This is a genomic window from Paractinoplanes globisporus DSM 43857 (genome assembly GCF_000379645.1).
Taxonomy (GTDB): Bacteria; Actinomycetota; Actinomycetes; order Mycobacteriales; family Micromonosporaceae; genus Actinoplanes; species Actinoplanes globisporus.
On sequence record NZ_KB903294.1, the window covers coordinates 343,625 to 400,168 of the forward strand.

General features: G+C 70.7%; 52 protein-coding genes (2 of these 52 only partly in view). 36 read left to right on the forward strand and 16 right to left on the reverse strand.

Annotated features, from left to right (window positions below; translation table 11 throughout):
* Window positions 1-419 carry the beginning of a LacI family DNA-binding transcriptional regulator gene (locus A3CQ_RS0101465; RefSeq protein ID WP_020509134.1) on the reverse strand. It extends 571 nt beyond the left edge of the window, so 419 of the gene's 990 nt are visible here — the first part of the coding sequence; its start codon is at window positions 417-419; its stop codon lies off the left edge, out of view.
* Between the two features lie 115 nt (window positions 420-534).
* Between A3CQ_RS0101465 and A3CQ_RS0101470 the strand changes: the two genes are divergently transcribed.
* Window positions 535-1,467 (forward strand): radical SAM protein, encoded by a 933-nt coding sequence (locus A3CQ_RS0101470; protein WP_157295158.1) that lies wholly within the window; start codon window positions 535-537, stop codon window positions 1,465-1,467.
* Here A3CQ_RS0101470 and A3CQ_RS0101475 read toward each other — a convergent pair.
* Complete coding sequence (locus tag A3CQ_RS0101475) at window positions 1,428-2,084, reverse strand: hypothetical protein (RefSeq protein WP_020509136.1); 657 nt, start codon at window positions 2,082-2,084, stop codon at window positions 1,428-1,430. The genes A3CQ_RS0101470 and A3CQ_RS0101475 overlap by 40 nt on opposite strands.
* Before the next feature lie 120 nt (window positions 2,085-2,204).
* On the opposite strand from A3CQ_RS0101475, the gene A3CQ_RS0101480 reads away from it, so the two are divergent.
* On the forward strand, window positions 2,205-2,513 hold the full coding sequence (locus A3CQ_RS0101480; protein ID WP_020509137.1) for a hypothetical protein: 309 nt from the start codon (window positions 2,205-2,207) through the stop codon (window positions 2,511-2,513).
* On the opposite strand, the gene A3CQ_RS0101485 is transcribed toward A3CQ_RS0101480, so the two are convergent.
* Complete coding sequence (locus tag A3CQ_RS0101485) at window positions 2,514-3,254, reverse strand: alpha/beta fold hydrolase (RefSeq protein ID WP_020509138.1); 741 nt, start codon at window positions 3,252-3,254, stop codon at window positions 2,514-2,516.
* A 55-nt stretch (window positions 3,255-3,309) separates the two neighbouring features.
* Here A3CQ_RS0101485 and A3CQ_RS0101490 point away from each other — a divergent pair, with 55 nt between their 5' ends.
* Window positions 3,310-3,738 carry a MarR family winged helix-turn-helix transcriptional regulator gene (locus tag A3CQ_RS0101490; protein WP_020509139.1) on the forward strand — a complete coding sequence of 143 codons (429 nt, stop codon included), beginning with the start codon at window positions 3,310-3,312 and terminating at the stop codon, window positions 3,736-3,738.
* Here A3CQ_RS0101490 and A3CQ_RS0101495 read toward each other — a convergent pair.
* Window positions 3,716-4,546, reverse strand: coding sequence for a LysR family transcriptional regulator (locus tag A3CQ_RS0101495; protein WP_020509140.1), 831 nt, complete (start codon window positions 4,544-4,546; stop codon window positions 3,716-3,718). The two genes, A3CQ_RS0101490 and A3CQ_RS0101495, sit on opposite strands and share 23 nt — an antisense overlap.
* A gap of 82 nt (window positions 4,547-4,628) precedes the next feature.
* Here A3CQ_RS0101495 and A3CQ_RS0101500 point away from each other — a divergent pair, with 82 nt between their 5' ends.
* The gene (locus A3CQ_RS0101500) at window positions 4,629-5,351 is read left to right on the forward strand and encodes an SDR family oxidoreductase (RefSeq protein WP_020509141.1); all 723 of its coding nucleotides are present in this window, start codon (window positions 4,629-4,631) and stop codon (window positions 5,349-5,351) included.
* A 95-nt stretch (window positions 5,352-5,446) separates the two neighbouring features.
* Window positions 5,447-6,778: an FAD-binding oxidoreductase gene (locus A3CQ_RS0101505; protein WP_020509142.1), complete on the forward strand. Its 1,332-nt coding sequence runs from the start codon at window positions 5,447-5,449 to the stop codon at window positions 6,776-6,778.
* A gap of 7 nt (window positions 6,779-6,785) precedes the next feature.
* On the opposite strand, the gene A3CQ_RS0101510 is transcribed toward A3CQ_RS0101505, so the two are convergent.
* Window positions 6,786-8,576 carry a sigma-54-dependent Fis family transcriptional regulator gene (locus A3CQ_RS0101510; protein WP_020509143.1) on the reverse strand — a complete coding sequence of 597 codons (1,791 nt, stop codon included), beginning with the start codon at window positions 8,574-8,576 and terminating at the stop codon, window positions 6,786-6,788.
* A gap of 83 nt (window positions 8,577-8,659) precedes the next feature.
* Between A3CQ_RS0101510 and A3CQ_RS0101515 the strand changes: the two genes are divergently transcribed.
* From A3CQ_RS0101515 to A3CQ_RS0101555, 9 genes are all read left to right on the forward strand, one after another.
* A complete protein-coding gene (locus tag A3CQ_RS0101515; protein WP_211216431.1) occupies window positions 8,660-8,926 on the forward strand; it encodes a hypothetical protein in 267 nt (88 codons plus the stop codon).
* A gap of 89 nt (window positions 8,927-9,015) precedes the next feature.
* A complete protein-coding gene (locus tag A3CQ_RS0101520) occupies window positions 9,016-10,671 on the forward strand; it encodes a ferritin family protein (protein ID WP_085944277.1) in 1,656 nt (551 codons plus the stop codon).
* 24 nt (window positions 10,672-10,695) lie between these two features.
* On the forward strand, window positions 10,696-11,721 hold the full coding sequence (locus A3CQ_RS0101525; RefSeq protein ID WP_211216432.1) for an FAD-binding oxidoreductase: 1,026 nt from the start codon (window positions 10,696-10,698) through the stop codon (window positions 11,719-11,721).
* On the forward strand, window positions 11,721-12,890 hold the full coding sequence (locus tag A3CQ_RS0101530) for a ferritin family protein (RefSeq protein WP_020509147.1): 1,170 nt from the start codon (window positions 11,721-11,723) through the stop codon (window positions 12,888-12,890). Before A3CQ_RS0101525 ends, A3CQ_RS0101530 begins: the two co-directional genes overlap by 1 nt.
* A complete protein-coding gene (gene mimD / locus A3CQ_RS0101535; RefSeq protein ID WP_020509148.1) occupies window positions 12,887-13,261 on the forward strand; it encodes a propane 2-monooxygenase effector subunit MimD in 375 nt (124 codons plus the stop codon). The genes A3CQ_RS0101530 and mimD overlap by 4 nt, the downstream gene beginning before the upstream one ends.
* A 5-nt stretch (window positions 13,262-13,266) precedes the next feature.
* The gene (locus tag A3CQ_RS0101540; protein WP_020509149.1) at window positions 13,267-14,337 is read left to right on the forward strand and encodes an amidohydrolase family protein; all 1,071 of its coding nucleotides are present in this window, start codon (window positions 13,267-13,269) and stop codon (window positions 14,335-14,337) included.
* Between the two features lie 11 nt (window positions 14,338-14,348).
* The gene (locus A3CQ_RS0101545; protein ID WP_211216433.1) at window positions 14,349-15,035 is read left to right on the forward strand and encodes an iron-sulfur cluster assembly protein; all 687 of its coding nucleotides are present in this window, start codon (window positions 14,349-14,351) and stop codon (window positions 15,033-15,035) included.
* 10 nt (window positions 15,036-15,045) lie between these two features.
* Window positions 15,046-16,740: a chaperonin GroEL gene (gene groL, locus A3CQ_RS0101550; RefSeq protein WP_020509151.1), complete on the forward strand. Its 1,695-nt coding sequence runs from the start codon at window positions 15,046-15,048 to the stop codon at window positions 16,738-16,740.
* Between the two features lie 7 nt (window positions 16,741-16,747).
* Window positions 16,748-17,998, forward strand: a complete 1,251-nt coding sequence (locus A3CQ_RS0101555) for an Nramp family divalent metal transporter (RefSeq protein ID WP_020509152.1) — start codon at window positions 16,748-16,750, stop codon at window positions 17,996-17,998.
* Between the two features lie 433 nt (window positions 17,999-18,431).
* On the opposite strand, the gene A3CQ_RS0101560 is transcribed toward A3CQ_RS0101555, so the two are convergent.
* On the reverse strand, window positions 18,432-18,641 hold the full coding sequence (locus A3CQ_RS0101560) for a hypothetical protein (RefSeq protein WP_020509153.1): 210 nt from the start codon (window positions 18,639-18,641) through the stop codon (window positions 18,432-18,434).
* Window positions 18,642-19,145: 504 nt separating this feature from the next.
* On the opposite strand from A3CQ_RS0101560, the gene A3CQ_RS0101570 reads away from it, so the two are divergent.
* The 4 genes from A3CQ_RS0101570 to A3CQ_RS0101585 all read left to right on the forward strand — a co-directional run bounded on the left by A3CQ_RS0101570 (window position 19,146) and on the right by A3CQ_RS0101585 (window position 24,526).
* A complete protein-coding gene (locus A3CQ_RS0101570) occupies window positions 19,146-20,975 on the forward strand; it encodes an arabinofuranosidase catalytic domain-containing protein (protein WP_026205186.1) in 1,830 nt (609 codons plus the stop codon).
* Between the two features lie 101 nt (window positions 20,976-21,076).
* Window positions 21,077-22,057, forward strand: a complete 981-nt coding sequence (locus tag A3CQ_RS56960) for a M15 family metallopeptidase (protein WP_020509156.1) — start codon at window positions 21,077-21,079, stop codon at window positions 22,055-22,057.
* Window positions 22,058-22,114: 57 nt separating this feature from the next.
* A complete protein-coding gene (locus A3CQ_RS0101580) occupies window positions 22,115-23,509 on the forward strand; it encodes an alkaline phosphatase PhoX (RefSeq protein ID WP_040431233.1) in 1,395 nt (464 codons plus the stop codon).
* Between the two features lie 48 nt (window positions 23,510-23,557).
* Window positions 23,558-24,526: an NAD-dependent epimerase/dehydratase family protein gene (locus A3CQ_RS0101585; protein ID WP_026205187.1), complete on the forward strand. Its 969-nt coding sequence runs from the start codon at window positions 23,558-23,560 to the stop codon at window positions 24,524-24,526.
* A gap of 63 nt (window positions 24,527-24,589) precedes the next feature.
* Here A3CQ_RS0101585 and A3CQ_RS0101590 read toward each other — a convergent pair whose 3' ends face one another.
* Window positions 24,590-25,810, reverse strand: a complete 1,221-nt coding sequence (locus A3CQ_RS0101590) for an MFS transporter (RefSeq protein ID WP_020509159.1) — start codon at window positions 25,808-25,810, stop codon at window positions 24,590-24,592.
* A gap of 67 nt (window positions 25,811-25,877) precedes the next feature.
* Window positions 25,878-27,281 (reverse strand): glutamate decarboxylase, encoded by a 1,404-nt coding sequence (gad, locus tag A3CQ_RS0101595; RefSeq protein ID WP_020509160.1) that lies wholly within the window; start codon window positions 27,279-27,281, stop codon window positions 25,878-25,880.
* A 142-nt stretch (window positions 27,282-27,423) separates the two neighbouring features.
* Between gad and A3CQ_RS0101600 the strand changes: the two genes are divergently transcribed.
* From A3CQ_RS0101600 to A3CQ_RS0101625, 6 genes are read left to right on the forward strand one after another with little or no spacing between them, the layout of a single operon-like run.
* Window positions 27,424-27,978, forward strand: coding sequence for a hypothetical protein (locus A3CQ_RS0101600; RefSeq protein ID WP_157295160.1), 555 nt, complete (start codon window positions 27,424-27,426; stop codon window positions 27,976-27,978).
* Window positions 27,975-29,048 carry a peptidoglycan-binding protein gene (locus A3CQ_RS51030; protein ID WP_157295163.1) on the forward strand — a complete coding sequence of 358 codons (1,074 nt, stop codon included), beginning with the start codon at window positions 27,975-27,977 and terminating at the stop codon, window positions 29,046-29,048. Before A3CQ_RS0101600 ends, A3CQ_RS51030 begins: the two co-directional genes overlap by 4 nt.
* Window positions 29,045-29,722, forward strand: a complete 678-nt coding sequence (locus tag A3CQ_RS0101610; protein WP_020509163.1) for an ABC transporter ATP-binding protein — start codon at window positions 29,045-29,047, stop codon at window positions 29,720-29,722. Before A3CQ_RS51030 ends, A3CQ_RS0101610 begins: the two co-directional genes overlap by 4 nt.
* On the forward strand, window positions 29,719-30,912 hold the full coding sequence (locus tag A3CQ_RS0101615; RefSeq protein ID WP_020509164.1) for an ABC transporter permease: 1,194 nt from the start codon (window positions 29,719-29,721) through the stop codon (window positions 30,910-30,912). The genes A3CQ_RS0101610 and A3CQ_RS0101615 overlap by 4 nt, the downstream gene beginning before the upstream one ends.
* Window positions 30,913-30,941: 29 nt before the next feature.
* Complete coding sequence (locus tag A3CQ_RS0101620; RefSeq protein ID WP_169516240.1) at window positions 30,942-32,432, forward strand: HAMP domain-containing sensor histidine kinase; 1,491 nt, start codon at window positions 30,942-30,944, stop codon at window positions 32,430-32,432.
* Entirely contained in the window at window positions 32,429-33,082 is a 654-nt protein-coding gene (locus A3CQ_RS0101625) for a response regulator (RefSeq protein ID WP_020509166.1), read from the forward strand. The genes A3CQ_RS0101620 and A3CQ_RS0101625 overlap by 4 nt, the downstream gene beginning before the upstream one ends.
* On the opposite strand, the gene A3CQ_RS0101630 is transcribed toward A3CQ_RS0101625, so the two are convergent.
* Both A3CQ_RS0101630 and A3CQ_RS0101635 read right to left on the reverse strand, forming a co-directional pair.
* Window positions 33,079-34,047 carry an LLM class flavin-dependent oxidoreductase gene (locus tag A3CQ_RS0101630; RefSeq protein ID WP_020509167.1) on the reverse strand — a complete coding sequence of 323 codons (969 nt, stop codon included), beginning with the start codon at window positions 34,045-34,047 and terminating at the stop codon, window positions 33,079-33,081. The two genes, A3CQ_RS0101625 and A3CQ_RS0101630, sit on opposite strands and share 4 nt — an antisense overlap.
* Window positions 34,044-35,381, reverse strand: coding sequence for an NtaA/DmoA family FMN-dependent monooxygenase (locus tag A3CQ_RS0101635; protein WP_020509168.1), 1,338 nt, complete (start codon window positions 35,379-35,381; stop codon window positions 34,044-34,046). The genes A3CQ_RS0101630 and A3CQ_RS0101635 overlap by 4 nt, the downstream gene beginning before the upstream one ends.
* A 97-nt stretch (window positions 35,382-35,478) precedes the next feature.
* Here A3CQ_RS0101635 and A3CQ_RS51035 point away from each other — a divergent pair, with 97 nt between their 5' ends.
* The 3 genes from A3CQ_RS51035 (at window position 35,479) to A3CQ_RS0101650 (ending at window position 38,656) form a co-directional block, all read left to right on the forward strand.
* Window positions 35,479-36,309, forward strand: coding sequence for a LysR family transcriptional regulator (locus A3CQ_RS51035; protein ID WP_040431236.1), 831 nt, complete (start codon window positions 35,479-35,481; stop codon window positions 36,307-36,309).
* A gap of 61 nt (window positions 36,310-36,370) precedes the next feature.
* Window positions 36,371-37,591 (forward strand): hypothetical protein, encoded by a 1,221-nt coding sequence (locus A3CQ_RS0101645; RefSeq protein ID WP_020509170.1) that lies wholly within the window; start codon window positions 36,371-36,373, stop codon window positions 37,589-37,591.
* 45 nt (window positions 37,592-37,636) lie between these two features.
* Window positions 37,637-38,656, forward strand: a complete 1,020-nt coding sequence (locus A3CQ_RS0101650; RefSeq protein WP_020509171.1) for an LLM class flavin-dependent oxidoreductase — start codon at window positions 37,637-37,639, stop codon at window positions 38,654-38,656.
* 3 nt (window positions 38,657-38,659) lie between these two features.
* On the opposite strand, the gene A3CQ_RS0101655 is transcribed toward A3CQ_RS0101650, so the two are convergent.
* Together A3CQ_RS0101655 and A3CQ_RS0101660 are read right to left on the reverse strand one after the other, a co-directional pair.
* Window positions 38,660-39,460: an SAM-dependent methyltransferase gene (locus A3CQ_RS0101655; protein ID WP_020509172.1), complete on the reverse strand. Its 801-nt coding sequence runs from the start codon at window positions 39,458-39,460 to the stop codon at window positions 38,660-38,662.
* A gap of 13 nt (window positions 39,461-39,473) precedes the next feature.
* Entirely contained in the window at window positions 39,474-41,060 is a 1,587-nt protein-coding gene (locus tag A3CQ_RS0101660; protein ID WP_020509173.1) for a GGDEF domain-containing protein, read from the reverse strand.
* A gap of 279 nt (window positions 41,061-41,339) precedes the next feature.
* On the opposite strand from A3CQ_RS0101660, the gene A3CQ_RS63540 reads away from it, so the two are divergent.
* A complete protein-coding gene (locus tag A3CQ_RS63540) occupies window positions 41,340-41,471 on the forward strand; it encodes a hypothetical protein (RefSeq protein WP_020509174.1) in 132 nt (43 codons plus the stop codon).
* A gap of 115 nt (window positions 41,472-41,586) precedes the next feature.
* A complete protein-coding gene (locus tag A3CQ_RS0101670) occupies window positions 41,587-43,083 on the forward strand; it encodes an arabinofuranosidase catalytic domain-containing protein (protein WP_020509175.1) in 1,497 nt (498 codons plus the stop codon).
* Between the two features lie 46 nt (window positions 43,084-43,129).
* Here the strand turns inward: A3CQ_RS0101670 and A3CQ_RS0101675 are convergent, their stop codons facing one another.
* A complete protein-coding gene (locus A3CQ_RS0101675; protein ID WP_020509176.1) occupies window positions 43,130-43,861 on the reverse strand; it encodes a sensor domain-containing protein in 732 nt (243 codons plus the stop codon).
* A gap of 167 nt (window positions 43,862-44,028) precedes the next feature.
* Here A3CQ_RS0101675 and A3CQ_RS51040 point away from each other — a divergent pair, with 167 nt between their 5' ends.
* The 6 genes from A3CQ_RS51040 (at window position 44,029) to A3CQ_RS0101705 (ending at window position 51,253) form a co-directional block, all read left to right on the forward strand.
* The gene (locus A3CQ_RS51040) at window positions 44,029-44,916 is read left to right on the forward strand and encodes a hypothetical protein (protein ID WP_063713510.1); all 888 of its coding nucleotides are present in this window, start codon (window positions 44,029-44,031) and stop codon (window positions 44,914-44,916) included.
* A 98-nt stretch (window positions 44,917-45,014) separates the two neighbouring features.
* A complete protein-coding gene (locus A3CQ_RS0101685; protein ID WP_020509177.1) occupies window positions 45,015-45,290 on the forward strand; it encodes a hypothetical protein in 276 nt (91 codons plus the stop codon).
* Between the two features lie 108 nt (window positions 45,291-45,398).
* On the forward strand, window positions 45,399-46,304 hold the full coding sequence (locus A3CQ_RS0101690) for an ABC transporter ATP-binding protein (protein WP_020509178.1): 906 nt from the start codon (window positions 45,399-45,401) through the stop codon (window positions 46,302-46,304).
* Entirely contained in the window at window positions 46,301-47,641 is a 1,341-nt protein-coding gene (locus A3CQ_RS0101695) for an ABC transporter permease (protein WP_020509179.1), read from the forward strand. Before A3CQ_RS0101690 ends, A3CQ_RS0101695 begins: the two co-directional genes overlap by 4 nt.
* A gap of 4 nt (window positions 47,642-47,645) precedes the next feature.
* Window positions 47,646-50,381 carry a bifunctional YncE/alkaline phosphatase family protein gene (locus A3CQ_RS0101700; RefSeq protein WP_020509180.1) on the forward strand — a complete coding sequence of 912 codons (2,736 nt, stop codon included), beginning with the start codon at window positions 47,646-47,648 and terminating at the stop codon, window positions 50,379-50,381.
* 92 nt (window positions 50,382-50,473) lie between these two features.
* The gene (locus A3CQ_RS0101705) at window positions 50,474-51,253 is read left to right on the forward strand and encodes a hypothetical protein (RefSeq protein ID WP_020509181.1); all 780 of its coding nucleotides are present in this window, start codon (window positions 50,474-50,476) and stop codon (window positions 51,251-51,253) included.
* Between the two features lie 77 nt (window positions 51,254-51,330).
* On the opposite strand, the gene A3CQ_RS51045 is transcribed toward A3CQ_RS0101705, so the two are convergent.
* Complete coding sequence (locus tag A3CQ_RS51045) at window positions 51,331-52,776, reverse strand: serine/threonine-protein kinase (RefSeq protein WP_084698860.1); 1,446 nt, start codon at window positions 52,774-52,776, stop codon at window positions 51,331-51,333.
* Between the two features lie 109 nt (window positions 52,777-52,885).
* Between A3CQ_RS51045 and A3CQ_RS0101715 the strand changes: the two genes are divergently transcribed.
* Window positions 52,886-53,920, forward strand: a complete 1,035-nt coding sequence (locus tag A3CQ_RS0101715; protein ID WP_040431240.1) for an Imm1 family immunity protein — start codon at window positions 52,886-52,888, stop codon at window positions 53,918-53,920.
* Here A3CQ_RS0101715 and A3CQ_RS0101720 read toward each other — a convergent pair.
* Together A3CQ_RS0101720 and A3CQ_RS0101725 are read right to left on the reverse strand one after the other, a co-directional pair.
* Window positions 53,917-54,915 carry a TolB-like translocation protein gene (locus A3CQ_RS0101720; protein WP_020509183.1) on the reverse strand — a complete coding sequence of 333 codons (999 nt, stop codon included), beginning with the start codon at window positions 54,913-54,915 and terminating at the stop codon, window positions 53,917-53,919. The two genes, A3CQ_RS0101715 and A3CQ_RS0101720, sit on opposite strands and share 4 nt — an antisense overlap.
* 34 nt (window positions 54,916-54,949) lie before the next feature.
* Window positions 54,950-56,544: the 3' end of an RHS repeat-associated core domain-containing protein gene (locus A3CQ_RS0101725; protein ID WP_157295165.1), read on the reverse strand. Its footprint extends 4,930 nt past the window's final position; only the last 1,595 of its 6,525 coding nucleotides appear in the window; its start codon lies off the right edge, out of view; the stop codon is at window positions 54,950-54,952.

Here is a 56,544-nt window from a genome sequence, read left to right on the forward strand (position 1 = left end):
TAGAACTCCCCCGCCAGCCGCGGCGCCACATTGGAGAGCACAACCCCGAGACTCGCCGTCTCCGCGACCTTGGCCAGCAGCGCGGGTGCTTCCGCTTCCTCCACCACGTGTACGCGAAGCTGAGCACTGCCGCCCGCAAGCTCCTGCAGGATCCCCGCCGTGACCCGCCCGTAGTACGGACTGTCGGCGAACACCCCCGGCTCGTCCACCACGATCAGCTCCACGACATCCCCATGCCCCGAAGCCAGCGCCCGCGCCACCGAGTCGGGCCGATACCCCAGCCGCTCGACAACCGCCCGGACCCGCTCTCGAGTCCCCGGCGCCACCCCCGGCGCGTCGTTCATGACCCGCGAAACCGCCGCCTTCGAAACCCCGGCCGCCGCCGCGACATCGGCCAGCGTCGGCTTCCTGTGTGGCATAACCCCACTATAGGTCGGCGATCCCGCCAAGATCGCCCCACCGCGAGGTCACCTTTTAAGGTTACTTTTCGGTAAAATAACCGATTCGCGGCTAAGGAGATGTATTGTCTCGCGCGTGACGGAAGCCATGTCGATCGACACCGCGTCAAGGCAGGATTCCGTCCCGCCCAAGCGCATTAGTTTCAACTTCGTCGACCGCTGCAATATGACCTGCAGCTTCTGCTACATACCGTTCGACAACATTCGAGTCAATGTCGAGGTTGCGGCGAACGTCATCGAGGTCATCCTCCGGTGGTCGCCCGCGAGCATCACCGTGGGCGGCGGAGATCCCCTGATGTACCGATTCACCCCGGATCTGCTCCGCCACATCCGCGACCTGGCCGGCCCCGCCCTCTTCCTCCAGCTCGACACCAATCTGATGCGTCCCGAAAGATGCGACCTCGCGGCCATCGCGAAATCGGTCGACATGGTGGGCGTACCGCTGGACACCTTCGACACGGCCGTGGCCTGGCAGATGCGCGGCAACGGCGGCCATCCACGGCAGATCGGCGCCCTCATCCCGACGATTCTCCGCGCGGGAACCAGCGTCAAGGTCAATACCGTGGTCGCCCGCCCGAACCTCGTTAGCCTGCCCGAGCTCGCCGATTTCGTCGCCGAGGCGAACGTGCAGGCCTGGTCCCTCTACGAATTCTGGCCGATCGGGCCGAGGGCCGTCGCCAATCGCGCCGCGATGGCGGTCGACCACGCCGAATTCCGGAAAGCGGTCGAGGAGGCTTCCGGGCGCGCCCACGGGGTCAACGTCGAGACCGGAGCGATCAGGGCACGTCGCTCCGCTTACTTCTTCGTGACCCCCACCGGCCGTGCATACACAGTGGACGGCAACGATCATTCACAGTACGCCGAGCTCGGCAACATTCTCGAGGACGAGCCAGGCGTGCTGAGCCGGTGGCACCGGCACGCCGACGAGGTGGTCAACGAGGAGCGGGTGAGGCAGCGAGCTGGCTGGGCTCATTCGGGAAGGCTTCGCGCCGCGGGTTGCCACTCCTGAGCGTCCTCGAACCGCAATGACGCCGCTCGGTGCAGGCTTTCGTACAGGTCCTTCCCGGTTCCCGTCGTCTCGAACCCAACGCTGTTCCTTCGCACGGTCCGATACAGCTTGATGTCGATCTGCGCCCGAGCATCCGGCTCACCCTCGTCGAGAACGATGATCGAGGCGACCGCGGTCGAGGTGTACGTCTTTACGATCATCCGTTGCTGGGCCTCGCCGGGAAGTTTGCGCCTGACCTGAATCAGCTTGTCCAGGGTTGCCTTGCAGTTCTGCGTCACCCGCTCCGGCGACTCGCCCAGATGTTCCGCGAGGCTGTCGATGTGCGGCCCGACCGGGTCGATGATGGCGATCCGGATCTGAAAGTCTGGCCGGTGCAGGACCATCGCACCCAGATCCTTCAGATCTTCGATCTCCCGCCCCTGCGCCATCCAGTACCCCACCACCAGGACCGATCGGCGTGCCGTCGCGAGATAGCCCATCAGGGTCTCGATTCCGCGGTACTCCTTGTAGTCACCGCGATTGATGAACAGGTTCGTGAACCCGGCTTCCTCCAACCGCGACGCCAGGCGCTGGTGTTTTGAGCGCCGGGCGGCGCCGGCGAACGACCGCTGGGTCAAATATCGCGCAGTGGGGCCAGTCGAACGCATTGATTCGCTTCGGACGGTGACGAAGGGCTGGCTGTCGGGTGTGGATGGCTCTTCGGGCGATGGAGGTCTGGCTTCGGGTCCGGTAGACCGATGAGCATGGTTTCGAGTGAGCTGGTCGCGCTGGCGAAGTCCGGCGCGAACGCCCTGGTCGACGCGATGGGTACTAGCGCGTGGGGCAGCACCAGGGACAGGTTCGTCGTCTTCCTCAACCGCGGCCGGAAGAAGGACTGGACCGGCGGCGCGCTCGACGGGGCGGCGGAGCGGCTCGCGACCGGGGTGACCAGCCGGGACATTCAGCTCGAGGTGTGGCGTTCCCATCTCGAGCTGGTGCTCGTGGAGGACGAGAAAGCCGCCGACGCGCTCCAGGAGCTGACCGCCGAGACGCCGTCCGCGCCCTGACTACACCGCCTGAGCAACCGCGGCCAGCACCGCCTCGGGCGTCTCCAGCTGGGGCAGGTGGCCGGTGGCCGGGAGGACGGTCAGCCGGGATTTCGGGATCGCCGCCGCCAGTGCCCGGGCGTGGGCGGTGTCGACGATGCGGTCGCTCTCGCCCCAGATGACGTGGACCGGGAGATCCAGCATGGTCAGGCGGTCGAGCAGGGCCGGGTCGGACATCGCCGCACCGGTGTAGGCGGCCAGAGCGCGCAGATCGGGGCTGGGACCTGACGACGGGGCGGGAGCCCGCGACGGGTCGTGCCAGGCGTGGGCGGCCAGCTCCGACGGAGTCATCCCCGCCACGTCGGCCACCGGATGACCGGGGACCGCGGCACCGATCGCGTCGATCAGGACCGCGGCGGTGACCCGAGGGCTGCCCAGCAAGGCGATCTCGGCGGCCAGCCAACCGCCGAAGGAGTTGCCGGCGACCGTGACATCCGAGAGGTCCAGTTTGTCCAGCAGTGCCACGTAGGCGCCGGCCAGATCGGCGACAGAGGCCAGCGACTCGGGGCGGTCCGTGCCGCCGAAGCCGGGATGGGTGGGCAGCAGCACGCGGGATCGGGTCCGCGAAGCGAGCAGATCCGCGAAACGGGCCATCGTGGGCACTCCGCCGCCGCCGTGCAGCAGCAGGAACGGCCGGGTGCGGTCGTGATCGGCGACGGTGATCTCCACGGCGCCGGAGGGTGCGTCTACGACGAGGTTCATGTCAGGAACCTTAGGTAAGGAAGCTTATATACGCAACCTGTCTAGACTGACGGCCGTGACACATCGCCGGGCCGAGGTCGCGCTTGCCGTCAAGCGCCTGCAACACCGCCACCACCGGGCGCTCAGCGGGGTGCTGGCGCCGCTCGGTCTGTCCCTCGTCCAATGGGACACGCTGCGACATCTGCATCGACGGCCGGAGGCGTCGCTGCACGATCTCGCCGTGCTGACGTTCCAGACCGACCAGTCGTTCGGCTCGCTGGCGGGAAGGATGGCCGAGCGGGGGCTGATCGAGCGCGTGCCGGGTCCGGGGCGGGCCGTGAAGCACCGCCTCACCCCCGACGGCGAGCGCCTTCGCGCGGCGGGGCAGGAACTGGTCGACGAGGTCTTCGCGCAATCGTTCGCGGGTCTGACCGACGATCAGGTCGAGCAGCTGGGCGAGCTGCTCGACGCGGCGCTGAAACCTAGAGACGCGTCGCCGCTCTGACCAGACCGGCGACCGCACGCGACCGGCTCTGCGGCGGCCACGCGATCACCGTGGTCACCGTCGGCGCGTCGGAGACCGGCACGGCGACCAGGTCGTGGCCGAGCTGGGCGCGGCACGACTCCGGCAGCAGCGCCGCCGCCCGGCCGAGGGAGATCAGCTGCAGCAACTGGGTGTGGTTGTGGACCTCGGGCCCGGGTCCGGGCGGGTACACGCCGCCGGGGCCCGGCCAGCGTGGCATCGGCAGCCCGGGCAGCGCCGTGACCTCGGCCAGCGTCAGGGACGGCCGGGTGCTGAGCGGATGGCCGCCCGGCAGAACCACGACCTGCGTTTCGGTGCGCAGTTCCTCGGTGTCCAGGCCGACGATCGAGTCGAACGGGAGGTGCAGCAGCGCGACGTCGGCACGGCCGTCACGCAGCAGGCGTTCCTGCTCGGCGATCCCGCACAGCAGCACCTCCACCTCGACCGCGCCGGGCTCCGCCGCGTACGCGTCAAGAAGCTTGGCCAGAAACTCGCCGGAGGCGCCGGCCTTGGCGGCCAGGACGAAACCGGCGCCGGCCCGGCGGGTGCGGCGATCGGCGGCCTCCACCGCCTCGAGCGCCGCCCGGCCCTCGGCCAGCAGCACCCGGCCGGCCTCGGTGAGCGAGACCGCGCGGCTGCTGCGCTCGAGCAGTGTCACCCCGAGCCGGCGTTCGAGGCGCTGGATCGCGCGGGACAGCGGCGGCTGCGCGATGCCGAGCCGCTCGGCCGCCCGCCCGAAATGCAGCTCCTCGGCGACCGCGACGTAGTACCGCAGCTCCCGCGTCTCCATGGCCCCGACGATACCCGCCGGGTATCGCCGGCCACCCAGATGGTGTTGGCCGCCGGCCGGGGTACGCGGACAGGATCGACCCATGAGCGAAGAACAGACGATCGCGCTGGTGACGGGCGCGAACAAGGGCATCGGGTACGAGATCGCGGCCGGGCTCGGCGCGCTGGGCTGGCGCGTCGGCGTCGGCGCCCGGGACGACCAGCGGCGCGAGGCGGCCGTGGCGAAGCTGCGCGCGGGCGGCGCCGACGCGTTCGGCGTGCCCCTCGACGTGACGAGCGACGAGAGCGTGCGGGCGGCCGCCGCATTTCTCGGCGACCGAGAAGGGTTGGACGTGCTGGTCAACAACGCCGGGATCACCGGCGGGCAGCCACAGGACCCGATCGGCGCCGACCTCGACGCCGTGCGGCGGGCGGTCGAGACCAACGTCATCGGCGTCATCCGGGTCACCAACGCGATGCTGCCTCTCCTGCGGCAATCGACGTCGCCGCGGATCGTGAACATGTCGAGCCGCGTCGGGTCGCTGACCCTGCAGTCGGGCGGCGCCGAGACCGGGCCAATCTCGGTGGCCTACGCGCCGTCGAAGTCGTTCCTCAACGCCGTGACGATCCAGTACGCGAAGCAGCTGGCCGGCACGAACATCCTGATCAACGCAGGCTGCCCGGGCTTCACCGCGACCGACCTCAACGGGTTCCGCGGCGTGCGCACCCCGGAGCAGGGCGCCGCGATCGCCATCCGGCTGGCCACCCTCCCCGGCGACGGCCCCACCGGCGGCTTCTTCGACGACGAGGGCGTCATCCCCTGGTAATCGTGGCAGTCGTCACAAAACCGGGCTCAGGTCTCACATCGCCTCGATTCGCTTCGTCGGGTGTCTGTTCAGCGAAGACATCAGACGGAGGAATCATGAGCTCAGTCCTGGCAAGTGACTTCGGCGGCGACATCATCGAGCCCGGCGCCGCCGAGTACGAATCGGCCCGCCGGTCGGTGCTCGCCATCGGCAGCCCGGCCGTCGTCCTGCGCCCCAAGAGCGTTCCCGACGTGCGGGAAGGAGTCAGATTCGCCGCCGCCGCCGGGCTCACGCTGTCGGTGCGCGGCGGCGGTCACAGCTTTGCCGGCTTCAGCACCAACGACGGCGGCGTCGTGCTCGATCTCAGCGAGCTGGCCGAGGTCGAGGTCATCGACAAAACCCACCATGTCGTACGCATCGGGGGCGGCGCGACGTGGGGTCAGGTGACCGCCGCTCTGACCCCGTACGGCCTCGCGATCTCCTCGGGCGACACCCGGAGCGTCGGCGTCGGCGGGCTCACGCTCGGCGGCGGCATGGGCTGGAAGGTCCGCAAGTACGGCCTGGCCATGGACAGCCTGGTCGCCGCCGAGGTGGTCACCGCCTCCGGCGAGGTCGTGCGCGCGGACGCGACGGAGAACTCGGAGCTGTTCTGGGCGCTTCGCGGCGGCGGCGGGAACTTCGGGGTCGTGACGGCGTTCGAGTTCGCCGCCCACCCGACGACCGACGTCTTCCACGGCAAGATCACCTTCCCGGCGTCGGAGGCGGCAACCGTGCTCCAGGGCTGGGCGGACTACCAGCGCAGCGCCCCCGAGGAGCTCAGCACGATCACGAGCTTCGCCAACCCTTTCACCGGTGGGCCGGCCGCACCCGTCGAGATCCACCTCGTCTTCGACGGCGACGACGCGCTGGCCGCGGCGGCCGCGATCGACCCGATCCGCCGGCTCGGCACCGTGCTCGTCGACGACGTGGCCCTGAAGCCGTACGCGGAGGTCCTGGAGGACGGCATGACCCCGCCGCCCGGCATCCAGCTGGTGACCCGGAGCGCCTTCGCCGGGCCCGACTCGACGGCCGACCTCCTGCGGATCCTGGTCGAGACGGGTGCGTCGGGCAAGTCGCCGGTGATCGTCCTCCGGAGCCTCGGCGGCGCGGTGTCTCGCGTGCCGGGCGACGCCACCGCCTACGCGTACCGGCAGGCCACGTTGATGCTGGCGACCACCACCATCGGCCCGGCCCCGGCGATCGAGGCCGCCCGTCCCGCCCTCGAGTCACTGTGGGCGCGGCTCGCTCCGCACGTCGCGGGCGCCTACTCCAACTTCCAGACCGGGGCCACCGACGACGACGTGGCCGCGGTCTACCCGGCCGAGACCTACCGGCGCCTCGCCGAGGTCAAGCGCCGGTACGACCCGGAGAACCTGTTCGCCGGCAACCACAACGTCCGCCCCGAGTAGACGGACCCTATTTGGTGGGCGCGACGATGCCGTACTCGTGGATCTTGCGGTAGATCGTCGCGCGGGACATGCCCAGGGCCGCCGCCGCTTTGATCTTGCTCCCGTCCCAGTCGATGAGGCTGCGGACGATGGCGTCACGCTCCATCGCCTCGAGCGGGCTCAGCAGGCGGCGGCTCACCGTGCGGCACTCGGGCGGCAGGTCGGCGGGCAGGATCGCGCCGCTGCGCCGGTGCTGGACGATGTTGCGCAGCACCTGCCAGAGCTGCTCGATGTTGCCAGGCCAGCTCGACCGGCTGAGCATCTGCAGTGCCTCGGGCGAGCACACCAGGCGGCCGTCGGGGACGAGCTTGGCCAGGAAGAACGGCACCAGAGCCGCGATGTCCTCGAGGTGGTAGCGCAGCGGGGGCAGCTCGACCGTGCTGGGGAAGAAGCGCAGCAGGTCGGCCAGCTCGCCGCCGTCGTGGCGCTGGCTCAGGGTCACCGCGACCCACGGCGTCGGTCCGTCGGCGCGGGCCTGTTCCAGCAGCCGGGAGAGCGCCCGCAGGGTGGGGCCGGCGACGCGGTCGGCGTGCTGGATGACCAGCGCGCCCTCGCCTCCGGCCAGTTCCCGGCGCAGGTCGGTGAGCCAGCCCCGCTCGGCCGCGGCCGCGTCGATGACGGCGAAGTGGGCGCCGGGCCGTTCGTGCTGGTGGACGGCGCGAATCACGGCGAGCTTGCCGACACCGGCCTCGCCCTCCAGCGCCAGCCACTCACCGGTGGCGTGCACGGATCGCACCTGGTGGCAGCCGCGCAGCCAGAGACCGCCGGAGCCGACCAGGCCGGGCAGGAACATCCGCGGCGAGGGCACGGCGTCGAGCCGTACGCCCGCTCGCTGCTCCCCCAGTTTCACGTGGACGACGCCGCCGGTCAGCCGGCCCTCGCCGCGCACCGGGCGGCAGTACATCCGGGCCTTCACGCCGCTGGGCAGCTCGACCTCGAGCGACGCCGTCGGGTTGCGCCCGGCGAGCGTCTCCGCCGCCTGGGCCAGCAGCACCGACTGCTCGGCCGGGTCGAGCGCGTGCCGGGCGTTGTCGTTCATCATCACGACGTCGTTGTTCAGGGCAAAGACAATTCCCGCCGTACGACGGCAGGTGCGCAGGTATTCCTGGAGCAGCTCCAGCTCGCGGATGCCGCTGTCGGCGAGCAGCGCCTGCTGGATCTGCCCGGCCGTGGTCTTGGCCAGCGCGAGCAGCAGCGGGTCGGCGTCCTTGCGCCAGCAGGTCAGGTCGACCGCGCCGACCGTCTTGCCGGAGATCGGGTGGTGGATCGGCACGCCCGCGCAGGCGAGATCCTCCAGGTGCTCGGCATAGTGCTCGTGGCCGAAGACGTTCATCGGCCGGCCGCCCTCCAGCGCGGTGCCGATCCCGTTGGTGCCGACGTACTCCTCGGCGTAGCTGAATCCGGGCGCCAGTTTGACCCGGTCGAGGTGCGCGTCCAGGTCACGGCCCGCGTCCAGCCGGGTCAGCACGAGGCCGGCCTGGTCGGTGAGGATGATGCTGATCGGCTGCCCGTCGAGATGCTCGCGCAGGTGCCGCAGCACCGGAAGCGCGCTGCGGCTCAGCGGCGTGTCCAGATCGGGGTCACGCTGGTAGGCCAGGTCTATCCGGTCCGCGGCGACGTTCCAGCGGCGGGACCGCCACCAGGAGGCGAGGATCGCGTCCCGGACCTGGTTGGGTTCGATCTCTTCGGCGGTGAGGAACTGCTCCCTGGTCCTGGCGAGGCGGGAGCCTTCGCCGGGCTCGATTGAGGAAGGTGGCATCGGCGCCCCCTTGTTTCACGCTGGTTACACGCTACGCGCCGGATCGACCGTGTTCGTCTCATGTTGAGACCCCCGTTTCGCGCATGCCGCGATGGGGTCGGGTGATGGAGCCGGCGCCCGAGACCTACAACCCGTGGACCGTCGTCAACGTGGTCTTCCACCATCTGGCGGCCCAGGGGCTGCATCCCGTGCTGGGCGGGGCCGATCCGGGCGCGCCCGCGGCCGACCTGCTGCGCGCGTTCGGCATCGAACCGGCTCCGGAAGGCGACCGCCAGGCCGGCGAGAACGTGAAACGCCACCTGGCCGAGATCAGAGCCGCGGTCTTCGGCGAGAGCGAAAACGGGAGCTAGAGCGAGAACGGCTCAATGTGAGACCCCAGACGGCCGGGAGCTGGGGTGTGATCCCGCTGAAGGACGCAGCCACAGATGAGGAGTGACTCATGAGTCGGCAGAGCGTGGCCAGGGCTCATCAGAAGATCCAGGAGTTGTCCTGGGAACCGATGTACCACCAGCCGGTCTCGCACTACGGAACGGACTACACCTTCCGTAAGGCCCAGAAGAAGGACCCGCTCAAGCAGGTTCTGCGGTCGTACTTCCCGATGCAGGAGGAGAAGGACCACCGGGTGTACGGCGCGTCGGACGGCGCGATCCGCGGCAACATGTTCCGCCAGGTGCAGGAGCGCTGGCTGGAATGGCAGAAGTTGTTCCTGTCGATCATCCCGCTGCCGGAGATCTCGGCGGCCCGGGCGATGCCGCTGCTGTTCCGCAACGTGCCCAACCCCGAGCTGCACAACGGCCAGGCGATCCAGATGATCGACGAGGTCCGGCACTCGACGATCCAGCAGAACCTCAAGCGCCTGTACATGAACAACTACATCGACCCGGCCGGCTTCAACTCGAGCCTGCGCAACTTCCAGAACGACTACTGCGGCACCATCGGCCGCCAGTTCGCCGAGGGCTTCATCACCGGTGACGCGATCACCGCGGCCAGCATCTACCTGACCATCGTGGCCGAGACGGCGTTCACCAACACCCTGTTCGTCGCGATGCCGGCCGAGGCCGCCGCGAACGGCGACTACCTGCTGCCCACCGTCTTCCACTCGGTCCAGTCGGACGAGTCGCGGCACATCAGCAACGGCTACGCCACGCTGCTGATGGCGCTGGCCGACGAGGGCAACCACCAGCTGCTCGAGCGCGACCTGCGGTACGCCTGGTGGAACAACCACCGCGTCGTCGACGCCGCGATCGGCACGTTCATCGAGTACGGCACCAAGGACCGGCGCAAGGACCGCGAGTCGTACGCCGAGATGTGGCGCCGCTGGATCTACGACGACTACTACCGCAGCTACCTCGTGCCGCTGGAGAAGTACGGCCTGGTCATCCCCCACGACCTCATCGAGGAGGCGTGGAACCAGATCTGGAACAAGGGCTACGTGCACGAGGTCGCCCAGTTCTTCGCCACCGGCTGGCTGGCCAACTACTGGCGGATCGACCCGATGACCGACAAGGACTTCGAGTGGTTCGAGTTCAAGTACCCGGGCTGGTACGACCGGTACGGCAAGTGGTGGGAGCAGTACAACCGCCTGTCCACGCCGAACGGCCACCACCCGATCGTCGCCGAGGACGTCGACTACCAGTACCCGCACCGCTGCTGGGTCTGCATGGTCCCGTGCCTGGTCCGTGAGGACATGGTCATGGCCGAGGTCGACGGGCAGTGGCGCACGTACTGCCACGAGGCCTGCCGCTGGACCGACGTCGAGGCGTTCCGGCCCACCTTCCAGGGTCGCAACACGCCGAACATGGGCCAGCTGATCGGCGCCCGCGAGTGGGAGACCCTGTACCACGGCTGGAACTGGGCCGACGTGGTCTCCGACATGGGCTTCGTCCGCGATGACGGCAAGACCATGGTCGCGCAGCCGCACCTGAACCTGGACGACCCGAAGAAGCTGTGGACGCTCGACCACCTGCGCCGGATGGATCCGCTGCTGAGCCCGAACGTCCTGCTCAACCAGATGAGCGACGACGAGCGCGCCAAGTTCCACGCCGACTACATCCGCGGCGGCCCGGCCGGGCGCCCGTACCGCGGCGACAGCTGACCAACGATGGGCGAGAAGCACCGGGTGAGGTTCGAGCCGGTCGGCATCGAGATCGAGGTCGACGAGGAGCAGACCGTGCTGCGCTCCGCATCCGAGCAGGGGCTGATGCTCATGCACGGGTGCAAGGAGGGCCAGTGCGCGGCCTGCAAGTCGTTCGTCCTCGACGGTGACGACATCGAGCTCGACCGCTATTCCACGTTCGCGCTGCCCGACTACGAGAGGGAGGAAGGCTTCACGCTGCTGTGCCGGGCGCACGTGTACGAGGACGTGACGATCGAGCTGCTCAACTTCGACGAGGAGATGATCCGCTCGGGGCTGCCCATCGTGAACGCGGTGGCGGAGGTCGTGGCCATCAACGCGGTGACCCACGACCTCCGGCACCTGGTGCTCAAGCTGATCGAGCCGGCCGAGGTCACGTTCTTCCCCGGCCAGTACATGGACATCAAGGTGCCGGGCACGGACGTGACCCGCTCCTTCTCGATGGCGAACACGTCGAGCAAGGAGGATGGCCGGCTCGAGTTCGTCATCAAGGTCTACCCGGACGGGATCTTCTCCTCGTTCCTGGACACGAAGCTCAAGGTCGGTGACCGGCTCGACCTGACCGGGCCGTTCGGGGTCTTCACCCTGCGCGACGCCCCCGGCAAGGACCTGATCTTCGTGGGCGGCGGGGCCGGACTGGCCCCGATCCTCGCGCTGCTGCGCTCGATGGCCGAGCGCGGAATCGACCGGAAAGCCGTCTTCTACTACGGCGCCCGTACGGCAAAAGATCTTTGTTTTGTCGCCGAGATCGAGGCCCTCCGGGAGAAGCTCCCGGACTTCCAGTTCGTGCCCGCCCTGTCCGAGCCGATCGAGGGCGAGGACTGGAACGGCGAGGTCGGATTCATCACCGACGTGCTCAAGCGGTACGAGGTCGATCTTCGCGGCGCCCACGCGTACCTGTGCGGGCCGCCGCCGATGGTCGAGGCGGCCATGCCGCTGCTCGCCTCGCTGGGCGCGCCGGAGAAGCACATCTACTACGACAAGTTCACGACCACAGGTGGGGAGGACTGATGACGACCGCGCCGGAACGTAGCGTTCCCAAGCCCGTCTTCACCGACGCCGAGGCCGGTGCCAAGGAATTCCCGGACTCGAACGCGCGCCGGTTCAACTATTACGTCCCGCAGAAGCGCAAGCAGACCCACTACGAGGACGTCACGGTCGAGGTGCAGCCGGATCCCCGGCACTACCTCGCCCAGGGCTGGCTCTACGGGTTCGCCGACGGCCGGGGTGGTTACCCGCTGGAGTGGACCGCCCTCAAGGCCTGGGGAAGCGGCCGCCCGGAGCCCGAGCGCGGGCCCGGATCCGGCGGCAAGGGCTACGAGTGGCCGGCTCACGGCTGGCACGAGTTCCGCGACCCCAACGAGGAGTGGGAGCTGTCGCTCTACCGCTACAACGCCAACGTGGTGCGGCAGGTCAACGCGAACGTCGACGCGGCCAAGCAGGCCAAGGCGTTCGAGCAGTGGAACCCGAACTGGGTGCGGTTCGTGCAGCAGCACGTGGGCGCGTGGATGCACATCGACCACGGCCTGGGCCTGTACCTGTTCGCCAACGCCAACCGCCGCGGGCCGACCAACATGCACAACACCGCGATCGCGGTGAACAGCATGCACCTGATCCGGGCCGCTCAGGACCTGGCGCTCTACCAGCTCACGCTGGACGAGGAGATCGAGGGCTTCTTCGGCGCCGCCCACCTGGACACCTGGAACTCGGACCCGTCCTGGCAGGGCGTACGCGACCTGGCCGAACGGCTGACCGGGATCGACGACTGGGCCGAGGCCATCTTCGCGGCCAACATCGTCTTCCAGCCGCTGATCGGCGAGCTGTTCCGCAGCCAGCTGGTGATGCAGGCCGCCCCGCGCAACGGCGACTTCATCACCCCGACGATCGTCGGCGCCGAGGAGTTCGACTTCTCCGAGCGGGACCTGCGCTACACCACGGCGATCTTCGACCTGCTCGCCAACGACCGTGAGTTCGCCGAGCACAACAACCGGACCATGAACGGCTGGCTGGCCAACTGGGTCGGGCTGACCATTCCCGCCGCCCGGGCACTGCAGCCGCTGTGGTCGCAGCCGGACAGCAAGCCGATGCGCTTCGAGGACGCGCTCGACCGGGTCAAGAGCCGCTTCGGCGGCATCGTCGAGGACCTGGGCCTGGAACTCCCGAAGGAGCTGGACCGATGACTCAGTTCAAGATCGCGGAGAGCCCGTACAAGTCGGACAACACCGCGTCCAACATGTGCGGCTTCACGCTGATGAACAACCAGGTCGGCGTGGTCGTGGCCGAGGTCATGGGCGACAAGCCGAACGTACGGGTCACGCCGCTGCCCTCGATGATCCGGGTCGACGCGACCAACCGGATGGACGTCGTCTACGACGAGGTCTCCGAGGCACTCGGCGAGGAGCCCGGCTACTTCGACGCGGCCCAGTTCGAGGAGAACATGTCGACCCACTACGGCCGCATGATCCACGAGGACGACCGGACGATCATGTTCGCCAACCCGGAGGACGCGGCCGAGTACATCGGCTTCGACCTGCAGGCCGAGAGGAGGTAGGCGCCTTGTACGAGAAGGACGGTGAGAAGTACTTCGTCGTCGACAGCCACATGCACTACTGGAACGCGGCACCGTCGAACTGGGTGCCGGGGGCCGAGCAGTATGCCAAGGGCTGGATCGAGTGCTTCCACGCGTACCAGGGTCTCGGCCCCGCCGAGACACACTGGCCGATCGAGAAATTCATGGCCTACACCGAGGACGACCTCATGAAGGACGTCTTCCAGGACGGCTACGTCGACGTGGCGATCTTCCAGCCGACGTACCTGACCGAGTGGTACAAGGAGGGGTTCAACACCACCGAGCGCAACGCCGCGCTCGGCGCCAAGCACCCCGGCAAGTTCATCGCGAACACCCGGTGGGACCCGCGCGACGGCGACGACGGGCTCAAGAAGCTGGCCGAGAACGTCGACCGCTTCGGCAGCAAGGGCGTGAAGCTCTACACCGCCGAGTGGAACAACGGCTCGCGCGGCTGGACGCTGAAGGACGCCGGCGCGTACCGGTACCTGGAGAAGTGCCAGGAGCTGGGTATCAAGAACATCCACGTGCACAAGGGCCCGACGATCTGGCCGCTGGACAAGGACGCGTTCGACGTCTCCGACGTCGACCACGCCGCGACCGACTTCCCCGAGCTCAACTTCATCGTCGAGCACGTCGGCCTGCCCCGGATCGAGGACTTCTGCTTCATGGCGACGCAGGAGCCCAACGTGTACGCCGGACTGTCGGTGGTCATCGGCGGCCTGATGCACGCGCGCCCCCGCTTCTTCGCGAAGGTGATGGGCGAGCTGCTGTTCTGGGTCGGCGAGGACAAGATGACCTTCGGCAGCGACTACGGCATCTGGGAACCCAAGTGGCAGATCGAGGGCTTCGTCGACTGGGACTACCCAGGCGAGGAGTTCGACGACTTCCCGAGGGTCACCACCGCCACCAAGAAGAAGATCCTCGGCCTCAACGCCGCCAAGCTCTACGGCATCGAGGTACCGCAGGAGTATCAGCTCGGCGCGGGCGAGGGGACTCCGGCGGCCCGGGACGATGCCGTCGGTGTCAGCTCGGAGTCGCCGGCGGCCACGCCGGCATGACCAGCGCCATCGTGGGATCGCGTATCCTCGCCGCTCTGGCGGGGGTGCGCGATCCCGAGCTGGACGAGCCGATCACGACGCTCGGCTTCGTCGCCTCCGCGGCGGTGGCCGAGGACGGCACCGCCGAGGTGCACCTGCGGCTGCCGACGTACTTCTGTGCGCCCAACTTCGCCTACCTGATGGTGGCCGACGCGTACGACGCGGTCTCCGCCCTCGACGACGTCCGGCGGACGTCCGTCATCCTCGACGATCACTTCGCGTCCGACGCCATCAACGACGGGGTCGCGGCCCGCGCCGGATTTATCCGGTCGTTCGAGGGCGAGGCGGTCGACGAGCTCGACAGCCTGCGCGCCGACTTCCTGCGTAAGGCCGTCATGGCCGGCACCGACCAGGTATGCCGCCCGCTGGGCCTTTCGCCCGATTCGCTGGCGGCGGCCGTGCTGGGCGACCTGCCGCCGTCGAACGCGCTGGACCGGCTGCGCCGCCGGCGTCACGAGCTCGGGCTCCCCGCCGGCGACGACTCACCACTGCTGATCGACCCGCTCACCGGCACCCCGATCGGCACCGATGCCGTGCCGCTGCACCTGCGCAAGGCCCGCCTGACCCGCACCAGCCTGGACGCGAACACCGGCATCTGCCGCGGCATGCTGCGGCACCGCTACGACACCGACGGCCAGGGCGAAGAGGCCCTTCCCTAAGGAGACCGTGATGGCCAAGGAACTCAGATTCGGCGCGGACGCGCGAACCCTGCTACAGACCGGCGTCGACAAGCTGGCCGAGGCGGTCAAGTCGACGCTCGGGCCGAAAGGCCGGAACGTCATCCTCGAGAAGATCACCGGCTCGCCCGTGGTGACCAACGACGGCGTGACCATCGCACGGGAGATCCACCTCAAGAACCAGTTCGAGAACATGGGCGCGCAGCTCGTCAAGGAAGCCGCGATCAAGACGAACGACATCGTCGGCGACGGCACGACCACGGCCACGGTGCTGGCTCAGGCGATCATCCGCGAGGGCATGTCCGCGATCGGGTCGGGTGCGAACCCCGTACGCGTCAAGCGGGGTGTTGATCTTGCAGTTGATCGTCTGGTCGAGCGGCTGCGCGCGGTGGCCCGGACGGTGAGCAGCGAGGAGGAGCTGACCCGGGTCGCGGCGATCTCGGCCAACGACGACGACTACGTCGGCTCGGTGATCGCGAAGGCGCTGCACACCGTCGGCGACGGCGGCATCGTGACCGTCGAGGAGTCGCAGCGGCACGGGATGAGCGTCGACTTCGTGGAGGGCTTCGAGTTCGACAACGGCTATCTGTCGCCCTACATGGTCACCGACCCGGGACGGCTCGAGGCGATCGTCGACGACCCGTACATCCTGCTGTGCAGCGAGAAGATCACCAAGGTGCAGCAGCTCATGCCGATCCTCGACAAGATCATGCGGGCGCCGCGGCCGCTGATCATCATTGCCGAGAACGTCGAGGGCACCGCCCTGTCGATGCTCACCCACAACCACGTCAACGGCATCTTCCAGTGCGTGGCCGTGCGCGCGCCCGGCTTCGGCGACCGCCGGCTGCACAAGCTCGAGGACATCGCCGCGATCACCGGCGGCGCGGTCTTCAGCCGGCACTCCGGGTTCACCCTCGAGACCATGACGCTCGATCAGCTGGGCCGGGCCGACCAGGTACGGGTCGAGTCCGAGCGCACCGCGATCGTGGGCGGCGGCGGCTCCCCCGACGACATCGACTTCCGGGTCACCCAGCTGCGGGCGGAACTGGCCCGCGCGACGTTCGGGGCGGACGAGGACGTTCTCACCGAGCGGATCGGCGCGCTGACCGGCAAGGTCGCCGTGATCCACGTCGGCGCGCCGACGCCGGCCGAGCTCAAGGAGCTGCAGCACCGGGTCGAGGACGCGTTGTCGGCCACCCGCGCGGCGATGGCCGAGGGGATCGTGGCCGGCGGCGGGGCGGCACTGCTGCACGCGGCGGACGCTCTCGACAACATGGAGATCAAGGACGAGGACTACGCCACCGGCGTCGACATCGTGCGGCGCGCGCTGCCCGAGCCGGCGTTCCTGATCGCCACGAACGCCGGCTTCTCCGGCCAGGAGGTCGTCGAGCGGATCTCGCAGCTCGGCCCGGACGAGGGCTTCGACGCGCTGCTCGGCCGCTACGGCAACATGATCGAGATGGGCATCGTCGACCCGCTGCGGGTCGCCCGCTCCGCGCTGGAGAACGGCGCGTCGGTCGCCGGCCTGCTGCTCACCACCAACACGCTGGTGGCCGAGGAGCAGACGCCGTGGGGCGGCAGCCCCGCGCTGATGACCGAGATCGGCGAGCTCGACGAGGGCCTGCGGCAGCCGTCGCCCGACTCCAGCACCCCGCAGTCGCTGGGCCTCGGCCCGTCGGTCGGATAGCGCCTCGATGAGCACCATCGCCCCCGAGTCCGTATTCCAGCAGATACGGGCTCGGGGCCGGCTGCGGGGCACGGTCGCGCTGCTCGGCCCGGCCTTCGTGGCCGCCGTCGCCTATGTGGACCCGGGCAACTTCGCCACGAACTTCACCGCCGGCGCGAAGTTCGGCTACACCTTGATCTGGGTGATCGTCCTCGCCAACCTCACCGCGATGCTGGTGCAGTACCTCTCCGCGAAGGCCGGCGTCGCGACCGGCCGCGACCTGCCCGAGCTCTGCCGCCAGCACCTGCCCCGCCCGGTGTCGCTGGGCCTCTGGGTGCAGGCCGAGATCATCGCGATGGCGACCGACCTGGCCGAGTTCCTGGGCGCCGCCGTCGGGCTCTACCTCCTGTTCCACGTGCCGCTCTTCCCCGCCGGGCTGATCACGGCCGTGGTCGCCTTCGGCATCCTGGCCCTGGAACAGCGCGGCTACCGCCGCTTCGAGCTGGCGATCGCCGGCCTTCTCGGGATCGTCCTTCTCGGTTTCCTGTACGACCTGATCGTGGTCGGCGCGGACCCGGGGGCGGCCGCGTCCGGCCTCGTCCCGCGCCTCGCGGGCAGCGACAGCCTCCTGCTGGTCTGCGGCATCATCGGCGCGACGGTCATGCCGCACGTGGTCTACCTGCACTCGGCCCTGACCAAGTCCCGGGTGGCCTGCCGCGACGACGGCGAACGGCGCGAGCTGCTGCGCTTCCAGCGCCTCGACGTGCTGATCGGCCTGGGCGCGGCCGGCCTGATCAACCTCTCGATGCTGGTGGTCGCCGCGTCCCTGTTCCACAACACGCCGTTCTTCGCCTCCGACGACGCCATCCAGTCCGCACACGACGGCCTGGGCCGCATGGTCGGCGGCGGCGCGGCGCTGGCGTTCGCGGTCGCCCTGCTGGCCTCCGGCTTGTCGTCCTCCTCGGTGGGCACCTATGCCGGCCAGGTCGTGATGCAGGGCTTCATCCGCCGCCGCATCCCGATCTTCGTCCGCCGGGCGGTGACGATGGCGCCGGCCCTGATCGTGCTGGCGCTGGGCCTGCCGCCCACCGACAGCCTCGTGATCTCGCAGGTGGTGCTGTCGTTCGGCATCCCGTTCGCGCTGGTCCCGCTGGTGCTGGTGACCCGCCGCCGGGACATCATGGGCGTCTTCGTCAACCACCGTCTGACGACCCTGGCCGCCGGCGTGGTAGCCGTCCTGATCATCGCCCTGAACGCTTACCTCCTGGCAGTCATCTAGACCATCTGCTTGGTTGGTTCGGCTGTTGGTCAGTCCATCAGTTGGGCTGACCCCACCGCCGCGCCGGCAATGGACTTTGTGCCAGACATCCCGATGTGCGAGCCCGGCCGACCCTGGCACCCGCCTGGCAAAGGATGGCGACCAACTGCGCGCAGCGAACATTTGCCCTGCAAGCGCCCGCGCCCGCGGGCGAAGGGTGGCGACTACCTGCGCGCTACGAACAGAAGGCCTTCAGACTTCGGCAGCGAAGCGCCCGGCGAGATCCACGCGGCGTCCCCGGCCCGGCATCCCCGCGGCCCGGCATCCCCGGCCCGGCATCCCCGCCCCCGGCATCCCCGGCCCGGCACCCCCGGCCCCGCATCAGTCGCACGTCGTCCGCTGAGCCTGGCGGGTCGCTGGGCGGAGGATCTCGGGCTGAACATTCGCCGTGGTCTTAAAACGCGGCGAGCCCGACCAGCCCGACGACCGCGAGGCCCACGCTCCCCAGCAGGAACGCCGAGTTGTGCGCGCTCCACCACTCGATCCGGCATCGCACGTAGCCGGGCACCTCGTCCGGCCGGACCACGCGCAGCGCCACCACGTTCAGCGCTGCCACGATCATGCCCAGCGCGCCGAACCAGACCACCAACCCGGCCAGCTCCATGACCCATCTGAGCCCGCGCGATCGGGGGCGCGCGTCTCATTGTGAGACGACTACCGCAGCGGACGGCGTCGAGACCGACGCGGTGAGCCCGGTCATCAGCAGCGACAGCGTGACGTTGCCCGATCTTCCGGCGGCGGGCAGTGTCATCGTGCACATCGGCTGAGGCGAGCCACCGTCGTCATCGGCTCGCCGAGCGGCGCATCCTTCACCGGCTCGTCGTCGCACCGGACGGCGGGCGGCAGCGGGCGGACGGCTCCTATCTCGGGCGGGACGCCGGGGCGGGTCTTCGGGCTGCTGGGCGGCAGCGTGCAGAACTGGTTGCGCCTCATAGTTAAACGGCTTGCCGATGGTGATTCCAACAGGATCGCACATTGGGAGTCATTTATTGACTCAATCGACCATCGGGGTTAACTTTCCAAACAGTTAGTCCTTTCTATGTCTGCCCCGGCCGGGCAACCGCAGACGCCCACCGCGCTCCCGTTCCCCGATAGGAGCAACTCCCCCATGCGCAGACACCGTCTTCCCGTCCTCGGCGCCGCCCTGATGCTCGTGCTCGGCATGCTCTTCGGCATGCCGGGCGCGGCCAGCGCGGCCGCCTCCCTCCCCTGCGACATCTACGCCGCGGCCGGCACCCCGTGCGTGGCCGCGCACAGCACCGTGCGAGCCCTGTACGCGTCCTACAACGGCGCGCTCTACCAGCTCACCCGCGCCTCCGACGGCGCTACCCACAACGTCGGGCTGCTCGCGGCCGGTGGCTACGCCAACGCCGGTGACCACGACGCCTTCTGCAACGGCACCACCTGCCGGATCACCAGGATCTACGACCAGTCGCCGCGGCACAGTGACCTCTCCGTCGCGCCCGACGGCGGCGCCGGCAGCGGCGATCGCGGGGCGGACGCCAGTCAGATCGCGGTGATCGCGGGCGGCCACAAGGCGTACGGAATCTGGGTCTCTCCGGGAATTGGCTACCGCTACAACGGCGTCGCGCCCGGCGTCGCCGTCAACGGTCAGCCCGAGGGCGTCTACATGGTGGCCAGCGGCACCCACGTCGGCTCGGACTGCTGTTTCGACTACGGGAACGCCGAGTCGACGCCGTACGACACCGGCAACGGGCACATGGACGCCGTCAGCATCGCCACCACCTGCTACTTCCAGCCCTGCAACGGCTCCGGACCGTGGGTCGAGGCGGACATGGAGAACGGCATGTTCCAGGGCGCCAACGGCTCCAACACCGCCAACGCCGGCAACAAGACGACGTACGTGACGGCTGTTCTCAAGAACAACGGCCAGACGACGTACGCGATCAAGGGTGGAAACTCGCAGTCCGGCGGCCTGAGCACGTGGTGGAACGGCTCGCTGCCGACCGACAAGGCCGGTTACCGCCCGATGCACCAGGAGGGCGGCATCATCCTGGGCATCGGCGGCGACAACAGCAACCGCAACATGGGCACCTGGTTCGAGGGCGCGATGGTCGCGGGCTACCCGACCGACGCGGCCGAGAACGCGGTCCAGGCCAACGTCGTCGCGGTCGGCTACTCCGGCCAGACCAATGTGCCGAACGGCCCGCAGGGCACCGTCATCGGCCCCGGCGGCAAGTGCGTGGACGTGGCCGCCAACGACACCGGCAGCAATGGTACGGCGGTCCAACTGTGGGACTGTCAGTCCTACGCGTCCGACCAGCACTGGACCCACTACACCGACGGCTCGTTGCGCACGCTCGGGCGCTGCCTCGACATCAACGGCAACGGCACGGGCAACGCGACGCAGGTCGAGCTCTGGGACTGCAACGGCGTCGGCGGCCAGAAATGGGTCCAGCAGGCCGACGGCTCGCTGCGCAACCCGCAGTCCGGCCGCTGCCTCGACTCGCCGAGCGGGGCCACGGGCAACGGCACGCGGCTGCAGATCTACGACTGCAACGGCAGCGCCGCGCAGAAGTTCGCGGCGAACGGCGGCGGCCCGGTGGCCGGCCCCGCCGCCAAGTGCGTCGACGTCGCGGCCGACGACTCCGGCGTGAACCTCGCCCCGGTCCAGCTGTGGGACTGCCAGTCGTACGCGGTCGACCAGCACTGGTTCCGCAACTCCAACGGGTCGCTGCGCACGCTCGGCCGCTGCCTCGACATCAACGGCAACGGCACGGCCAACGGGACGCAGGTCGAGCTGTACGACTGCAACGGCGTCGGCGGCCAGGTGTGGCAGCAACAGGCCGACGGCTCGCTGCTCAACCCGCAGTCGGGCCGCTGTCTCGACTCGCCGAGCGGCGCCACGGCCAACGGCACCCGGCTGCAGATCTACGACTGCAACGGGAGCGCGGCCCAGAAGTTCGCGCTGACCTGACCGAACTCCTTCAGTAGCCACGCCGGCGACCGATTGCTTCCGGCGTAAAGAGGCCCGCGCCTTCCCGGTGCGGGCCTCCGGCGCATCCTGGGGAGGAACGCGTGCGCAAGTTCCCGGCCGTCGCGGCCGCCGTCCTGGCCACGGTGCCGTTCGTGGGTGTCACGGCTCAGCCGGCGAGCGCCGCGCAACCCGCCACGGCGAAGACCTGGTCGGCGCTGATGTACAACAGCCTCAACCCGAGCCCCGAGGCGATCAAGCTGCGGACGATGCTGCCGGTGATGAGGCGTACGGTCATCGATCGAAGGAACGCGCTCGCGCAAGCGGTCCGCGCACAGGGCGCCGCACAAGCCGCCGTCGCGGCGGCCACGTCGGGAACCAGGCTGGCCACCAAGCGGTACGCGGCGGCGACCGTGGCCCGGGACGCGGCGAAGAAGGCCGACCGGCCGAAGGCGAACGCCACGGTCAAGCTGCGGCACACCCAGCTCGGCCAGTCGGTGACCGCCCTGCGGGTCGCGCAGACCGGCCTGCGCAACACCACCGCCAAGGCCACCGCCGCGAACGACGCCTGGCACGCCGCGACCGTGGCGGTCCGCAACGCCGAGCAGAAGATCGCGGCCAGCGGTTACGACCCCACCGCCGCCGCCCAGGCCGCGAAGATCAGCGCTCAGGTCGTCACCGACACCCGGGCCGGTTTTACCATCGACGACACCACACAGATTTACGGTATAACCATCAACAAGACCATCGCGTACGCCTTCCAGCGCATGCTCGACGACGCCGCGCACGACGGCGTGCCGCTGTCCGGGGGCGGGTTCCGCACCAAGGAACGGCAGATCGAGCTGCGGGTCATCAACGGTTGCCCGGACATCTGGACGGCGCCGGCGTCGTCGTGCCGGGTGCCGACCGCGATCCCCGGCCGCTCGCTGCACGAGATCGGGCTCGCCATCGACCTGACCTACGGCGGCAAGACGATCGGCAGCCGCGACGGCGTCGCGTTCAAGTGGCTGGCCGCCAACGCCGCCCGGTACGGCCTGGTGAACCTGCCCTCCGAGCCCTGGCACTGGAGTATCACCGGAAGCTGATCAAATGTTCACCGGGGAAACACTGCGCCGTATCCCGGGGCGGACGAGCCTGTCCGCATGGCTTTGAACAGGCGTGATGTCCTGGCGGTGACCGGTCTGGGCCTGGTCGGCGGCGGGCTGGGCGGCGCTTTCGCCGGTTCCTCTTCCGCTTCGGCTTCGGCTTTCAACGGCCGGCCGCCGGTCGACGGCTATGGACCACTTCACGCCGCCGGCAAGGAACTGGCGCTGCCGGCGGGCTTCGGCTACCGGACCTTCGGCGCGGCCGGCACGCGGATGAGCGACGGCCTCCCGACGCCCGGCTGTCACGACGGCCAGGCGGTCTTCGCGGCCGGCCACGACCGCTTCCGCCTCATCCGCAACCACGAGATCGACTCCGACATCCCCGGCGTCGAGCACCGGGCGCTGGGCAAGGTCAACGCGTACGACCGCGCCGGGCCGGCCGGCTGCACCTCGTCGCTCTACAACCTCGGCTCGGGCCGGCTGCTGGAGAGCTTCCTCGTGCTCAACGGCACGCTGAGCAACTGCAGCGGCGCGGCCACCCCGTGGGGTTCGTGGCTGTCCTGCGAGGAGACCACCGAGGGCGTCGGCGCCGGTTTCGAGAAGCCGCACGGCTACGTCTTCGAGGTGCCCGCGACCGCCCGCGGCCCGGTCGAGCCGGTGCCGCTGAAGGCGATGGGCCGCTTCGAGCACGAGACCGCCCCGATCGACCCGCGGACCGGGATCGTCTACATGACCGAGGACAACGGGGACCCCGGCGACGGGTTCTACCGGTTCCTGCCGCGCAAGCCCGGCCACCTGGCCGCCGGCGGCAAGCTGCAGATGCTGGCGGTGACCGGCGAGCCGTCCTACGACACGGCGACCGGCCAGCGGGTCGGCGAGGTGCTCGACACTCACTGGGTCGACATCGACGAGCCGGATCCGTCGGACGCCGAGGACAACCCCGGCGCGGTCTACTCACAGGGCCGCGCCCGCGGCGGCTGCCGTTTCCTGGGGCTGGAGGGCTCGGCCTGGTCCGACGGCGGCGTCACCTTCGTGGCGAGCGAGGCCGGCGACGCTGAGAACGGCCAGGTCTGGCGTTACGTCCCGACCGGCCACGACACCGGCAAGCTGCAGCTGCTGTTCGAGTCCCCCAACCCGAAGACGCTGAACCAGCCCGACACGGTGGCCGTCTCCCCCAACGGCACCCTGCTGCTGGCCGAGGACGGCGACGGCGAGGACGAGGCCGGCGGCGACAACTGGCTGCGAGTGCTGACCCCCCGAGGCGGCATAGCCAACCTGGCCAAGGTGATCGCCCCGCTCGACCTGCACCACTGGAATCCGGACGACTTCCCCACCCCGGGCCCCACCGGCGCCAGCGAACTGGCCGGCGCCGCCTTCACCCCCGACGGCCGTCACCTGTTCATCAACGTCCAGTACCCCGGCGTCACCTGCGTGGTCACCGGGCCCTTCTGAGCACGCAGGTCGACGCCCGTGCCCAGCGACCTGGCATAGCCTGGCGTCATGAGAGTCGTGGTCGTCGGGGGAAGCGGGCACATCGGCACGTTCCTGATCCCGAGGTTGGTCCGCGCCGGCCACGAGGTGATCAGCATCAGCCGCGGGCAGCACTCCAGCTACGCCGACGACGCAGCCTGGCAACAGGTGCGGCAGGTGACCGCCGACCGGGCGGCCGAGGACCGCGACGGCACTTTCGGCACCCGCGTCGCCGGCCTTCGACCCGACGTCGTCGTCGACCTGATCTGCTTCACTCTCGAGTCCGCCACCGCGCTCGTCGAACGGCTGCGCGACGAGGTCGGGCATCTGCTGCACTGCGGGTCCATCTGGCGGGCCGGCCCGAGCTGGAAACTACCGATCACCGAGGACAACGCGACCCCGCCGCTGGGCGAGTACGGCATCGCGAAGGCCGCGATCGCCCGGATGCTGCGCGACGAAACCCGCTCCGGAGGGTTGGTCACCACCTCGCTGCACCCTGGCCACATCGTCGGACCCGGCTGGCATCCCATCGGACCCCTCGGCAACTTCGACGCTGAGGTCTGGCGGAAGCTCTCGGCCGGCGAACCGATCGGCATCCCCGGCATCGGCGCGGAGTTCATGCACCACGTCCACGCCGATGACGTCGCACACGCTTTCGAAGCCGCCATCACTCACCGCGAGACCGCCGCCGGTGAGGACTTCAACATCGTCGCGCCCTCCGCATTGAACGTGCGGGGCTACGCCCAGATCGGCGCGTCATGGTTCGGCCGGACCGCTGACCTTCGCACTGTCACGTGGGATGAGTTCCGCCGCACCGGCCCCGATGCCGCCCAAGTCAGCTGGGATCACCTCGTCCGCAACCATTACTTCGGCATCGACAAGGCCCGCAGGCTGCTCGACTACGCGCCTCGCTACCAGCCTGAGGCGGCCGCCCTGGAGTCGGTGCGCTGGCTGATCGACCACGACCGACTCGACGTCGCCAATTCGCTGAAGGTTTGACCACGGCCGGGATGTGGGAGGCGCGGGCGGCATCCGGGAGCGAGTCGCCGTCGACGTCGGCGGTCAGGCTTCGTCGTGGGCTATCCGGGTCAGTTGAGGCCAGAGCAGGACGAGGAAGACGGCGGAGCCGGCGAAGGCGAACCAGAACGGGGCGGTGACCCCGAAGTGGGTGGCCAGGACGCCGCCGACGGCCGAGCCGACGACCAGGCCGCCGAAGACGCAGATGGTGTTGACGCTGGTGACGCGGCCCTGCAGGTGTTCGGGGACGGCTCGCTGGCGGACGGTGATCGAGGTCGTGCCCCAGATGAAGGCATGGGCGCCGAAGACGAAGAAGACGCACAGGGCCACCACCGGCGAGGTCGTCAGCGCCAGCGCCAGATGCGTGAGCGTCTCGATGATGAGCCCCGCCCGCATGACGTTCCCCAGGCTCACCCGCGCGGTGATCCAGCCGTACAGCCCGGTCCCGAGCAACCCGCCGACCGCCGACACCGTGGTCAGCAGGCCGAACCCGATGGCGCCGAGCCCCAGCCGCTCGGACGAATAGATCACGAGTACCGACCAGGCCGCTCCGAAGGTCACATTGAAGATCAAAATCGTCAGGACCAGCGTCCGTACGGCCGGATGCCGCACGGTCCAGACGAAGCCTTCGCGGATCTCGCGTAACGCGTGGGTGCGCTCGCCGCTCTTGGGCGCCGGGAGGCGGACCCGGGCGACCAGCAGCACCCCGGCCACGACCAGCACCGCCTCGGTGACGAACGGCCAGGTACGCCCGGCGGCGAAGAGCGCGGCGCCGATCGGCGGCCCGGCCAGCTGGTTGAGGGACAGGAAGCCGAACTGCAGCCGGGCGTTCGCCAGGGTCAGGTCGTCGCGGGCGACCAGCATCGGGGCGAGCGTCGCCGCGGTGTTGTCGGCGAAGACCTCGGCGGTGGCCAGCAGGCCGAGCGCGACCAGGGCGCCGGCCGCGGTGAGGTGGCCGGTGGCCAGGGCCGCGATCATGACGGCCAGCACGACCGCGCGGCTGCCGTCGGCGAGCATGACGATCCGGCGGCGGTCGTGGCGGTCGGAGAGCACCCCGGCGTACAGGCCGAACAGCAGCGGCGGGGCCCAGCGCAGCAGCGCCGCCAGCGAGATCAGGAACGCGTCGCCGGTCAGCGAGGCGACCAGCAGCGGGCCGGCCGCGACCGCGACCCCGTCACCGAAGTTGGTCGTCCAGGAGGAGGCCAGCAGCCAACGGAACGGCCCGCCGAGGCGGGCGGGCACCAGGCGTTCCGCGACAGCGAGCACCGCGAGACTGTACTTATCGGGCGCACGATCGCGCGATGCATTTTCCGGCCGGGCGCGGCCGCGGCGTTCAGTGGCGGAAGGCGGTCGCGCGCGGGAACGGCGGCATGCCCGCGGGCCGGTCCTTCAGGTAGGACAGCATGCGGTTCAGGTCGGCCAGGAACAGGTTGGCCAGGTCCATGGTGAAGCCGTTGCGGACGACGATCCGCAGGACGGCCAGGTCGGTGCGGTCGGCCGGGAACGTGTACGCCGGCACCAGCCACCCCCGCTCGCGCAGCACCCGGGACACGTCGAAGACGTCGAAGCCGGTCACCCCGGGTGCGGTGGTGAACGCGAAGGCCGGAACCTGGTCGCCCCGCGTGATCAGGCGGAACTGGCCGGTCGCCTCGATCCCGGAGGACAGGTGCACGGCGACGTCGCGGGCGGCCTGCTGTACGGCCCGGAAGCCCTCGCGGCCGAGCCGGAAGAACGTGTAGTACTGGGCGACCACCTCGGCGCCGGGACGGGAGAAGTTCAGCGCGAACGTCGGCATCGAGCCGCCCAGGTAGCTGACGTCGAAGACCAGCTCCTTGGGCAGGGCACTGCGGGTGCGCCACAGCACCCAGCCGACGCCCGGGTAGACCAGGCCGTACTTGTGCCCCGAGGTGTTGATCGACGCGACCCGGCCGAGTTGGAAGTCCCACTCGAGGTCCGGGTCGAGGAACGGCGCGATCATGGCACCGGAGGCGCCGTCGACGTGCACCGGGATGTCCCAGCCGGTGCGCTCCTGCAGGTCGTCCAGCGCGGCGGCGATCTCGGCCACCGGCTCGTAGCTGCCGTCGAACGTCGAACCCAGGATCGCGACCACGCCGATCGTGTTCTCGTCGCAGAGCGCCACCGCGTCCTGCGCCGTGAGGTGGAGCGTGTCGCCGTGCAGTTTCGCCATCCGGGGCTCGACCTCCCAGTAGTTGGCGAACTTCTCCCAGCACACCTGCACGTTGCTGCCCATGACGATGTTGGGCCGGGCCGTGCTCCCGGCCGGCTGCCGGGCCGCCCAGCGCCGTTTGAGGGCCATGCCGGCCAGCATGGCCGCCTCGCTCGACCCGGTCGTCGAGCAGCCGACCACGTCGTCCGGGTCGGGCGCGTGCCACAGGTCGGCCAGCATGTTCACGCAGCGCCGCTCGAACTCGGCCGTCTGCGGGTACTCGTCCTTGTCGATCATGTTCTTGTCGGCGCACTCGGCCATCAGCCGCGCCGCCTGCGGCTCCATCCACGTGGTCACGAACGTGGCCAGGTTCAGCCGCGACCGCCCGTCGAGGAGCAGCTCGTCGTGGACGAGCTGGTAGGCGACGTCGGCCGGCACCGGGTCGTCGGCCAGCGCCCGCAGCGGCGGCGCCAGCTGCTGCGCCAGCGCCGGATTGGCCACGGTCGCGAAGGGATTGCCGTTACGTTCCGTCACCGCGTCCTGCGGGTGCCGTCCGGAGTGCAGAGCCATGCGTCCATCCTGCCCCGCGGCGCGCCCGGCCGATTCCCCGAAGGGGGAATGGCCACCCCCACCGCGTGGTGATGTGCCCGCTCTCCCGCGCTGCGAGCGTCATAGGCGCGGTCGGCGAGGCCGCCACACGGAGGGAGCGATCATGCCTGTGTCGCGGGGCGGCCGATGGACGGCCGTGGTCTTCGTCCTGATCGGAATGGTCGCGCCGGCGGGATGCGGAGGCGGCTCGTCGGCGTCGCCGTCCCCCTCGCCCAGCAGCATGTCCGATGCACAGCTTCAGGTACTGGTGAACAACCTGGTTCAGTGCATCCGGCAGCACGGGGCGCCGGGGATGCCGGACATCCCCGTCCGCGAGGGGCGCGTCGTGGTGCCCGACGAGAACACGGTCGACCAGGCGACGCGGCGGAATGCCGAATCGGCCCGGGCCGCCTGCAAGGCGGTGGAGGACCGGATTCCGGCGACCGCGCTGCAGAACGGCAACGACCGGCAGGGCGTTCCGAACGCCGCCGACGTTCCCAAGATGCGGCAGTTCGCCCAATGCATGCGTCAGAACGGGGTGCCCGGCTGGCCCGATCCGCGGGCCGACGGCACGTTCCCGGGCGCTGATCAGATCATGGCGCAGGGCAAGGCCGTGGTCGGTCCGAAAATCCGGGTCTGCCAGAAGTACTACGACGGCCCGATCAGGTTCAGCTCGTGAGAAGGGCAGTCGGTGCGACGGCGACCATTCTCGGCTTGGCCGCGGCCGGCACCTGGTGGGCGATGACCGCCCGGCCCGACACGCCGGCGCCGGCGGCCGAGGTGGAGACGGGCACGGCGGCGGTGACCCGTGGCTCGGTGGCCGAGCGGACCCAGTACACCGGCACGCTCGGGTTCGACGGCAGCTACCCGGTGGCGAATCACGGCGATCCGGGCGTGCTGACCGCGGTGGCGCGGGCCGGAAGCACGGTGAACCGGGGCGGTGTCCTGTACCGGGTGGCCGACCGGCCGGCGCGCCTGCTGTTCGGGCCGGTGCCGGCGTACCGGGATCTGCGCCTGGGAGTGGCTGCCGGGCCGGACGTCAAGGAGCTGGAGACCAACCTGGTCGCGCTCGGCATGGACCGGGACCGCGAGATGACGGTGGACGACACCTTTACGGCGGCCACAGCGGCGGCCATCCGGCGATGGCAGGCGGTCTGGGGTCTGCCGGCACGTCGGCGCACGGGCCAGGTGCCGCTGGGAAGCGTGGTGTTCGAGCCCGGGCCGCTGCGCGTCGACCAGGTGCGGGCCGCACCCGGGACGAGCATCGGGCCGGGCGCGGAGATCCTGATCGGCACGTCGACCCGCCCGGTGGTCGCCTGTCAGATCCCGGTGGCCGAGCGGACCTCGGTCACCGCCGGGGACAAGGTGGAGATCACAGTGAACGGCCTGCCCGGTACGAGCACCGGTACCGTGACCTCGGTGGCCCGCACGGCCACGGCGCCGGGCCCGCAAGGCGATGATCAGGGCGCCGCCACCGTGACGGTGACCATCCGGGTCACGCTGCCCAGGGCGGCGCAGGGTCTGGACGAGGCGCCGACCGGCGTCTCCATCACGACCGCGAGCCGGAGCGGCGTGTTGCTGGTGCCGATCCTGGCATTGCTGCCCCGGTCCGGCGGCGGGTACCAGGTGCGGCTGGCGAGCGGCGGGTTCGTGCCGGTCACGCCGGGGCTGTTCGACGACGTGACCGGAACGGTCGAGGTCGGCGGGGACCTCACGCCCGGTCAGCTCGTTCAGGTACCGGCCTCATGAGCGCCGTCCTGGAGCTGCGTGCGGTCCGCAAGGCCTACCCGGGTGTGGTGCCGGTCGACGGGATCAGCCTGACCGTCCACGCCGGGGAGATGGTCGCGGTCGTCGGACCGTCCGGCTCCGGCAAGACCACGCTGCTCAACCTCGCCGCCGGGCTGGACCGGCCGACGTCGGGTTCCGTGCGCATCGCCGGCCACCCGATCGAAGCGCTGTCCGACCGCCGGATCGCCGGGCTACGGGCACACCGCCTGGGTGTCGTCTTCCAGCAGTTCTTCCTGATGGAACGGCTCACGGCGAGCGAGAACGTGGCCACCGGGCTGCTGTACCGGGGGGTGCCGGCCGCCGAGCGCCGCCGGGCCGCCGCCGAGGCGCTGGACCGGGTCGGGCTCGGGCACCGCGCGCGTCACCGGGTCCGGCTGCTCTCCGGCGGCGAGCGCCAGCGGGTGGCCATCGCGCGGGCGGTGGTCGGCCGGCCGGCCGTCGTGCTGGCCGACGAGCCGACCGGCAACCTCGACAGCGCCACCGGCGCCGGCATCCTGGCCCTGCTGCGGGAGCTGAACGAGGCCGGCACCACGATCGTCGTGATCACCCACGACGACCAGGTCGCGGCGGCCGCCCTCCGGCGCGTGGAGATCCGCGACGGCCGGATCGCCACCGACACCGGGGGCATCTCATGACCGAAAGGTCGCGCCTGCGCCCCGGCGACCTGCTGCCGGTCGGTACGGTCGGGCTGCGAAGCCGGCCCGTGCGGGCGTCGCTCTCGCTGGTCGGCGTGGCCATCGGCATCGCCGCCGTGGTGGCCGTCCTCGGCATCACCCGGTCCAGCCAGGCCGGCCTGCTCGCCCGGATCGACCGGCTGGGCACCGACATGCTGACCGTGTCGTCGGGGCAGAGCCTGGCCGGGCAGGAGGTGCCGCTACCGGCCACCGCGCCGGCCACGATCGCCCGGACCCAGGGCGTGACCAGGGCGGCGGCCACGGCCGAGCTGGCCGGCGTGAACGCGTACCGGTCCGATCTGGTGCCGTCGCAGCTGACCGGCGGGATCGGCGTACGCGCCACCGCCCTTGACCTTCTGTCCGCGGTCGGCGGGACGCTCGAGCGCGGCACCTTCCTCAGCGGCACGACCGACCGTTACCCGGCGGCCGTGCTCGGTCACGCGGCGGCGCAGTCGCTGGGCATCGCCGACCTGGCCGGCAACCCGCGGATCGCGGTCGGCGGCCGCTGGTACGTGGTGATCGGCATCCTGCGCCCGGTCGACCTGGTCCCCGAGATCGACAACTCGGTGTTGGTCGGCCTGCCCGTGGCGGCGACGCAGCTGGGCTACGACGGCCATCCGACGCGCATATACGTGCGTACCCAGACCGGCCGGACCACCCAGGTGCGCGACATGCTGTCCCGCGCGGCCGATCCCGAGGCGCCCGAACAGGTCGCGGTGAGCCGTCCCTCGGACGCGCTGACCGCCCGGCTGGCCGCCGCGAGCTCGGGCACCGCCCTCTACCTCGGCCTGGGAGCGGTGGCGCTGCTGGTCGGCGGCATCGGCATCGCCAATGTCATGATCGTCTCGGTGCTGGAACGCCGCGGCGAGATCGGCCTGCGCCGGGCCCTCGGGGCCGCCCGCTCCCACGTGGCCGCCCAGTTCCTCGTCGAGTCGGTCGTGCTGGCCGCGGCCGGCGGCGCGGTCGGCACGGTGGCCGGGACGATCATCACCCGGGTGCTGGCCTTCGAGCACGGCTGGCCGCCGCTGATCCCGCCGGTCGCCGTGGTGGCCGGGCCGGCCGCGGCCCTGGTGATCGGGGCGGTGGCCGGTCTGTATCCGGCGCTGCGGGCGGCCCGCCTGGCGCCGGTCGACGCGCTGCGCGGTATCTGAGCCGACGGATGCGCTCTATGGTGAGGTGGATGCGCAGAGGCTGGGGTCTCCGGGCCAGGATGGCCGGCTCATACGTGCTCGTGACGGCGGCCGCCGTGATCGTGGTCGAGGCCGTGGTGCTGATCGTGGTCGTGCCCGGCCTGCTCGGGGGCGGCCAGCAGGACGCCCGCGTGCTCGTGGCCGGCCTGACCGCGCGGGAGATCGCGAGCAACGCCGGCGAGCGGGCCGCCCAGCTGGGCCGGCTGCCGGACGTCGCGCAGTTCCCGCTCGGCGACCGGAACCTGCACCTGCTGCCGGGCCAGGCTCAGCTGACCGCGGACGGAGCCGAGGTGCGCATCCCGTACACGGCGGAGGCCCAGGAGGGCAGCGCCCCGATGTCGATGGCGCTGCTGGCCGACCCGTCCGGGCGAATCGTCACCAGCTCGTACCCGGCCCGGTACCCGGTCGGGGGCGAGATCGACGCCGGGGTGCTGGCCAAACTCAAGACCAATCCCAAGGGGTACGGCGCCGAGGGCCGCGAGGTGCTCTGGTCCGTCGTACCGGTGAGCGTCATCCGGGCGGACGCCCGTGACGTCGTTGGCCTGGTCTACGTCCAGATCCCGGTCGCGGCCAAGATCAAGGCTTCCGGCCGCCGCGGCACGACCGTCTGGGACGGCCTGTCCGGCCAGCTCGGCCTCGGGCTGCTGGTCCTGCTGGGCGCGCTGCCGGTGGGCGCGGTGTTCGGGCTGCTGTCGACCCGCCGGCTGCTCGGCCGCCTGCGGAGCCTGGCCGACAGCACCGACGCCGTGGCCGCCGGCGACTACGAGCGGCGGGTGCCGGTGGCCGGCGACGACGAGGTGGCCCGGCTCGAGACCGGATTCAACCGGATGGCCGAGCGGCTGGCCGAGGCCATGGCCACCGAACGAGCGCTGGCCGGCGCGGGCGAGCGCGCACGCATCGCCCGCGAGCTGCACGACTCGATCTCGCAGGACCTGTTCTCGCTGCGACTGCTGGCCGGTGGCCTACGGCGGGCACTGCCGGAGGGGTCGCCGATGCACCCCCGCGTCGAGGCGATGGAGCGGACCGTGACGGGCACGCTGCGGGAGATGCAGGCGTTGCTGCTGGAGCTGCGGCCGGTCGCCTTGCGCGGGGCCGGGCTGATCCCCGCGTTGGACGAGCTGGCTCGCGCCTACCGGGATCGGCTCGGTATCCCGGTCGAGACCGAGCTGGAACCGGTCGGCCTGGACCCGGCGGCGGAGCCGGCCCTGCTGCGGGTGGCCCAGGAGGCCCTGGCCAATGCGGTCAAGCACGCCCGGCCGTCCACTGTGGTGGTACGCCTCGCCGACGCGGGCGGCGGCCGGATCGAGCTGTCGGTACGGGACGACGGTGCCGGATTCGACCCTGACCGGGCCGCCGACCGGCACGGCATGGGCCTCGGCCTGATGCGTGAACGGGTGGCCGAGCTGGGCGGCGAACTGCGGGTCGAGTCGGCGCCGGACCGGGGTACGACCGTACGCGCGACGCTGGGACCGGTCGCGTGATCACCGTACTGATCGTCGACGACCACAGCGTGGTCCGGCAGGGCCTGCGCTACCTCCTCGAGCAGGAGGACGGCATCGAAGTGGTGGGCGACTGCCCCGACGGCGCGAGCGCGATGGCCGCGGCACGGGCCCTGGCGCCCACGGTCGTCCTGCTGGACCTGTTCCTTCCCGACGCCAGCGGCCTGGACGTCCTGGCCCGGATCAAGCGCGACCGCCCCGCCACCGAGGTGCTGATGCTCACCTCGTCCACCGCCGACGAGCATCTGCTAGGCGCGATTCGGGCCGGCGCCCTGGCCTACCTGCCCAAGACGGCCGGCGTCGACGACGTCGTCGCGTCGGTGCGGGCCGCCGCCCGCGGGGAGAGCCGACTCGACCCGCGGATCGCGGCCCGCCTGGTCCGCGAGGTACGCGATGGCGGTCCCCGACCCGGCCCGCTGAACCTGCTGTCCCCGCGCGAGACGCAGGTGCTGGCCCAGCAGGCCCGCGGCCGCTCGAACCGCGAGATCGCGAAGACATTGGCCATCACCGAGGAGACGGTCAAGGCCCACGTCTCCAGCATCCTGTCGAAGCTCCACCTGTCCGACCGCACCCAGGCCGCCATCTTCGGCCTGCAACACGGCCTGGTCCCGCTGGGCGAGGCGCTCGACTAGATCGCCGGCGCCACCTCCTTGGCGATCAGCTCCAGCGCGTGGACGGCCGCGTCGAGGTCCGGGATGCCGGGGTTGAACTGGGTGATCAGGTCGGTGGCGACCGGCATGACCTTCTCGGCCCGCAGCGCCTCGACGATCTCGTCGGGGTGGCCGATGAAGGCGTGGAACCGCCGCAGGTAGTCGTCGAGGCTCAGCCCGGCCGGGAAGGTGCCGCGCCGGACGAACCCCTCGGTCGCGTGCCACAGCCCGTCCTCGATCTGGGACAGCGCCGTCTTCCGGTCCTTGGCCGGGAACACGAAGCGGGACAGCCCGATCCGCGGCTTGTGCGGCCGGTCCCACGCGGCCAGGAACTCGTCGGCCCATACGCGCTGCACCGTGTCGGTCGGTTCCTCGTACCCGTAGGTGGCCCGGTTGAGCAGCAGGTTGGCCCCGGCCTCGGCGGCGAACCGGGCCCCCGGCCCGCTGAAGACCCCCTGCCAGATCCGCGAAGTGAAGTCGGCGGCCGGCAGCGGCTGGATGGTGAAGCCGGGCGCGCCGACCTCCTCCCCCGCCAGCGCCCGGCGCAGCGTCGCCAGGCCCGACGTGGTCAGCTCGCGCTTGCGGTCGACGTCGACGCCGAACGCCGCGTACTCCTCGGGGCCGGAACCGCTGCCCACCCCGATCTCGACCCGGCCGCCGCTGAGCGTGTCGACGACCGCCACGTCCTCGGCGAGCCGCAGCGGGTGCTCCAGCGGCAGGATCGTGATCGCCGTCGAGAGCCTGATTCTCCGGGTACGCGCCGCCGCGTACGCGAGAAATGGCCAGGGCGACGACAAGCCGCCGCCCTGCAACGGCGCGTGATGTTGCGCGACCCACCCGGTGTCGAAGCCGAGCTCGTCGGCGACGACGAAGAGCTCCTGGGCGTTCCGGTACGCCTCGGCGCTGCCGTTCCGCCCCTGGACGTGGGTCAGGAAGCCGAGCCTCATGACACCAGCGCCGATCGGCGATCGCGGGTGTGCACGTTCTCCGGGACCGGCAGGCCGAGGTTGCCGCGCAGCGTGGTCGCGTCGTACTCGGTGCGGGCGATGCCGCGCTCGCGCAGGATCGGCAGGACCTCGTCGGTGAAGCGCGCGAACTCGCTGGGCACCGTGATCGTCAAGTTGATGCCGTCGAACGCGCCGGCCTCGAACCAGCGCTGGATCTCGTTGGCGACCGTGAGCGCGGAGCCGGTGAACGGCGAGCGCTGCGCGTCGATCGAGTGCTGGACGACCTGCCGCAGCGTGTAGTTGTTCTCCCGGGCCAGGCGCTTGATCTTCTCGGCCTGCGTCTTGAAGCTGCGGTCGCCGGCGTCGCCCAGCTCGGGGAAGGGCGCGTCCAGGTCGTACACGGTGAAGTCGTGCCAGCCGAAGGGCCGGCCGAGCTCCTTGAGCGCGCGGGCGAAGTCCTTGCCCCCGACCAGCGCCCGCTCCTTCTCCCGGGCCTCCTCGTCGGTGTCCGCGATGATCGGGCTGATCCCGGGCACGATCAGCAGGTCGCGGCCCTTGGCGGCGGCCCGCGCCCGCATGTCGTCGCGGAACGCCCGGCCCTGCTCGACCGTCGCGGCGTGCGTGAAGATGGCGTCGCCGATCGACGCGCCGAGGTCGCGGCCCTCGTCGGAGTCGCCGGCCTGGAAGATCACGGGCTGGCCCTGCGGGGAGCGCTCGATGTTCAGCGGCCCGGCCACCGAGAAGTGCTCGCCGACGTGGTTGAGCGGGTGCTGACGGGTCTTGTCGAAGAAGACGCCGCTCTCCTTGTTCCGAGGAAAGGCGTCGTCCTCGTACGAGTCCCAGAGGCTCTGCACCACGCGGACGTGCTCGAGCGCACGGCCGTACCGGGTCGCGTAGTCGTAATGCTCCTGGCGCCCGTAGTTCCCGGCGGTCCCGCCGTCGCCGGTGGCCACCACGTTCCAGCCGGCCCGCCCGCCGCTGATCAGATCGAGCGACGCCAGCCGCCGGGCCACGTTGAACGGGTCGTTGTACGAGGTCGTCAGGGTGCCGACCAGCCCGATGTGACTGGTGTGCACGGCCACCGCGGACAGCAGCGTGAGCGGCTCGAGCCGGTTCAGGTAGTGGTGCGGCGAGTCCGGCGTGATGAACTGGCTGTCGACGATGAAGACGTGGTCGAACTTCGCCGCCTCGGCCTGCTGGGCGCGGGCGATGTACCAGCGGATGTCCACGCTCGCGTCGCCCGGTATCTCGGGATCGAGCCAGGTGTGGTGCTGACCGGGCCCGCCGACGCCCATGAGGACGGCGCCGAGGATGAGGTTTCTGCGCGTAGCCATGCCAGAAGTCTCGGCGTCGAGCCGCGTCGCTGTCCAAGGAGAGATCGTGATGACAGGCCATTACGCAGGCTCATTAATTCCTAGTAAGCTGATAGGCATGGGTCGCGAACTGGGAATTGCGCCGCTGCGGAGCTTCGTGGCCGTGGCCGACTGCGGTGGCTTCCAGCGGGCGGCGACCGCGCTGCACCTCACCCAGGGCGCCGTGAGTCAGCACGTACGCCGGCTGGAGTCGACGCTCGGCCGTGCGCTGGTCGAGCGGGACGGGCGCGGCTCGCGGTTCACCCCCGACGGCGAGACGCTGCTGACCCAGGCCCGGCGGATCCTCGCCGCGCACGACGAGACGCTGCGGGCGTTCGCCGCCGAGGAGGAGCCGCGGCTGGTCATCGGCTCGACCGAGCACGCCGCCGCCTACCTGCTGCCCGGCCTGGCCGCGGCGCTGGCCACCACGTTCCCCCGGCACCGGGTGCGGTTCCGGATCGACCGGGGCGCGCAGCTGCGCTCGGCGCTGACCGAGGGCCGCATCGACCTGGCCCTGCTGCTCGGGCCGGGCGGCGATGAGGCTCGTACGGTCGGCGAGCTGCCCCTGGCCTGGTATTCCGCGCCCGGCTGGACGGCCGCGGGCCCGATCTCGCTGGTCGCCTTCGACGCGCCGTGCTCCCTCCGTACGCGGGCATTGGAAACCCTGGCCATGCACCAGCTGGCGGCGGAGGTCGGATGCGAGGCCGCCCACCTGGCCGGGGTTCAGGCGGCCGTCCGCGCCGGTCTCGGCGTGGCCCTGATGGCGACGCTCGGCGAGGAGCCCGAGGGGCTGACCGTGCGCGACGATCTGCCGGCCGCCGAACCGCTCGCGCTCTCGGTCTGGCCCCGACGGGGGCTGCCCGCGCCCGTGCTGGACGGGGCCGAGCGGGCATTGCGGGGTCTGTTCTGATTTCGGCTTGCGGTACCTCCCCATCATGGAAGCCGACGGATTTCTTCAACGGGGGAGAACGATGCGCGCGAAGCGTTATCTGGCCGGCGCCACCGCCGGTGTCGCGGTCCTGGCGGTCATCGCCGGGTGTGCCGGGCAGATCAAGCAGCTCGAGCCGAAGCTTCAGCTGCGCAGCGCCGCCCAGCACCTGGGCGAGCAGAAGCAGGCGGGATTCACCCTCAAGCTCACCGGCAGCGCCGACGACCTGATCGCCGCCGCGAAGAAGGACGACCCCGACTTCTCGGACGACGACGCGGCGACGATGAAGAAGCTGTTCAACTCGTCGTTCACGGTCGCGTACGACCAGGCCGGCGAGGGCACCGACGACGACCGGGCGCTGCTGGCCGCGACGATCGACGGCGTGACCGGCACCGAGATCCGGGTGGTCGACCAGACGCTGTACGCGAAGGCGCCGGTCAACGACCTGGTGACGAAGTTCGGCGGCTCGACGGCCGACATCGACGACATCCGCCGGCAGGCCACCGCCGAGGACAAGGCGCTCGGCGCGTTCTTCGACGGCGGCTGGGTCTCGCTCGACGTCAAGGACGTCCAGAAGACCAGCGGGCTGCCGGCCGCGGACGCCACGAACCCCAAGGCCGCGGCCGAGGTCAAGAAGAGCGCGCAGAACCTCTTCGACAACGCCCAGATCGCCCGCGACCCCAAGGACGACAAGCACCTGATCGTCACGACCTCGACCACGAAGGCGTACTCGGAGCTCAAGCGCCTGGTGACCGCCGTCGGCGGCGAGGAGGCGAAGGGCTTCGAGGACTCGATCCCCGAGGCGCCGAAGGATCGGCCGATCGTGGTCGACCTGTGGATCGACCAGGACAAGCTGACCGCCGCCGAGATCAACATCCTGCAGTTCGTCGACGGCGCGACCGGCCGGGTCGCCGTCCGGCTCGAGGTGACCTCGGGCAGCCCGATCGACGCCCCGCAGGGCGCCACGAAGATCGACCCGAAGCTGCTGCAGAGCCTGACCTCCGCCGGTGCCAACGGCGCCGGCGAGGATGTGGTCACCGCCGCCCAGTCGCTGGGCTACGACACCCTCTCGCTCGCCGACGAGAACGGCGGGACGCCCGCGAGCCACCTCAAGGAGGCCGTCGCCGACTTCGCGGGCTCCGGCGTCAAGGCGCGGATAGTCCGCAGCGGCGTGGCCGAGGTGACGCTCAACGGCGACATGGCCTGCCTCAAGCTGCCGGCCACCACGACCGGCGGGCCCAAGGTGACGGCCGGCGCCTGCTGAAAACCGAGCGGGAATCACCCCGGCGCCGGCGAGGTTGGTGCCGGGGTGACCAAGAAGATCGGGTTCTTGTCGTTCGGGCACTGGCGCAACGCGGCCGGTTCGCAGACGCGCTCCGCCGCCGACTCGCTGCTGCAGACCATCGAGCTGGCCGAGGCGGCCGAGGAGCTCGGCGTCGACGGCGCGTTCGTGCGCGTGCACCATTTCGAGCGGCAGCTGGCGTCGCCGTTCCCGCTGCTCTCGGCGATCGGCGCCCGCACCGGCCGCATCGAGATCGGCACCGGCGTGATCGACATGCGTTACGAGAACCCGCTGTACATGGCCGAGGAAGCGGCCGCCGCCGACCTGATCAGCGGCGGCCGTCTCCAGCTCGGCGTGAGCCGTGGATCCCCGGAGACGGTGCTGAACGGGGCGTACGCCTTCGGCTACGTGCCGCCGGAGGGCAAGACCGCCGCCGACCTGGCCCGGGAGAAGACCGCGATCTTCCTGGAGGCGATCGGCGGGGCGGCGGTGGCCCGCACCGACCCGGCCCGCACCGGCATCAGCGGCGGGCTGGCGATTCAGCCCCAGTCCCCCGGCCTGCGCGAGCGCATCTGGTGGGGCGCCGGCACCCGGCAGACGGCGCAGTGGGCGGCCGGCGCCGGGATGAACCTGCAGAGCTCGACGCTGCTGTCCGAGGACACCGGCGTGCCCTTCGACCAGCTGCAGGCCGAGCAGCTCCAGCTGTACCGGGAGGCGTGGAAGGAGGCCGGGCAGTCGCGCGAGCCGCAGGTGTCGGTCTCCCGCAGCGTCCTGCCGATCACCGAGGAGATCGACCGGATCTACTTCGGCGACCGGGAGCAGGAGGACCAGGTGGGCCTGCTCGAGGGGGTCCGGTCCCGCTTCGGCCGCACGTACGCGGGCGAGCCCGATCGCATCGCCGCGGAGCTGGCGGCCGACGAGGCGGTCCGCGCCGCCGACTACGTCCTGTTCACGGTCCCCAACCAGCTGGGCGTCGCCTACAACGCCCGCATCCTGGAGACGATCGTGAAGCACATCGCCCCGGCCATCGGCTGGCGGCCGCGGTAGGGCTCAGGGCTTGCGAGCCACGGCCACCCAGACGTTGATGTCGGAGCGCTCCGGGATGGTGGCTCCCGGCTCGGGGCGCCACTCGCTGGCCGGCACGATGCCCGGCTCGATCAGGTCGAGGCCGTCGAAGAGGGCGGCGAACTCGTCCCGCGTCCGGGTCCAGACGTCGGACTTGCCCTCGTCGAGGAGCTGCTGATAGAGCCGCTGCTGCTCGGGCGTGCCGAAGTCGCTGGTGGCGTGGGTGGCGCACAGGTAGCTGCCGGACGGCAGGGCATCCACGAGCCGGCGGACGATCGGCCGGGCCGCGCCGTGGCCGCGGATGAAATGCAGCACGGCGATCAGCATGAGGCCGACCGGCTGGGACAGGTCGAGCGTCTCGGCGACGGCCCGGTTGGCCAGGATCGCGCCGGGCTCGTTGAGGTCGGCCTCGATGTACGCCGTGCGGCCCTCGGGGGTGCTGGTGAGCAGCGCCCGGGCGTGCACCATGACCATCGGGTCGTTGTCGACGTAGACGACCCGGCTCTCGGGGGCGACCGACTGGGCGACCTCGTGCGTGTTGTCGGCGGTGGGCAGGCCGGTGCCGATGTCGAGGAACTGCCGGACGCCGGCCTCGGCCGCGAGGTACCGCGTGGCCCGCTGAAGGTAGGCCCGGTTGGCGAGCGCGCCCAGACGCACCTTGGGGAACAGGGCCTCCAGCTGGTCGCCGGACTCCCGGTCGGCGGCGAAGTTGTCCTTGCCGCCGAGCCAGTAGTTGTATCGGCGCGCGGGATGCGGCACGGTCGTGTCGATCTCGGTGCGTTCCACACGCGAATGATAATCAACTGACGCTTGTCGATATGTGCACCCGGTTGCGACCCGCGTTCTTCGCCTCGTACAGCCGCCGGTCGGCCAGCGAGAGCAGGCCCGCGGGCAGCGCCGACTCACCGCCGACGGCCACCCCGACGCTCACCGTGACGGCCAGCCCGGGCGCGACGCCCGCCCAGTCGTAGTCCTCGACCGTGCGCCGGATCCGCTCGGCCGCGGCCGCCGCCTCCGCGGTGGACAGCCCGCGGAACAGCACGGCGAACTCCTCGCCGCCGTAACGCGCGGCCACGTCGCCGGCCCGGCAGGCGGGCCGCAGCAGGCCGCCCAGCGCGCGCAGCACCTCGTCGCCGATCTGGTGCGAGAACGAGTCGTTGACCCGCTTGAAGTGGTCGACGTCGACCAGCGCGATCGCCCGGCCGGCGACGCCGGTGGCCAGCTCGTCGTCGAGGTGGCGCCGGTTGGCCAGCCCGGTCAGCGGGTCCTCGAGCGACATCCGCAGCAGGCCGTCGGCGCGCAGGCGCTCCCGTTCGGCGCTGGCCTTGGCCTGCTCGGTCTCCATCCGCACCGCCGCCACCCGGGCCGTGCGCAGCGCCGCCTCCGACGCGACCTGGCGGTACAGCAGGTGGTACTTCTTGTGGGCGTCCAGCGCCGCCGCGAAGTCACCGCTCCTCTCGTACGCGGCCGAGAGGTGCTCGCAGAACATCATGGCCGCGCTCTTGCTCTCGGCCACGCCCAGCGCCTGGGTGAAGAGCGTGATCGCCTCCTCGTACCGTTCGAGGGCCAGGCAGATGCCGCCGCGGGTGTCGAGGTGATGGGTGATCGTGTACGCCGAGTCCCGCGCCGGGTCGATCCGCCACGTGTCGAGCAGCTCCAGGGCCCGCGCCGGCTGCCCGGCCGAGCCCAGCGCCTCGGCCAGGTTGGCCAGCGCGCAGGCCTCGTTGCGCCGGTGCCCGTGCTCGCGGGCGATCAGCATGGCGGTGTGCGACCGCTCGGCGGCGGCCAGCGCGAGCCGGACGGCCTCGGTCTGGTCGCCCCGGCCGCGGGCCACCTCGGAGTCGTTCATCAGCACGCAGGCGACGGTGTCCTGCAGCGCGGCGTTGGCGATCTCGTCGCCGATCAGCCGGGCCATCTCGGCGCCGCGCTCGCACACCTGCAGGGCCAGGTCGAGCTGCTGCATCGACAGGTAGACGTTGCCGAGCGCGGTCATCGCGGTCACGTGCGCGCTGAGGTCGGCGCCGGCCTCGGCCAGCTCCAGCGCGGACAGGCTCTCCTTGAGCGCCTCGTCGGTCTCCCCGGAGGAGAGCAGGGCCCGGGCGACCTCGCTGCGGGCGCGCGCCTCGCCGCCCGGATGGCCGATCTCGCGGAACAGCTCGGCGGCGCCCAGCGCGTACTCGAGAGCCTGCGGATAGTCGTCCTGCAGGCGGCGGCAGTTGGCCAGGATCCACAGCGCCTCGGCCCGCGTCGCCGGGTCGCCCTCCTCGGCCGCTTGCCGGGCCAGCGCGATCGCGGTCTCGTACTCCGAGCCGCGCAGCAGGTCACGGCTGCGCGACAGGAGCTCGGCGGGCGTTGCCCGCTCGGCCACCGCGATCTCATGCGACATGCGCTACTCCGACCGGACGACGGACGCGACCTGACCGCCGAAGCATCGGCCACGAACCCGGCGGCATGAGCAGTCCGTCAGCGCGATGTCCGAGCCGCCGGACGGAGCAGGCAGCTGCAGATCATATCGCCGAGCCACCCCTCCTCGACCGCGACGAAGGCAGTGCGCCCACGACGCCGCCGGCGGTTTCACCGCCGACCCGTACGAGACCGCCGTGGGTATGGCCGCCGGCTTCCCCGCGCCGCTGCCCCGGCCGGTCGCCGCGACCGACCGGCCGACGTGCAGCGCTGGGTGCTGCGCGACCGCGGCTCGCTGCGGCAGTGGTCGACGGGCTGGGCCTCGCCGGGTGAGGTCGTCGCCCAACTCGCCGAGATCGACGAGGCCGAGCGGCTGTTTCGAGAGCGGTATTGACAAGCGTGAAACATAGACGCAAGGATTTGTTAACGTTCACATCCCCGCGGACCTCCCCAGCCGCGTCCGGGCCACGTGCCGCTGCTTCGCATGCACGCACGCGAAAGGACACAAAATGGGTCTCCGTTCCCTCCGTTCCCACTGGCGGAAGGCGCTCGCGGTCGGCGCCTCCGCCCTGCTCACCACGGTCGCGCTGGTCGCCGTGACCGGCACCGCCAACGCCGCCGGCACCGGGCCGTGCGACATCTACGCGAGCGGTGGCACCCCCTGCGTCGCCGCGCACAGCACCACGCGGGCGCTGTTCGGGGCGTACAGCGGCTCGCTCTATCAAGTGCGGCGCTGGTCCGACGGCGCCACCACCAACGTCGGCGTGCTCAGCGCCGGTGGGTACGCGAACGCCGCCACGCAGGACAACTTCTGCTCCGGCACCTACTGCACGATCGTGCGGATCTACGACCAGACCTCGCGCCACAACGACCTGACCATCGCTCCCGGCGGCGGCGCCAACCCCACCGCCGACCAGGGCGCGAACGCGGCGGCGCTGCCGATCACGGCGGGCGGCCACAAGGTCTACGGCGTCTACATCTCGGCCGGCAACGGGTACCGCAACAACAGCACCAACGGCATCGCCACCGGCAGCGCGCCCGAGGGCATGTACATGGTCACCGAGGGCACGCACGTCAACAACCGCTGCTGCTTCGACTACGGCAACGCCGAGACGAACAACAACGACACCGGCAACGGCGACATGGACGCCATCTACTTCGGCACGCTGTGCTGGTTCTCGCCGTGCAGCGGCTCGAACCCCAAGGTCATGGCCGACCTGGAGAACGGCCTGTTCGCCGGCGGCAACGGCTCCAACACCGCCAACACCGGCCGCAACAGCGCCTTCGTCACCGCGATGACCAAGAACAACGGCACCACGACGTACGCGATCAAGGACGGCAACGCGCAGTCCGGCGGCCTGGCCACGCGGTGGAACGGCTCGCTGCCCACGCAGAGCGGCTACATGCCGATGACCAAACAGGGCGCGATCATCCTGGGCATCGGCGGCGACAACAGCAACGGCTCGGTCGGCTCGTTCTTCGAGGGCGTCATGACCTCGGGCTACCCGTCGGACGCCACGGAGAACTCCGTCCAGTCGAACATCGTCGCGGTCGGCTACGCCAAGAGCGTCACCTTCCCGGCGAGCGGCTCGGCCTACCGGCTGACCAACCTGGCCAGCGGCAAGGTGCTCGACGCGATCAACTGCGGCACCGCGAACGGCACCCTGCTCGACGTCTGGCAGAACCTCAGCAACTCCTGCCAGCAGTGGCGGTTCACCAACGTCGCCGCAAACAAATGGACAATCACCAATGTGAACGCGAACAGGGTGCTCGACGCGCAGAACTGCGGTCTGGCCCTCGGCACCGTCGCCCAGCTCTGGGACTCGCTCGGCAACACCTGCCAGCAATGGGCGGTCATCCCGGCCGGGAACGGGCGCTACGAGTTGGTCGTCGAGAACAGCGGCATGGTCCTCGACGACGTGAACTGCGGCACCGCGAACGGCACCCGCGTGCAGATGTGGATGTGGCTCAACAACACCTGCCAGCTCTGGTCGTTCTCGTCGTAGGAAGTCGTACGAACGTGACGCGCGGGACCGCCGAGCGGTCCCGCGCTCATGTCAGCGTCTGCGAAGCCCTCGCCAGCGCCTGGCGAGCGAACGGTTCGACCAGCGTGGTGTCGGGCTTTTCCGTGTACGAGGCGACGGTCAGCACCATGCCGCCGCGGCGAATCATGATCGTGTTGTCGTAGAAGACCTGATCGTTGCCCATGCGTATCGCGTACGAGTCGTCGCCGAGGCGCGCGAACCGGGGCTCACTCAGGTCGAAGACGTACGGGTTGCCGAGCTCGTCGCGAACCGTGATCGTCGGGCACTGGCCGATCATCTGACGGGCGGTGGCGAGCATCCTCTTCGCCTGCTCGGGCGTGGTGACGAGCAGGCCCTCGACCAGCTGGGTGCCGCCGTCCGCGGAGTAGAAGCCGATCACCGCCTGCACGCCCGGCCACTCGTTGATCTGGTCGTACGGCGGGCAGTTCGTGCGCGGCTGCCCGGGCTGGTTGGTCTTGCTCGTCCCGATCGTCCACCCGGCGGGCAGGTCGGCCGGCGTGAGCAGGGCGCCGGTGAGCCGTCCGCGGTCGACGATCTCGGGCGGCCCGCCGGGCCGGCTGGCCACCATCGCGGACGGCACCGTGCCGGGAATCGCCGACGGGGCCTCGCTGGCCTTCTCCGTCACCGCCGGCCGGACACTCACCGGCGCGGCCGACGGCACGATCAGGCCGTGCCGCTGGACGGAACAGCCGGCGAGCAACGCCAGCGCGGTTGTCGCGGCAGCCAGACGGATCACCATCGCACGCCCCCGACAGTGCAAAGTGGTGGGTCATTACAGGCTTCGCCAGGGGCTGGCAACGCCACAACGGCCGTTCGGCCGATCCCTATTGGGGACGAGGCGCGACGCGCGCATAAAAAGACCCCAAAACACCATGATCTTGTACGCCCGGCCGTAATGTCCCCGGAATGCTGGTGACCGAACTCGCCCTCGTGGCCGAGAGTGCCCGTGTGTCCGCCTCGCAGCTCAACCGGGTCGCCGCGGCCCTGCAGAAGCAGGCGATCCGCGACTTCGAGCCGATCTGGGAGATCAAGGCGACCGTCGACGCGTTCACGACGCTCGACGACGTCCCGATCGGGTACTGGCCGATCATCGTGCAGGACGACATCGGCCAGCCCGGCGCCTCGGGCGTGCACCTCGACCAGAACGGCCAGCCGTTCGCCCTGGTGGAGTACAGCGAGGCCTGGTCGCTGACCGCGAGCCATGAGGCGCTCGAGATGCTGGCCGACCCGTTCGGCAACCGCCTGATCGCCGGCGACTCGCCGCAGCCGGGGCAGGGCCGGGTCGAGTTCCTGGTCGAGGTGGCCGACCCGACCGAGGCCGCCGAGTTCGGGTACACGGTCAACGGCATGCTCGTCTCCGACTTCCTGACCCCGAACTTCTACGACCCGCAGGCCGCCCCCGGCGTCCGCTACACGTTCGGCGGCCACCTCGACGGCCCGCGGAAGATCGCCCGGGGCGGCTACATGAGCTGGCACGACCCGTCCAGCGACCACTGGTGGCAGCAGCTGTGGTTCAACGGCGACCCCGAGTTCCGCGACCTCGGCCGGCTCACCAACCGGGTCGGCAGCCTCCGCGAGGCCGTCGACGCCGCCACCGGCTCCCTGCCCCGCCTGGTGCAGTCCGTCCCGGCCTCCACCACGTTCGCCTCGGTCCTGCAGGCCTCCCCGGCCGTCAAGACCGCGACCACGTCGCGCGCCGACGCCCTCCGCGCGCAGATCGAGCAGCTGCGCGCCGGCACCGCCCCCGCCGCCGAGTGGGTCGACCCGGGCGACGCCCCCGGCGTGCGGCGCTGATCACCCGGGCGTCAACAGCGCGTCAAAAAGGCGCCCGGCCACGTCGAAGAGGCGTCAACGCCGAGATGTCCGGCGGGTGAACGGCGTTCCCTTTAAACGTGAATGATGCTCACATAGCCGTCCTCGGCATCGGCGCGGTGGCCCTGGTCCTGCAGCTGTTCGTGATCGCGCGCTGCCGCCGGACCACCCATCGCGCCGCCGCCACGGCTACCGCCTCGCTCGCGATCCTGCTCTGTGCCGCCCTGTTGGCGACCGGCCACCAGCCGCCCCGGATGCGCGCGGCCCGGCACGAGGCCTTCGACTCGGCGCTGCTGCGTGACCGGCCGGCCGCGGTGAGCTACGAGACGCCACACATCTTGATGAATATCGAATAAGACGAATACCTGTCGCCCTTCGTTCGATCATCGTTCAACTCACGGTGCACGCCCTCGTCAGGGAAAACCTCCTACGTTTTGTAGGAACTTCGACGAGGAGAGGGATCGATGGACAGGCCGCTCGCCGTCCGGGCCCGCGGGATCACCAAAAGCTTCGGCGAGGTGATCGCGCTCGATGAGATCGATCTGGACGTGGCACCGGGCCAGATACACGGGCTGGTGGGGCCGAACGGCGCCGGCAAGACCACGCTGCTCGGACTCCTTCTCGGACTGGCCGTCGCCGACGGCGGCAAACTCGAGATCCTCGGTACGCCGATCCGGCGGGCGCTCGACGCCCCGGACGGCGTCGCCGGCTTTGTGGACGGTCCGGGCCTCTACCCGTCGCTGACGGCCCGGCAGAACCTGGCCGCGCTCGCCACCCTGCGCGGCCGGGACGCCCGGAGCGCCGGCATCGACGAGGCGCTCGACCAGGTCGGGCTCACCGACGTCGCCGACGACCGCACCGGCGGCTTCTCGCTGGGCATGCGGCAGCGGCTCGGGCTGGCCGCCGCGCTGCTCACCGAGCCCCGCCTGCTGGTGCTCGACGAGCCCTCCAACGGCCTCGACCCGATCGGCACCCGGCACGTCCACCGCGTGCTCACCGCGCTCGCCGCCGGCGGGACCGGCATCGTGCTCTCCAGCCATCGCATGGACGACGTCGAGACACTGTGCTCGGAGGTCACCATCCTCGCCACCGGCCGGGTCGTCTTCTCCGGGCCGCTGAGCAAGCTCGCCGCCGAGAACCGCGAGCTCGACTACCGCCTGCGCACCTCCGACCCGGCCCGGGCCCGCACGGTCGCCGAGAAGGCGCCGGGCATCACCGTCGTCGAGGACGAGGTCGTGCGCGCCCTGGTGCCGGCCCTCGACGAGCTCGTCACCGCTCTGATGCGGGACGGCATCGCGATCCGGGAGCTCACCCCGGTCGTCTCGCCGCTCGAGGCCGCGTTCCTGGCCCTCACGGAAGGCAGCAAATGACCGCGACGGTCCTCGCCCGTCCCGCGCCGCTCTCCCGCGGCCTCCGGTTCGAGCTGGTCAAGCTGGTCTCGCAGTGGCGGATCCGGCTGGTCGTACTGGCCTGCTGGATCGCGCCGGGCCTGTTCGTGGCCGCGGTGAGCCAGCAGAGCACGCTCCCGGTCGACACCCTTTTCGGCCGGTGGATGCACGCCACCGGCTGGGCCGGCGCGCTGGTCATGCTCGGCTTCGCCGGCACCTGGGCGCTGCCGCTGCTCACCTCGCTGGTGGCCGGCGACGTCTTCGCCTCGGAGGACCGCCTCGGCACCTGGCGCCACCTGCTGGTCGCGGTCCGCTCGCCGCGGCGCATCTTCGTGGCCAAGACGCTCGCGAGCCTCACGGTGATCGTCCTGATGGTGGCCGGCCTGCTCGTCTCCAGTGTGGCCGGTGGGCTGCTCGCGGTCGGCAACCAGCCGCTGGCCGGCCTGGACGGCCACCTGCTGTCCACGGGCGACACCGCGGCGCGGGTCCTGCTCGCCTGGGTCTGCGTGCTCGCGCCGACCCTGGCCCTCGCCGCGATCGGCCTGCTCGGCTCCGTCCTGCTCGGTCGGTCCCCGATGGGCCTGCTGCTGCCCGCGCTGGTCGCGCTCGCCCTTCAGCTCGCCCAGATGCTGCCGATCCCGGTGGCGGTGCGGCTGGCGCTGCCCGGGTACGCCTTCATCTCCTGGAACGGCCTGTTCACCGAGCCCGCCCAGCTCGGCCCGCTGCTGATCGGCATCGCGGTCGGCCTCGTCTGGGCGGTCGTCGCGACCACGCTCGCGTACGTGCTGTTCCTGCGCCGCGACTTCACCAGCGTCAGCCACGACGGCATCGGGCGCCGCGCGATTCTCGCCGGGGTGCTGCCGCTGGCCGGTCTGCTCGTCGCGTCGGTCGTCGTCATCGGCGCGACCACCGGCGCCACCGCCTCCGGCATCGACCAGGACAAGGTGCAGCGCTCGGTCGCCACCGCCTTCGCCCACCTCTACCGCATCCAGACCGGCCAGCTGAACCGGCCGGACGTCACCGAGGCGCAGCTGGGCGCCACGGCCGACTGCAACAAGGGCGGCGGCAAGCTCGACCCCGAGGGCGCCGGCAACGACTGGCGCTGCGTCGTCTCCTGGCACCTCCCCGACACGCCCGCCACCGGGCAGGCCGTCTACCAGCTCGACCTGACGCCCGACGGGCGGTACATGGCCGACGGAGACGGGCCCAAGGAGGTCAACGGCTACTTCCTGGTGCACACCCCGGCCGGGGACGCACCGAATCCGCTCTGGCAGTTCGACGGCAACGTCGATCTGCTGGCAAACGAGCCGAAGGGATAGCTCGATGCAGGTAACACGCCGCCGGAAAGAGAAGATCCGGCGGATCCCGAAGGGACGGCTGGTCGCCGTCACGGCGGGTGCCACCGTCGTTGTCGTCGGCACCGGCGCCGGCGTCGCGTACGCAAGCACCTGGCAGTTCGGCACCGATCAGGTCGGCCAGGTCACCAAGAAGGGCCAGGTCGTCTCGGCCGACCAGTACATCGACCCGATCGGTACCCGGCTGGTCATCAACAACGGCAAGATCATGTCGTCCTCGGTCAGCCCGGACGGCACGCACCTCGCCGCCTCGGTCACCGACGGCGGGATGGCGCTGGCCATCGTCGACCTCAAGTCGTGGAAGGTGCAGCAGCTCATCGGCAACAACGCCGCGGCCAACCTGCGCATCAGCGGCAACGACGTCGGCCAGGAAGGCCCCACCTACTCCCCCGACGGAAAGCAGCTCTGGCTCGGCCAGGCCGACGGGTACCGCAAGTTCGACGTGAACCCCGACGGCTCGCTCGCCAACCCGACGTTCATCACCATCCCGGCCGACGGCCCCAAGCGGGCGCTCGCCGGCGAGGCAGTCTTCTCGGCCGACGGCGCCACCGTGTACTCCGCGGTCAACGGCCAGAACAAGGTGATGGCCATCGACACGGCGACCGGCACGATCCAGCAGAGCTGGGCGACCGGCAACGCGCCGCGCGACATGGTGCGGGTCGGCACCAAGCTGTACGTCAGCAACGAGGGCGGACGGACGGCACGGCCCGGCGACACCACGATCAACTCGTACAACACCCCGGTGCCGGCCAGCCCGGTGACCGCGGCCACCACGACCGGCACGGTCAGCGTCATCGACCTGGCCAAGCCGGCCGCCGCGGTCGGCAGCATCACGGTGGGCCTGCATCCGACCGCGATGTTCGCGAAGGGCCGCACGCTGTTCGTCACCAACACGGCCACCAACGACGTCTCGGTGATCGACACCGGCCGCGACAAGGTCGTGCAGACCATCGCCACCCGGCCCTGGCCGGAGGCGTCGGTCGGGTACGAGCCCGACGGCGTGACGGTCACCGGCGACGGCCACCTGCTGGTCACGCTGGGCCGGGCCAACGCGATCGCGGTCTACCGGTTCACCAGCGCGCTCGCGCCGGTCAGCTACATCGGCCTGCTCCCGGCCGACTACTTCCCGGCCGAGATCGCCACGGTCGGCCACGACATCGTGGTCTCCAACACCCGCGGCGTCGACGCGCTGCGCCCGACCACGGCGGCCGGGCACGGCACCCACGACACGACCTCGAGCCTGGTGCGCTTCACGCTGCCGAGCGACCGGGTCATCCGGTCCGAGACCGCCAAGGTGTTCGCCCAGAACGGCTGGACGCCCGGCTCGGTCACCTACGGCAGCCGGCACGCGAAGCCGGCACCCGTACCGGCACGGCTCGGCGACCCGTCGACGATCAAGCACATCTTCCTGGTCGTCAAGGAGAACCGGACGTACGACCAGATGTTCGGCGACGAGGCCCGGGCCAACGGCGACCCCGCGCTGGCCCAGTACGGCGAGAACGTCACGCCGAACCAGCACCTGATGGAGCAGCAGTTCGGGCTCTTCGACAACACGTACGACATCGGCACCAACTCGGCCGAGGGGCACAACTGGCTGATGCAGGCCGACGACCCCGAGTACACCGAGTCGTCCGCCGGTGAGTACCTGCGCAGCTACGACACCGAGGACGACGCGCTCGGCCACCAGAAGTCCGGCTTCCTCTGGACCGGGGCCCAGGCGGCCGGCAACACGGTGCGCGACTTCGGCGAGTTCCACCAGTTCCTGTCGAAGCCGGCCGGGGCGACCTGGCAGAACCTGTACTGCGACACCAAGAACATGGCGGCGACCGGGGCCAACACCGCGTACCCGCTGGTCTCCTCCTCCCCGATCCCGTCGCTGAACGCGGTGTCGGTGCCCGGCTTCCCGAAGTTCGACACCGATGTCCCGGACATTTACCGGTACGAGATCTGGAAGAAGGACTTCGAGAAGAACGGCCCGGCGAACCTGAACATGTTCTGGTTCTCCAGCGACCACACCGGGGGCCCGCCGAACGGCGCCGCCCAGGTCGCCGACAACGACCTCGCGGTCGGCAAGCTGGTCGACACCATCTCGCACAGCAAGTACTGGAAGGACTCCGCGATCTTCGTGGTCGAGGACGACTCCCAGGCCGGCCTCGACCACATCGACGGTCACCGGGCCCCGATCCAGATCATCAGCCCGTACGCGAAGCGGGGCGTGGTGGACACCCACTACTACTCGCAGATCACGATGATCCGGACGATCGAGCAGATCCTCGGGATCCACCCGATGAACCAGAAGGACAGCGCGGCCACCCCGATGACCGCCGCCTTCACCGCGAAGCCCAACTACACCCCGTTCACCGCGGTGCCCAACCGCACCTCGCTGACCGCGGGCCTGTCCACCGCCAACCTGCCGTCCTGCGGCGCGGATGTGCCGGCGGCGCAGGACCCGACGGCGGCGGCCGCTCCGACCGGCGTGGTGCCGGCGGACAAGACGCAGGTCGCGTCGCAGTGGGACACCTGGAAGGCGCAGCAGCGGCTGTCCGGGCCGACCGCGAGGGCCGACTTCGCCAACCCCGCCCAGATGAACCACTTCGACTGGTACCAGGCGCACGACTGGAAGAAGCCCTACCCGGGCGAGAGCTCGATCGTCACGCCGGACAAGGTGCCGGGGGCGTACATCCCCGCCAACGAGACGGACTGACGCAACGCTTTTGAGACCGGCCGGCTACGCGCGAGCAACGCATCGACAAACTCGCGCTCAGCCGGCCGGTTCGCGTGTCCGATGGGAGCGGCATGACGCCGAGCCTTCCCGCCCGCCACCCCGCGACCTGGTGGGCCGAGTTCCAGCAGCACGCCGAGCAGTTCGACCTGGCCTCGGTCACCGAGACGCTGCTGGAGAACATCCTTCCCCGCATCCCATCGATGCTGCTGCGCCGGGAGGCCGAGATCGCCGGCGAGACCGTGATGCGGCACCTGAACAAGCCGGCCAGCCCCGAGCTCGCCGAGCGGGCCGGGCAGGCGACCGACCGCCTGGTCGCCACCGTCGAGCGCATCGCCGAGCGCAGCCTCGGCGGGGCCAGGACCATCGAGGCGTACGCCATCTGCCGTCTTCTGCGCGGCGAGTGGGCCGCCGCCGCGGCCGCGACCGAACCGGTGGTCGGCACGCTGCGGCTGATCCAGGCCGTCGTCGCCGCGCTGCGCCTCAACACGTTCGGCAGCGACCTCGCCGTCCGGCTGCTCAAGGCCGGTCACGCGCCGGCCGCGGCCATCCTCGCCGGCCGCACCATCGGCCGGTACAGCTGGTGGCCGGACTGGATGCAGTCGATCGTGATCGACCGCGCGGTGGCCGGCGCGCTGGACGAGGAGGTCGTCGCGGCCTTGCAGACCTGCGCGTTCGCCTCGCTGAGCCCGGCGCAGGCGCGGATGGCCAAGCGCCTGATCGCGGCCGAGGCCACGCTGGTCGAGGCGACCGCCTACCGGCTGGAGGCGCTCGGCGAGCACCCGGCGGCCCACAAGCTCCGCCGCGGCGACCTCGACACGGTCGCCTTCGCCGCCCGCCTCATCCCGGTCTAGCTCGCGGCATGATCAGTCGAGCGCTCCCATGAGCGGCGGGCCCGCCGACATCGGTCGTCCGGCTCCGGCGCCCCGGCTCACCCGGCGCCGAGGGACAGCGCGATCGCGCCGAGGTCCGGCAGGACGACACCGGTAAGGTCACCGTCCGCGCGCAGCCCGCCGACCCGATCGCGAAACTCGCCGAACCTCTCGGCCGCCTCGTCGGTCCGGCCGGCGTCCAGGGCGCGGACGACGCCCTCGATGTCGCGCAGCAGCCCCTTGGCTGCCTTCGGGCGCAGGCGGCCGGAGTCGGCGTCCTGCTGGAGCAGCATGGCCAGGGCGATGAGCCGGTCTCTCGGCGTGGCGGACGGGTACGCCGAGGTGGCCGCGTTGGCCGGCGGCACCGGCGAGGCGATCCCGGCGGGGGCGGACGACGAGGGCTCGACCGGAGGCACGACGGCCTCCGGGGACGCCGTCGGCGCCGACGGTGGCTCGCCGACGGAGGTCTCCGGCCGCCCGCCACTGGTCATCAGCGACACCACGAGGATTGTCGCCAGCGCGGCCGCGGCGACCGCACCGATGCCGAGCACGAGCAGCCGGTCGAGCGGCCACCGGCGGTGCCGCGCGGGGAGCACCGCCGTCCGGTGCCGGCCGTCCGTCCGCGTCACCGCCGGCACCAGCACGGTCGGCGCGACCGCGGCGGCCGGCTCCGGGGCCGCCACGTCGCCGATCGCCCGCAGCCGATCCCGGACCGACCAGGCCGTCGCGGGCCGATCGGCGGGGTGCTTGGCGAGCATCTCGTCCACCAGCCGATGCAGGTCGGACGGCACGTCGTCGCGGTGAGCCCGCAGCGGCACCGGTGGCTCGTTCAGGTGCAGATCGAGTACGTCGATCGGATCGTCGGCGGCGAACGGCGGGGCACCGGCCAGCATCGCGTACAGCACACAACCCACCGCGTACAGGTCGGCCCGGCCGTCGACCGGGTCGCCGGCCGCCTGCTCGGGCGCCATGTACTGGCAGGTTCCCACCACGTTGCCGGCGCCGGTCAGCGCCGCGTCACCGCCGACCAGGTCGAGCAGCGCGACGCCGAAGTCACAGACCTTCACCACCCCCGACGGGCCGACGAGGATGTTCGACGGCTTGATGTCGCGGTGCACGACGCCGGCCGCGTGCGCCGCGCCGAGCGCGTCACAGATCTGGGCGGCGATCGACGTTGCCTGCTCGAACGGCAGGCGCCCCTCCACAGCGAGCAGCTCGGTCAGGCTGCGACCGTCCACCAGCTCCATGACCAGGTACGCGGCATCGTCGGCGATGTCGACGTCGTACATCCCGACGATGTTGTCGTGATCGAGCCGGGCCACCGACCGGGCCTCGCGGCGTAGTCGCTCCATGGCGGCGGGGTCGGCCCGGGACCGGGAGTTGAGGATCTTCACCGCGGCGCCGCGCTCCAGCCGGGTGTCGCACGCCTGCCACACGGTGGCGGTGGCGCCGCGGCCCAGCGGCCGCTGGAGGCGGTAACGCCCACCCACCACTTGATTCGACATGACCAGTCCCCTTCGTCCGCCGGCGCCGCAGGAATAAGAGCGCGCCCCTCCCGGGATCTGTTACACCCCCGGCACGAACGGGCGTATCCCGCCTGCGATCATGGCGTCGATGGTCCTGAATGTCGTGGTCGACGGCGCCCGGTATCACCCGCGGACGTGGCCGGAGACGTCCGAGCTGCTCGACCGGATCATGCGGTGGCAGCACACCTGGTTCCCCAGCTTCGGCGTGGGTGACCAGGTCGCGCTGTCGATCGGCGAGAGTCGTCTCCACGTCCGGGTGAACTCGTTCACCGGGTACGGCAGCCTCATCTGGTACGTGGCCGACCAGGGATGCTGGCTGACCGACAACCCGAGTCCGCCGGCGTTCGATCCGCTGGTCCTCGCGGAGCCGGGCGGCCCGCAGACCTTCGACCCGCGCAGCACGCTGCCGGTCGCCCGGATCCGCGAGGCGGTGGAGGAGTTCTGCCGGACCGCGACGGGGAAACGGCCCACCTCCGTGTCCTGGGTTCCCGGGGATCTGGGCGGTGTCCGGCACGACCAGGAGCGGGGGCGGTATCACGACGATGTCACGGCGCCGCTCCGCGAGGCGATCCTGGGCGAGCCGGCCAAGCTGCGGGTGCTCGGCGCGCTGCGGGTGCTGCGCATGCTGCCGATCCTCGCCGCGACCGGGGCATCGTTCGTGGAGGCGGCGGCCGAGATCTGCGAGGTGCGGGGCCGCGACTCGCTCGGGACGCTGGACGAGCAGATCCGGGTCATCGAGCCGTTCGACGGCTTCGAGTCGGACGAGGGCCCCGGCGACGCCGGCTTCAGGTACGCCCGCATGGTGGTGGCGGGCGCAGCGCTGATGCTGGCCCGCCCGGACGAGGAAGAGACGCAGTTCGGCACGTACGAATACAGCACCTGTTCCTTCTGGTCGGTGTGCCATCGGGCCGTGCTGAAGCCGGAGCCCCGCGCCTGGGAGGTCGCCACGGTCATGAGGGACGCCGAGGAGACGTGCCGCGTCCGCGAGGCCGCGCTGCTCATGGGCTCCTCGGACCCTGATCGGGTGTTCCGGGACGAGCGGCTCCGGATGGAGCGGGAGGGCGGGGCTGCCCTGTCGAGGGCGCTGGCCGCGGCCCGCCACGCCGGCTGGGTCTCCGGCTAGGAGATCTCCCGCTTCAGGAGCTTGGGGTACCCGGGGTCCGGGAACTTGACGAAGACGGCCGAGCGGCCGTCCGGTGACAGCCCGGGCGCGCCGAAGTCGCCCTCGGCGATCGTCCGGGTGGCGCCGCTGGCCAGGTCGACGGCGTAGAGGCCCTGCCGGGCGGTGACGAGGGCGGTGCCGCCCGCCACGGCGATGCCCTTCGGCTCGACGAAGCTGCCGCCGATCTGCCGGATCTGCCGGGACGCCAGGTCGATCCCGTACAGATGCCAGGGGAGATCTTTCCGGCCGTCGCCGAGGTCGCCGGGGTCGACCCCGGCGGCCTCGGGCGAGGCCAGCACGACGATCCGGTCCATGGTCGGCGCGGCCGCGGGGAAACCGATCATCCCGCGCGGCGTGCAGTCCCCCGCCCCCGCCGCGAAGTCGGCGTCGAGGTCCCACGGGAGCAACGACGCCGGCTCGAGCGGCGGGACCGCCGACCAGCCCTTCCGGTCGATGGGCTCGATGCTCGCGCAGCCGTCCTGGGAGTACGCCGACCAGCCCTTGTTCTCCGCGGTCGACCAGATGCCGTCGTCGCCGCCGTAGAGCCCGGAGATCTTTGCGACGCGCCCGGAGGCCGGGTCGATGGAGACCAGGGTCGCCGAGCCGTCTTCCTGCGCGCACACCAGCACGGCGCCCAGCCCGCCGTCCGGGAGCCGGCGGAGGCTGGTGAGGTAGGGAATCCGGCAGAAGGTGACCCCGCTCAGATGGATCTCCCGGGCCTTCCCCTTGCCGTCCGCCGGCGTCCGGTACAGGTGCAGCGGCGAGTCGGACTCACCGCCCACCGCGGCGAGGTAGTAGACCATCCCGTCGGCGAGCCAGGCGGGGGTGTCCGAGGGACCGATCGTCGAGGTACCGGCCACCAGCACCGTCCCGGAGTCGTCGGCGTGACCGGTGCAGCCGGCGAGCAAAAGGGCGGACACCAGCGACGCCACTCCGAGCAACCTGATGAGTGCCATCGTGGTGCCTCGCCCTTTCGTCACTGGCCTCGGATCACCGGTTCATCAGGCTGAAGCAGACGTTGTAGCCGCAGCCGCCGGAGCTCACAGTCTGCTCCACCATCTGCACCGCCATGCTGCTCGGATTGGGCGTTCCGACCTGGTAGGGATCGTCGTGAGGTGCGGACGACGCCTGATACTTCTCGCGTGCGGCGAGGCCAACCGCGATGCCCGCCGAGTTGTTGTGGACATCTATTCGCGAGTCCCGGGTTTGCCACGCGGGCGCGCCGGTTTTGGCGGGAGCGTCCAGCTCGTGGGCTATCCCGATGAGCCGGGCGTCCTCCGGTGAGATGCCATTCGCCACCATGAGGGCCATCCAGATGCCGTGGTGCCGCGCGTTCCACTTCGGGTTGTACACCGACGCGTCCCCTTGGGGAGCGGCCTTCTGGGCCCCCTGGTAGGCCTTGAAGTACTCGAAGCAGAGCCGTGCGCCGATCTTGTGGCACATCGCCATCTCGTGCGGCCCCGGAAGGGCGGCATCATCCGAGACCCAGGTAGTCGGAAGGCAGGCCTTCCACACCAGGCAGACCTTGCGGTCGGAGCCGTACTTCTTGAGGATCTTCTCCACCTTCCGCCGGGACTGCTCGTCCTCGCTGTCGGGAACCGCCCGGTTGTCGCGCTTGTCGTACTTCGACGCGTACTTGCCCTGCTTGGACTTCGAGTAGCCGCCCGTGCTCTCGGGCGACGGGCCGGCGTAGTTCGGATCCTCGTGCCCGTCGCAGGCGCCGGGCCCGCCGACCATCCCGCCGGTGCAGCTGGCGGAGCCGTGGATGAGCCCGCTGGGGTCGCTGTAGGTGATCGGGTTGTTGCTGGCATAGCTGTACCCGTTGAGCTGTCCGGGGTCGGTCTTCTCGAGCAGCGGGTCGTCGGTGATGAAGCGGCCGGTGTCCGGGTCGTACTGCCGGGCGCCGACGATGGTCAGGCCGGTGCTGCCGTCGAGCGGCTTGTTGAGGAAGCCCCGGTTGTCGGGCGCGACGACCGATGCTCCGCGGGGTGCGCCGTACGGCGTGGTCTGCCGCCACCGCGGGTTGGCGGTGGTGTTGTCGAGGTAGAGGCAGGGCGTGCCGTGCTGGTCGCCGAACGCGTAGCCGAACGCGGTGGCAGTAGTGCCGGTCCGGATCGCCTGACCGCCGCCCGGCAGGTCGTAGTAGCGGGTGCCGGTGATCGCCCCGGTCGCGGTGGTGAGCGTGTACTGCTGGTTGCCGAAGTACAGCGTGGTGGCGGCGGGATCCTTCTGGACCAGCAGCTGCCCGTCGGCGTCGTACTTGAAGGTGGAGTTGCCGCTGGTGGAACCGTTGACGCCGGTGACCCGTCCCGAGTCGCCGTAGGTGAGGGTCTGGTTGCCCTGGCCGGCGTTGCGACCGGTCATGTTGCCGGCGAGGTCGTAGGCGTAGCTGGTCGACCCGGTGCTGGCGCCGGTCGTGCTGGTGGAGGTCAGGGTGTGCGGCTGGTTGCCGCCGTTCCCGTACCCGTAGCTGGTGCTGGTGTCGGCGGCCGGTCCGCCGCTGAAACCGTGCTGGGTCTGGTTGTTACGGTCGCCCAGCCCGTCGAACGTCCAGGTCGTCCAGTACGCCGAGCCGGCGCCGAGCC

Excerpts from the sequence above, each read along its gene's own strand:
- A3CQ_RS0101480 (WP_020509137.1), top strand. The coding sequence starts at position 2,205 with ATGAGCATGGTTTCGAGTGAGCTGGTCGCGCTGGCGAAGTCCGGCGCG.
- A3CQ_RS0101485 (WP_020509138.1), bottom strand. The coding sequence starts at position 3,254 with ATGAACCTCGTCGTAGACGCACCCTCCGGCGCCGTGGAGATCACCGTC.
- A3CQ_RS0101495 (WP_020509140.1), bottom strand. The coding sequence starts at position 4,546 with ATGGAGACGCGGGAGCTGCGGTACTACGTCGCGGTCGCCGAGGAGCTG.
- A3CQ_RS0101500 (WP_020509141.1), top strand. The coding sequence starts at position 4,629 with ATGAGCGAAGAACAGACGATCGCGCTGGTGACGGGCGCGAACAAGGGC.
- A3CQ_RS0101505 (WP_020509142.1), top strand. The coding sequence starts at position 5,447 with ATGAGCTCAGTCCTGGCAAGTGACTTCGGCGGCGACATCATCGAGCCC.
- A3CQ_RS0101510 (WP_020509143.1), bottom strand. The coding sequence starts at position 8,576 with ATGCCACCTTCCTCAATCGAGCCCGGCGAAGGCTCCCGCCTCGCCAGG.
- A3CQ_RS0101515 (WP_211216431.1), top strand. The coding sequence starts at position 8,660 with ATGCCGCGATGGGGTCGGGTGATGGAGCCGGCGCCCGAGACCTACAAC.
- A3CQ_RS0101520 (WP_085944277.1), top strand. The coding sequence starts at position 9,016 with ATGAGTCGGCAGAGCGTGGCCAGGGCTCATCAGAAGATCCAGGAGTTG.
- A3CQ_RS0101530 (WP_020509147.1), top strand. The coding sequence starts at position 11,721 with ATGACGACCGCGCCGGAACGTAGCGTTCCCAAGCCCGTCTTCACCGAC.
- mimD (WP_020509148.1), top strand. The coding sequence starts at position 12,887 with ATGACTCAGTTCAAGATCGCGGAGAGCCCGTACAAGTCGGACAACACC.
- groL (WP_020509151.1), top strand. The coding sequence starts at position 15,046 with ATGGCCAAGGAACTCAGATTCGGCGCGGACGCGCGAACCCTGCTACAG.
- A3CQ_RS0101555 (WP_020509152.1), top strand. The coding sequence starts at position 16,748 with ATGAGCACCATCGCCCCCGAGTCCGTATTCCAGCAGATACGGGCTCGG.
- A3CQ_RS0101560 (WP_020509153.1), bottom strand. The coding sequence starts at position 18,641 with ATGGAGCTGGCCGGGTTGGTGGTCTGGTTCGGCGCGCTGGGCATGATC.
- A3CQ_RS0101570 (WP_026205186.1), top strand. The coding sequence starts at position 19,146 with ATGCGCAGACACCGTCTTCCCGTCCTCGGCGCCGCCCTGATGCTCGTG.
- A3CQ_RS0101580 (WP_040431233.1), top strand. The coding sequence starts at position 22,115 with ATGGCTTTGAACAGGCGTGATGTCCTGGCGGTGACCGGTCTGGGCCTG.
- A3CQ_RS0101585 (WP_026205187.1), top strand. The coding sequence starts at position 23,558 with ATGAGAGTCGTGGTCGTCGGGGGAAGCGGGCACATCGGCACGTTCCTG.
- gad (WP_020509160.1), bottom strand. The coding sequence starts at position 27,281 with ATGGCTCTGCACTCCGGACGGCACCCGCAGGACGCGGTGACGGAACGT.
- A3CQ_RS0101600 (WP_157295160.1), top strand. The coding sequence starts at position 27,424 with ATGCCTGTGTCGCGGGGCGGCCGATGGACGGCCGTGGTCTTCGTCCTG.
- A3CQ_RS0101610 (WP_020509163.1), top strand. The coding sequence starts at position 29,045 with ATGAGCGCCGTCCTGGAGCTGCGTGCGGTCCGCAAGGCCTACCCGGGT.
- A3CQ_RS0101615 (WP_020509164.1), top strand. The coding sequence starts at position 29,719 with ATGACCGAAAGGTCGCGCCTGCGCCCCGGCGACCTGCTGCCGGTCGGT.
- A3CQ_RS0101620 (WP_169516240.1), top strand. The coding sequence starts at position 30,942 with ATGCGCAGAGGCTGGGGTCTCCGGGCCAGGATGGCCGGCTCATACGTG.
- A3CQ_RS0101630 (WP_020509167.1), bottom strand. The coding sequence starts at position 34,047 with ATGAGGCTCGGCTTCCTGACCCACGTCCAGGGGCGGAACGGCAGCGCC.
- A3CQ_RS0101635 (WP_020509168.1), bottom strand. The coding sequence starts at position 35,381 with ATGGCTACGCGCAGAAACCTCATCCTCGGCGCCGTCCTCATGGGCGTC.
- A3CQ_RS51035 (WP_040431236.1), top strand. The coding sequence starts at position 35,479 with ATGGGTCGCGAACTGGGAATTGCGCCGCTGCGGAGCTTCGTGGCCGTG.
- A3CQ_RS0101645 (WP_020509170.1), top strand. The coding sequence starts at position 36,371 with ATGCGCGCGAAGCGTTATCTGGCCGGCGCCACCGCCGGTGTCGCGGTC.
- A3CQ_RS0101660 (WP_020509173.1), bottom strand. The coding sequence starts at position 41,060 with ATGTCGCATGAGATCGCGGTGGCCGAGCGGGCAACGCCCGCCGAGCTC.
- A3CQ_RS0101670 (WP_020509175.1), top strand. The coding sequence starts at position 41,587 with ATGGGTCTCCGTTCCCTCCGTTCCCACTGGCGGAAGGCGCTCGCGGTC.
- A3CQ_RS0101675 (WP_020509176.1), bottom strand. The coding sequence starts at position 43,861 with ATGGTGATCCGTCTGGCTGCCGCGACAACCGCGCTGGCGTTGCTCGCC.
- A3CQ_RS51040 (WP_063713510.1), top strand. The coding sequence starts at position 44,029 with ATGCTGGTGACCGAACTCGCCCTCGTGGCCGAGAGTGCCCGTGTGTCC.
- A3CQ_RS0101690 (WP_020509178.1), top strand. The coding sequence starts at position 45,399 with ATGGACAGGCCGCTCGCCGTCCGGGCCCGCGGGATCACCAAAAGCTTC.
- A3CQ_RS0101695 (WP_020509179.1), top strand. The coding sequence starts at position 46,301 with ATGACCGCGACGGTCCTCGCCCGTCCCGCGCCGCTCTCCCGCGGCCTC.
- A3CQ_RS0101700 (WP_020509180.1), top strand. The coding sequence starts at position 47,646 with ATGCAGGTAACACGCCGCCGGAAAGAGAAGATCCGGCGGATCCCGAAG.
- A3CQ_RS0101705 (WP_020509181.1), top strand. The coding sequence starts at position 50,474 with ATGACGCCGAGCCTTCCCGCCCGCCACCCCGCGACCTGGTGGGCCGAG.
- A3CQ_RS51045 (WP_084698860.1), bottom strand. The coding sequence starts at position 52,776 with ATGTCGAATCAAGTGGTGGGTGGGCGTTACCGCCTCCAGCGGCCGCTG.
- A3CQ_RS0101715 (WP_040431240.1), top strand. The coding sequence starts at position 52,886 with ATGGTCCTGAATGTCGTGGTCGACGGCGCCCGGTATCACCCGCGGACG.
- A3CQ_RS0101720 (WP_020509183.1), bottom strand. The coding sequence starts at position 54,915 with ATGGCACTCATCAGGTTGCTCGGAGTGGCGTCGCTGGTGTCCGCCCTT.